The sequence below is a fragment of the Streptomyces sp. NPDC056452 genome (assembly GCF_042796085.1).
GTDB lineage: Bacteria > Actinomycetota > Actinomycetes > Streptomycetales > Streptomycetaceae > Streptomyces.
Genome location: NZ_JBHTRI010000022.1, coordinates 1 through 54,464, shown reverse-complemented (window position 1 = coordinate 54,464; position 54,464 = coordinate 1). Strand labels below are relative to the sequence as shown.

59 protein-coding genes (1 of these 59 running past the window's edge) are annotated in these 54,464 nt (G+C 70.6%); 35 read left to right on the top strand and 24 right to left on the bottom strand.

Features of this window, described 5'->3' with window-relative positions; translation table 11 throughout:
* A protein-coding gene (locus ACFQ6X_RS21960; protein ID WP_383183834.1) for an anion permease crosses the window boundary here: on the bottom strand, nt 1-1,143 show its 5' portion. The gene continues 120 nt to the left of window position 1, outside the view; the window shows 1,143 of its 1,263 coding nt (coding positions 1-1,143); it begins with the start codon at nt 1,141-1,143; the stop codon falls past the left edge of the window.
* A 315-nt stretch (nt 1,144-1,458) separates the two neighbouring features.
* Between ACFQ6X_RS21960 and ACFQ6X_RS21955 the strand changes: the two genes are divergently transcribed.
* The 3 genes from ACFQ6X_RS21955 (at nt 1,459) to ACFQ6X_RS21945 (ending at nt 4,809) form a co-directional block, all read left to right on the top strand.
* Nucleotides 1,459-2,118, top strand: coding sequence for a class II aldolase/adducin family protein (locus tag ACFQ6X_RS21955; RefSeq protein ID WP_383183832.1), 660 nt, complete (start codon nt 1,459-1,461; stop codon nt 2,116-2,118).
* Nucleotides 2,119-2,186: 68 nt separating this feature from the next.
* A complete protein-coding gene (locus ACFQ6X_RS21950) occupies nt 2,187-3,317 on the top strand; it encodes an alpha/beta hydrolase (RefSeq protein ID WP_383183830.1) in 1,131 nt (376 codons plus the stop codon).
* A 184-nt stretch (nt 3,318-3,501) separates the two neighbouring features.
* The gene (locus ACFQ6X_RS21945; RefSeq protein WP_383184002.1) at nt 3,502-4,809 is read left to right on the top strand and encodes a hypothetical protein; all 1,308 of its coding nucleotides are present in this window, start codon (nt 3,502-3,504) and stop codon (nt 4,807-4,809) included.
* Nucleotides 4,810-4,839: 30 nt separating this feature from the next.
* Here ACFQ6X_RS21945 and ACFQ6X_RS21940 read toward each other — a convergent pair whose 3' ends face one another.
* The gene (locus ACFQ6X_RS21940) at nt 4,840-5,250 is read right to left on the bottom strand and encodes a VOC family protein (RefSeq protein ID WP_383183828.1); all 411 of its coding nucleotides are present in this window, start codon (nt 5,248-5,250) and stop codon (nt 4,840-4,842) included.
* A gap of 97 nt (nt 5,251-5,347) precedes the next feature.
* Nucleotides 5,348-6,235, bottom strand: a complete 888-nt coding sequence (locus ACFQ6X_RS21935) for a neutral zinc metallopeptidase (protein ID WP_383183826.1) — start codon at nt 6,233-6,235, stop codon at nt 5,348-5,350.
* 250 nt (nt 6,236-6,485) lie between these two features.
* On the opposite strand from ACFQ6X_RS21935, the gene ACFQ6X_RS21930 reads away from it, so the two are divergent.
* From ACFQ6X_RS21930 to ACFQ6X_RS21920, 3 genes are all read left to right on the top strand, one after another.
* Nucleotides 6,486-8,084 (top strand): ABC-F family ATP-binding cassette domain-containing protein, encoded by a 1,599-nt coding sequence (locus ACFQ6X_RS21930; protein ID WP_329212447.1) that lies wholly within the window; start codon nt 6,486-6,488, stop codon nt 8,082-8,084.
* A gap of 366 nt (nt 8,085-8,450) precedes the next feature.
* A complete protein-coding gene (locus ACFQ6X_RS21925; protein WP_018518904.1) occupies nt 8,451-8,672 on the top strand; it encodes a helix-turn-helix domain-containing protein in 222 nt (73 codons plus the stop codon).
* Nucleotides 8,673-8,823: 151 nt separating this feature from the next.
* On the top strand, nt 8,824-9,615 hold the full coding sequence (locus ACFQ6X_RS21920; RefSeq protein ID WP_383183823.1) for an enoyl-CoA hydratase/isomerase family protein: 792 nt from the start codon (nt 8,824-8,826) through the stop codon (nt 9,613-9,615).
* A gap of 46 nt (nt 9,616-9,661) precedes the next feature.
* Here the strand turns inward: ACFQ6X_RS21920 and ACFQ6X_RS21915 are convergent, their stop codons facing one another.
* Nucleotides 9,662-10,357, bottom strand: a complete 696-nt coding sequence (locus ACFQ6X_RS21915) for a hypothetical protein (protein WP_383183821.1) — start codon at nt 10,355-10,357, stop codon at nt 9,662-9,664.
* A gap of 94 nt (nt 10,358-10,451) precedes the next feature.
* Here ACFQ6X_RS21915 and ACFQ6X_RS21910 point away from each other — a divergent pair, with 94 nt between their 5' ends.
* The 5 genes from ACFQ6X_RS21910 to amaP are packed head-to-tail and all read left to right on the top strand — an operon-like array spanning nt 10,452 to nt 12,776.
* A complete protein-coding gene (locus tag ACFQ6X_RS21910) occupies nt 10,452-10,931 on the top strand; it encodes an Asp23/Gls24 family envelope stress response protein (protein ID WP_383183819.1) in 480 nt (159 codons plus the stop codon).
* Between the two features lie 36 nt (nt 10,932-10,967).
* The gene (locus tag ACFQ6X_RS21905) at nt 10,968-11,159 is read left to right on the top strand and encodes a hypothetical protein (RefSeq protein ID WP_383183817.1); all 192 of its coding nucleotides are present in this window, start codon (nt 10,968-10,970) and stop codon (nt 11,157-11,159) included.
* The gene (locus tag ACFQ6X_RS21900; RefSeq protein ID WP_383183815.1) at nt 11,156-11,509 is read left to right on the top strand and encodes a hypothetical protein; all 354 of its coding nucleotides are present in this window, start codon (nt 11,156-11,158) and stop codon (nt 11,507-11,509) included. Before ACFQ6X_RS21905 ends, ACFQ6X_RS21900 begins: the two co-directional genes overlap by 4 nt.
* Nucleotides 11,506-12,192 carry a DUF6286 domain-containing protein gene (locus tag ACFQ6X_RS21895; protein ID WP_383183813.1) on the top strand — a complete coding sequence of 229 codons (687 nt, stop codon included), beginning with the start codon at nt 11,506-11,508 and terminating at the stop codon, nt 12,190-12,192. The genes ACFQ6X_RS21900 and ACFQ6X_RS21895 overlap by 4 nt, the downstream gene beginning before the upstream one ends.
* 5 nt (nt 12,193-12,197) lie before the next feature.
* On the top strand, nt 12,198-12,776 hold the full coding sequence (gene amaP, locus ACFQ6X_RS21890) for an alkaline shock response membrane anchor protein AmaP (RefSeq protein ID WP_383183811.1): 579 nt from the start codon (nt 12,198-12,200) through the stop codon (nt 12,774-12,776).
* Nucleotides 12,777-12,798: 22 nt separating this feature from the next.
* Here the strand turns inward: amaP and ACFQ6X_RS21885 are convergent, their stop codons facing one another.
* From ACFQ6X_RS21885 to ACFQ6X_RS21865, 5 genes are all read right to left on the bottom strand, one after another.
* The gene (locus ACFQ6X_RS21885) at nt 12,799-13,554 is read right to left on the bottom strand and encodes an SDR family oxidoreductase (RefSeq protein ID WP_383183809.1); all 756 of its coding nucleotides are present in this window, start codon (nt 13,552-13,554) and stop codon (nt 12,799-12,801) included.
* Between the two features lie 4 nt (nt 13,555-13,558).
* On the bottom strand, nt 13,559-15,352 hold the full coding sequence (locus ACFQ6X_RS21880; RefSeq protein WP_383183807.1) for a glycoside hydrolase family 15 protein: 1,794 nt from the start codon (nt 15,350-15,352) through the stop codon (nt 13,559-13,561).
* A gap of 70 nt (nt 15,353-15,422) precedes the next feature.
* Entirely contained in the window at nt 15,423-16,217 is a 795-nt protein-coding gene (locus ACFQ6X_RS21875) for an SURF1 family protein (protein WP_383183806.1), read from the bottom strand.
* A gap of 68 nt (nt 16,218-16,285) precedes the next feature.
* Entirely contained in the window at nt 16,286-16,519 is a 234-nt protein-coding gene (locus tag ACFQ6X_RS21870) for a hypothetical protein (RefSeq protein ID WP_073747930.1), read from the bottom strand.
* Nucleotides 16,520-16,583: 64 nt separating this feature from the next.
* Nucleotides 16,584-17,585, bottom strand: a complete 1,002-nt coding sequence (locus ACFQ6X_RS21865; protein ID WP_383183804.1) for a DEDDh family exonuclease — start codon at nt 17,583-17,585, stop codon at nt 16,584-16,586.
* Between the two features lie 142 nt (nt 17,586-17,727).
* Between ACFQ6X_RS21865 and ACFQ6X_RS21860 the strand changes: the two genes are divergently transcribed.
* The 4 genes from ACFQ6X_RS21860 to ACFQ6X_RS21845 all read left to right on the top strand — a co-directional run bounded on the left by ACFQ6X_RS21860 (nt 17,728) and on the right by ACFQ6X_RS21845 (nt 21,190).
* On the top strand, nt 17,728-18,447 hold the full coding sequence (locus tag ACFQ6X_RS21860) for a VIT family protein (protein WP_383183802.1): 720 nt from the start codon (nt 17,728-17,730) through the stop codon (nt 18,445-18,447).
* Nucleotides 18,448-18,557: 110 nt separating this feature from the next.
* Entirely contained in the window at nt 18,558-19,448 is an 891-nt protein-coding gene (locus tag ACFQ6X_RS21855) for a sterol desaturase family protein (RefSeq protein ID WP_383183800.1), read from the top strand.
* A complete protein-coding gene (locus tag ACFQ6X_RS21850; protein ID WP_383183798.1) occupies nt 19,445-20,125 on the top strand; it encodes a lysoplasmalogenase in 681 nt (226 codons plus the stop codon). The genes ACFQ6X_RS21855 and ACFQ6X_RS21850 overlap by 4 nt, the downstream gene beginning before the upstream one ends.
* Before the next feature lie 21 nt (nt 20,126-20,146).
* Nucleotides 20,147-21,190 carry a zinc-dependent alcohol dehydrogenase family protein gene (locus tag ACFQ6X_RS21845; protein WP_383183796.1) on the top strand — a complete coding sequence of 348 codons (1,044 nt, stop codon included), beginning with the start codon at nt 20,147-20,149 and terminating at the stop codon, nt 21,188-21,190.
* Nucleotides 21,191-21,261: 71 nt separating this feature from the next.
* Here ACFQ6X_RS21845 and ACFQ6X_RS21840 read toward each other — a convergent pair whose 3' ends face one another.
* A complete protein-coding gene (locus ACFQ6X_RS21840) occupies nt 21,262-22,791 on the bottom strand; it encodes a S8 family serine peptidase (protein WP_383183795.1) in 1,530 nt (509 codons plus the stop codon).
* A gap of 302 nt (nt 22,792-23,093) precedes the next feature.
* On the opposite strand from ACFQ6X_RS21840, the gene ACFQ6X_RS21835 reads away from it, so the two are divergent.
* The 3 genes from ACFQ6X_RS21835 to moaA all read left to right on the top strand — a co-directional run bounded on the left by ACFQ6X_RS21835 (nt 23,094) and on the right by moaA (nt 26,253).
* Complete coding sequence (locus tag ACFQ6X_RS21835; protein WP_383183793.1) at nt 23,094-23,459, top strand: DUF485 domain-containing protein; 366 nt, start codon at nt 23,094-23,096, stop codon at nt 23,457-23,459.
* The gene (locus ACFQ6X_RS21830) at nt 23,456-25,108 is read left to right on the top strand and encodes a cation acetate symporter (RefSeq protein ID WP_383183791.1); all 1,653 of its coding nucleotides are present in this window, start codon (nt 23,456-23,458) and stop codon (nt 25,106-25,108) included. Before ACFQ6X_RS21835 ends, ACFQ6X_RS21830 begins: the two co-directional genes overlap by 4 nt.
* Before the next feature lie 155 nt (nt 25,109-25,263).
* On the top strand, nt 25,264-26,253 hold the full coding sequence (moaA, locus tag ACFQ6X_RS21825) for a GTP 3',8-cyclase MoaA (RefSeq protein ID WP_383183789.1): 990 nt from the start codon (nt 25,264-25,266) through the stop codon (nt 26,251-26,253).
* Here the strand turns inward: moaA and ACFQ6X_RS21820 are convergent.
* Nucleotides 26,236-26,484, bottom strand: a complete 249-nt coding sequence (locus tag ACFQ6X_RS21820; RefSeq protein WP_383183788.1) for a hypothetical protein — start codon at nt 26,482-26,484, stop codon at nt 26,236-26,238. The two genes, moaA and ACFQ6X_RS21820, sit on opposite strands and share 18 nt — an antisense overlap.
* Nucleotides 26,485-26,852: 368 nt before the next feature.
* On the bottom strand, nt 26,853-27,260 hold the full coding sequence (locus ACFQ6X_RS21815) for a DUF3099 domain-containing protein (protein ID WP_383183786.1): 408 nt from the start codon (nt 27,258-27,260) through the stop codon (nt 26,853-26,855).
* A 179-nt stretch (nt 27,261-27,439) separates the two neighbouring features.
* Here ACFQ6X_RS21815 and ACFQ6X_RS21810 point away from each other — a divergent pair, with 179 nt between their 5' ends.
* Nucleotides 27,440-27,721, top strand: coding sequence for a GlsB/YeaQ/YmgE family stress response membrane protein (locus ACFQ6X_RS21810; protein ID WP_383183784.1), 282 nt, complete (start codon nt 27,440-27,442; stop codon nt 27,719-27,721).
* 81 nt (nt 27,722-27,802) lie between these two features.
* Here the strand turns inward: ACFQ6X_RS21810 and tyrS are convergent, their stop codons facing one another.
* The 3 genes from tyrS to ACFQ6X_RS21795 form a co-directional block, all read right to left on the bottom strand.
* A complete protein-coding gene (gene tyrS, locus ACFQ6X_RS21805) occupies nt 27,803-29,071 on the bottom strand; it encodes a tyrosine--tRNA ligase (RefSeq protein ID WP_383183782.1) in 1,269 nt (422 codons plus the stop codon).
* A gap of 74 nt (nt 29,072-29,145) precedes the next feature.
* Nucleotides 29,146-30,540: a metallopeptidase TldD-related protein gene (locus tag ACFQ6X_RS21800; RefSeq protein ID WP_383183780.1), complete on the bottom strand. Its 1,395-nt coding sequence runs from the start codon at nt 30,538-30,540 to the stop codon at nt 29,146-29,148.
* Entirely contained in the window at nt 30,537-32,060 is a 1,524-nt protein-coding gene (locus tag ACFQ6X_RS21795) for a TldD/PmbA family protein (RefSeq protein WP_383183778.1), read from the bottom strand. Before ACFQ6X_RS21795 ends, ACFQ6X_RS21800 begins: the two co-directional genes overlap by 4 nt.
* Before the next feature lie 223 nt (nt 32,061-32,283).
* On the opposite strand from ACFQ6X_RS21795, the gene fabG reads away from it, so the two are divergent.
* The 3 genes from fabG to ACFQ6X_RS21780 all read left to right on the top strand — a co-directional run bounded on the left by fabG (nt 32,284) and on the right by ACFQ6X_RS21780 (nt 34,294).
* The gene (fabG, locus tag ACFQ6X_RS21790) at nt 32,284-33,003 is read left to right on the top strand and encodes a 3-oxoacyl-[acyl-carrier-protein] reductase (protein ID WP_383183777.1); all 720 of its coding nucleotides are present in this window, start codon (nt 32,284-32,286) and stop codon (nt 33,001-33,003) included.
* Nucleotides 33,004-33,008: 5 nt separating this feature from the next.
* Entirely contained in the window at nt 33,009-33,776 is a 768-nt protein-coding gene (gene fabI, locus ACFQ6X_RS21785; RefSeq protein WP_329212499.1) for an enoyl-ACP reductase FabI, read from the top strand.
* Between the two features lie 152 nt (nt 33,777-33,928).
* A complete protein-coding gene (locus ACFQ6X_RS21780) occupies nt 33,929-34,294 on the top strand; it encodes a hypothetical protein (RefSeq protein ID WP_383184000.1) in 366 nt (121 codons plus the stop codon).
* A gap of 60 nt (nt 34,295-34,354) precedes the next feature.
* On the opposite strand, the gene ACFQ6X_RS21775 is transcribed toward ACFQ6X_RS21780, so the two are convergent.
* A complete protein-coding gene (locus tag ACFQ6X_RS21775) occupies nt 34,355-35,029 on the bottom strand; it encodes a FadR/GntR family transcriptional regulator (protein ID WP_383183776.1) in 675 nt (224 codons plus the stop codon).
* Between the two features lie 127 nt (nt 35,030-35,156).
* Between ACFQ6X_RS21775 and ACFQ6X_RS21770 the strand changes: the two genes are divergently transcribed.
* The 4 genes from ACFQ6X_RS21770 to ACFQ6X_RS21755 all read left to right on the top strand — a co-directional run bounded on the left by ACFQ6X_RS21770 (nt 35,157) and on the right by ACFQ6X_RS21755 (nt 37,580).
* Nucleotides 35,157-36,464, top strand: coding sequence for a CynX/NimT family MFS transporter (locus ACFQ6X_RS21770; RefSeq protein WP_383183774.1), 1,308 nt, complete (start codon nt 35,157-35,159; stop codon nt 36,462-36,464).
* A gap of 17 nt (nt 36,465-36,481) precedes the next feature.
* The gene (locus tag ACFQ6X_RS21765; protein WP_329212505.1) at nt 36,482-36,601 is read left to right on the top strand and encodes an SGM_5486 family transporter-associated protein; all 120 of its coding nucleotides are present in this window, start codon (nt 36,482-36,484) and stop codon (nt 36,599-36,601) included.
* A gap of 146 nt (nt 36,602-36,747) precedes the next feature.
* Nucleotides 36,748-36,954, top strand: coding sequence for a hypothetical protein (locus ACFQ6X_RS21760; RefSeq protein WP_383183771.1), 207 nt, complete (start codon nt 36,748-36,750; stop codon nt 36,952-36,954).
* Nucleotides 36,955-37,061: 107 nt separating this feature from the next.
* Nucleotides 37,062-37,580 (top strand): SixA phosphatase family protein, encoded by a 519-nt coding sequence (locus ACFQ6X_RS21755; RefSeq protein WP_383183769.1) that lies wholly within the window; start codon nt 37,062-37,064, stop codon nt 37,578-37,580.
* A gap of 71 nt (nt 37,581-37,651) precedes the next feature.
* Here ACFQ6X_RS21755 and serB read toward each other — a convergent pair whose 3' ends face one another.
* Complete coding sequence (serB, locus tag ACFQ6X_RS21750) at nt 37,652-38,899, bottom strand: phosphoserine phosphatase SerB (protein WP_383183767.1); 1,248 nt, start codon at nt 38,897-38,899, stop codon at nt 37,652-37,654.
* Nucleotides 38,900-39,178: 279 nt separating this feature from the next.
* Here serB and ACFQ6X_RS21745 point away from each other — a divergent pair, with 279 nt between their 5' ends.
* On the top strand, nt 39,179-41,716 hold the full coding sequence (locus tag ACFQ6X_RS21745; protein ID WP_383183765.1) for an FHA domain-containing protein: 2,538 nt from the start codon (nt 39,179-39,181) through the stop codon (nt 41,714-41,716).
* Nucleotides 41,717-41,854: 138 nt separating this feature from the next.
* Here ACFQ6X_RS21745 and ACFQ6X_RS21740 read toward each other — a convergent pair whose 3' ends face one another.
* The 3 genes from ACFQ6X_RS21740 to ACFQ6X_RS21730 form a co-directional block, all read right to left on the bottom strand.
* Nucleotides 41,855-42,619 (bottom strand): transglycosylase SLT domain-containing protein, encoded by a 765-nt coding sequence (locus ACFQ6X_RS21740; protein WP_383183764.1) that lies wholly within the window; start codon nt 42,617-42,619, stop codon nt 41,855-41,857.
* A 272-nt stretch (nt 42,620-42,891) separates the two neighbouring features.
* Nucleotides 42,892-43,977 (bottom strand): S-adenosylmethionine:tRNA ribosyltransferase-isomerase, encoded by a 1,086-nt coding sequence (locus tag ACFQ6X_RS21735; RefSeq protein ID WP_383183762.1) that lies wholly within the window; start codon nt 43,975-43,977, stop codon nt 42,892-42,894.
* Complete coding sequence (locus ACFQ6X_RS21730) at nt 43,974-44,687, bottom strand: SDR family NAD(P)-dependent oxidoreductase (protein WP_383183760.1); 714 nt, start codon at nt 44,685-44,687, stop codon at nt 43,974-43,976. Before ACFQ6X_RS21730 ends, ACFQ6X_RS21735 begins: the two co-directional genes overlap by 4 nt.
* A gap of 181 nt (nt 44,688-44,868) precedes the next feature.
* On the opposite strand from ACFQ6X_RS21730, the gene ACFQ6X_RS21725 reads away from it, so the two are divergent.
* The 3 genes from ACFQ6X_RS21725 to ACFQ6X_RS21715 all read left to right on the top strand — a co-directional run bounded on the left by ACFQ6X_RS21725 (nt 44,869) and on the right by ACFQ6X_RS21715 (nt 47,065).
* Nucleotides 44,869-46,014 carry a GAF domain-containing sensor histidine kinase gene (locus ACFQ6X_RS21725; RefSeq protein ID WP_383183758.1) on the top strand — a complete coding sequence of 382 codons (1,146 nt, stop codon included), beginning with the start codon at nt 44,869-44,871 and terminating at the stop codon, nt 46,012-46,014.
* On the top strand, nt 46,007-46,651 hold the full coding sequence (locus ACFQ6X_RS21720; protein ID WP_383183756.1) for a response regulator: 645 nt from the start codon (nt 46,007-46,009) through the stop codon (nt 46,649-46,651). The genes ACFQ6X_RS21725 and ACFQ6X_RS21720 overlap by 8 nt, the downstream gene beginning before the upstream one ends.
* A gap of 162 nt (nt 46,652-46,813) precedes the next feature.
* The gene (locus ACFQ6X_RS21715) at nt 46,814-47,065 is read left to right on the top strand and encodes a chaplin family protein (protein WP_329212526.1); all 252 of its coding nucleotides are present in this window, start codon (nt 46,814-46,816) and stop codon (nt 47,063-47,065) included.
* Nucleotides 47,066-47,130: 65 nt separating this feature from the next.
* Here ACFQ6X_RS21715 and ACFQ6X_RS21710 read toward each other — a convergent pair whose 3' ends face one another.
* Complete coding sequence (locus tag ACFQ6X_RS21710) at nt 47,131-47,910, bottom strand: hypothetical protein (RefSeq protein ID WP_383183754.1); 780 nt, start codon at nt 47,908-47,910, stop codon at nt 47,131-47,133.
* Nucleotides 47,911-48,032: 122 nt separating this feature from the next.
* Between ACFQ6X_RS21710 and ACFQ6X_RS21705 the strand changes: the two genes are divergently transcribed.
* The 4 genes from ACFQ6X_RS21705 (at nt 48,033) to ACFQ6X_RS21690 (ending at nt 51,236) form a co-directional block, all read left to right on the top strand.
* On the top strand, nt 48,033-48,830 hold the full coding sequence (locus ACFQ6X_RS21705; protein WP_351177483.1) for an ABC transporter ATP-binding protein: 798 nt from the start codon (nt 48,033-48,035) through the stop codon (nt 48,828-48,830).
* A 67-nt stretch (nt 48,831-48,897) separates the two neighbouring features.
* Entirely contained in the window at nt 48,898-49,326 is a 429-nt protein-coding gene (locus ACFQ6X_RS21700; RefSeq protein ID WP_383183752.1) for an NfeD family protein, read from the top strand.
* Nucleotides 49,327-49,454: 128 nt separating this feature from the next.
* On the top strand, nt 49,455-50,384 hold the full coding sequence (locus ACFQ6X_RS21695) for an SPFH domain-containing protein (RefSeq protein ID WP_329212534.1): 930 nt from the start codon (nt 49,455-49,457) through the stop codon (nt 50,382-50,384).
* An 84-nt stretch (nt 50,385-50,468) separates the two neighbouring features.
* Nucleotides 50,469-51,236, top strand: a complete 768-nt coding sequence (locus ACFQ6X_RS21690; RefSeq protein ID WP_383183750.1) for a sulfite exporter TauE/SafE family protein — start codon at nt 50,469-50,471, stop codon at nt 51,234-51,236.
* Between the two features lie 49 nt (nt 51,237-51,285).
* Here ACFQ6X_RS21690 and ACFQ6X_RS21685 read toward each other — a convergent pair whose 3' ends face one another.
* From ACFQ6X_RS21685 to ACFQ6X_RS21675, 3 genes are all read right to left on the bottom strand, one after another.
* Nucleotides 51,286-51,792 carry an HNH endonuclease gene (locus ACFQ6X_RS21685; RefSeq protein ID WP_329212538.1) on the bottom strand — a complete coding sequence of 169 codons (507 nt, stop codon included), beginning with the start codon at nt 51,790-51,792 and terminating at the stop codon, nt 51,286-51,288.
* A gap of 141 nt (nt 51,793-51,933) precedes the next feature.
* A complete protein-coding gene (locus ACFQ6X_RS21680) occupies nt 51,934-52,467 on the bottom strand; it encodes a YbhB/YbcL family Raf kinase inhibitor-like protein (RefSeq protein WP_383183748.1) in 534 nt (177 codons plus the stop codon).
* 55 nt (nt 52,468-52,522) lie between these two features.
* Nucleotides 52,523-53,305 carry a sporulation protein gene (locus tag ACFQ6X_RS21675; protein WP_383183746.1) on the bottom strand — a complete coding sequence of 261 codons (783 nt, stop codon included), beginning with the start codon at nt 53,303-53,305 and terminating at the stop codon, nt 52,523-52,525.
* Nucleotides 53,306-53,392: 87 nt separating this feature from the next.
* Here ACFQ6X_RS21675 and ACFQ6X_RS21670 point away from each other — a divergent pair, with 87 nt between their 5' ends.
* On the top strand, nt 53,393-54,034 hold the full coding sequence (locus ACFQ6X_RS21670; RefSeq protein ID WP_383183744.1) for a DNA-3-methyladenine glycosylase: 642 nt from the start codon (nt 53,393-53,395) through the stop codon (nt 54,032-54,034).
* The last annotated feature ends 430 nt before the right edge of the window (nt 54,035-54,464 follow it).

Here is a 54,464-nt window from a genome sequence, read left to right as displayed (position 1 = left end):
GGCGGTGGTGACGACGCCCGCGGGCTCGGCGTCCGTCGCGTTGACGTTGGTGTGGTCGACCGGCTTGCGGCGCGACAGCAGCCAGATGGCAGCGGAGCCCGCGACGAGGAGCACGGCGACCACGCCGACACCCCAGGGGCCCTGCTTGGTGAGGAACTCCGCGCCCGCGCCGACCAGACCGGCGGCCGGCAGGGTCAGGCCCCAGGCGATGAACATGCGGGTGGCGGTGGACCAGCGGACCACGCCCCCCTTGCGTCCGAGACCGGCGCCCATCACGGCGCCGGAGCAGGACTGGGTGGTGGAGAGGGAGAAGCCGAGGTGCGAGGAGGCCAGGATGACCGTGGCCGCACTGGTCTGGGCGGCGAAGCCCTGCGGCGGCTTGAGCTCGGTGAGGCCGCTGCCCATGGTGCGGATGATGCGCCAGCCGCCGAGGTAGGTGCCCATCGCGATCGCGATACCGGCGGAGGCGATGACCCAGACCGGCGGGTTGGAGCCGGGGGCGAGCACGCCACCGGTGACCAGGGCCAGGGTGATGATGCCCATCGTCTTCTGGGCGTCGTTGGTGCCGTGGGCGAGCGAGACGAGACCCGCCGAGGCGATCTGTCCGGCCCGGTAGCCCTTGGCGGTCGACTTCAGCTGCGCCTCGTCGGTGACCTTCCGGTTGAGGCGGTACGTCAGCTTCGTGGCCAGCAGCGCGGCCAGGCCGGCGACGAGGGGGGCCGCGATCGCGGGCAGGAGGACCTTCGTGACGACGGTGCCGCCGTTGATCGAGGACCAGCCGGCCGACATCACCGCGGCGCCGATGAGGCCGCCGAAGAGTGCGTGGGAGGAACTGGAGGGCAGACCCACCAGCCAGGTCAGGAGATTCCACAGGATGGCGCCGACGAGCGCCGCGAAGATGACCTCGGTTCTGAGGCCGTTCTCGTTGATGATCCCGCCGGAGATCGTCTTGGCGACCTCCACCGACAGGAACGCGCCGACGAGGTTGAGAACGGCGGACATGGCCACCGCTGTCTTGGGCTTGAGGGCGCCGGTCGAGATGGTGGTGGCCATCGCGTTGGCGGTGTCGTGGAAACCGTTCGTGAAATCGAACACGAGAGCTGTCACGATCACGATCGCGAGCAGCAGCGTGATGTGTTCCATTTACCCAGGCAATCGTTCGACGTCAGTGGCTGTAGGAACGTAAGCAACCTGGGTGAACGGAAGATGAACTGGGCAGGGCGGTGCGGTGACTCCAAGCGCGAACAGGCATTCCGCTTGTGTGCGCCGAGGGCGGTTGCACCGGCCCGCGGCGGTGCGGGAACCGGCCTTCGCCGGGTTCCGCACCGCATCTGGTCTGCCGCATTTGCCCCATTGGAGAGACATCGGTCACGTGCTTCGCGACGGCTTCGCCCGACAGGTCCTGGCGGGACCCCGCGGACCCGGCGTGATCCGGACGCAGGCCCCTAGGATCGCCGCATGAATGATCAGGACCGGGACGCGATCGAGCGGGCATGGGACGGCGTCGTCGCGACGGCCCGCAGGACGGCCGCGGACGGACTCGTCGTCGGCACCTCGGGCAACGTGTCGGCACGGGTCGGCGAAATCGTCCTGGTCACCCCCAGCGGAGTGCCCTACGACCGGCTGGGCCCCGGGGACGCGGTCGGCGTCGACCTCGAAGGGCGCCAGGTCCTCGGGACCATGACCCCGACCAGCGAGCTCCCCCTCCACCTGGCCGTCTACGGCAACAGCGACGCCGCCGCCGTCGTCCACACGCACGCGGTGCACGCCACGGCCGTCTCCACCCTCGTCGACGAGGTCCCGCTGGTGCACTACGCCGCCGCCATGCTCGGCGGCCCCGTCCGTACCGCCGCCTACGCCCGGTACGGGACGCGGGAGCTTGCCGGGAACATGCTCACCGCCCTGCGCGACCGCACCGGCTGCCTGCTGCAGAACCACGGAACGGTCACCTACGGCGACACCCTCGACGAGGCCTACGACCGCACCGCCCAGCTCGAATGGATGTGCAGGCTCTGGCTCACCGCGAGCTCCGTGCCCGGCCGCCACCCGTCCCTGCTCTCGCGCGCCCAGCTGAGCGACGTACAGGACGCCCTGAAGGGGTACGGCCAGCCCGGCTGAGCCCGGGGCCGGCACCGTACGGCCCCGTCCCACTGGCAGCCCGCGCCGTAGCCCAGGACACTGGAGCCGTGCGCCCGGCAACAGCGACGGCAGCAGCCGTCTCCACGATCCTCGGCGTCGGAGCGGCAGCGGTCGCGGCCGGCCGGTACGCCAGCGACGCCGCCCTCGGGGCCCCGTCGCCACGCCCCTTCCCCGGAGACCGCAGACTCACGGTGCACGCCACCGCGCCCGGGCAGGTCACCCTGACCCGCTCCTTCGCCGCGCTGCGCCCCGGCACGTACGGACTGGTGGGCCGCGACGTCCACGCGATCGTCGGCCCGGTCGTCGAGCAGGCACCGCACGACTCCGCCGACACCGTCGTGCGCAGGCTGGAACGCGTCACCCGGGGCAGCCTGGAACCGGGCGCCAAGGTCCGCCTCACCCCCGTGCTCCACAGCGGCGACCCGCTCGGCGCACTCGGCCTCGCGTACAAGGAGGTCGAGGTCCCCGGCGAGCTGGGCGCCCTGCCCGCCTGGTTCCTCCCCGGCGCACGCGACACCTGGGTCATCACCGTGCACGGCCTCGGCACCACCCGCGAACACCCCCTGAACGTGACGGGATTCCTGCAGGAGCAGCAGTTCCCGGTGCTCGACCTCGCCTACCGCGGTGACGCCGGCGCACCCCGCTCGCCGGACGGGCTCGGCCACCTCGGCGAGTCCGAGTGGCGCGACCTCGACGCTGCCATCCGGCACGCCGTGCGCTACGGGGCCGAGCGCGTCGTCGTCCACGGCTGGTCCACCGGCGCCACGATGGCCCTGCACGCCGCCGTCAACTCCGCGCTCCGCGACCGCATCAGCGGTCTCGTCCTGGACTCCCCGGTCCTGGACTGGAAGGTCACCCTCCGCGCCCTGGCCGCTGCCCACGGCATCCCCGCCGCACTCCTGCCCCTTGCCGTCCGGGCCGCCCAGGGCCAGACCGGACTGCGCGGCGCCCCGCTCCTGGAGACCTCCGTACCGATCGCGCTGCACGCCCCCACGCTGATCTTCCACGGCCCCGACGACACGCTGGCGCCCTGGCAGCCGTCCCGGGAACTGGCCGCACTGCGTCCCGACCTGGTCACCCTGCACCCCGTGACGCAGGCTCCGCATGCGGCGATGTGGAATGCCGATCCGGCACGCTACGAAGAGGCCCTCAGGCGCTTCCTCACGCCCCTGATGTGAGCTGATGGGGTGGATCGGCCCGGTTGGTGACCGGGTCCGAAACCTTCCCGTAGCCATGGGATCCGGCTTCCGTTTGGGCTTTCGGGCCGTCAGAGGCAAGACTGCTCCCGTGACGTCCCGTACCCCGCGCGACTCCAGGCTGCGACTTGTCCGCCCGCGACCCCTTGCCACCGCCCGCAAGGCCGTGACCACCCGGCGCACCAGGCCGGCCCCCCGCCCACCCGAGGGCACACCGCCTCCTGCGGAACTGGCGCGCCAGGCCAGGGCCGTGCTCGCCCACGCCGTTCGGATCGCCCACTGGGCCGCCGACGGCGCGAGCCCGGGGGCGGCCCCGCTCGCCACCCAGGCCCTGGAACGGGCCGCGGCGGCGCTGGAACTGTCGCCCGCCCAGATACAGACCGGCTGGGACCGGGCCAGGCTGGCCGGGCTGATCGAACTCCACGGCGACACCGCGCGCCCCGGCTGGAGGCTGCGCGCCTGGGACCGGGACGACTCCGCCGTGCTCCGCGGCTGGGTGGCGCTCTTCGACGCCTGGTCGCTCGTCCACGCCGCACCCGAAGGCATCGAGGCCACCGCGGTCGCCGAAGCCGTCGAGGCGGTGCCCCAGGTGCTCTCGCTCCTGCAGCTCTCCGCCGGCCCCGTCACCGTGCCCGCCCTCCTCGACCTCCTCGGCCAGCGCGTCGCGGAACTCCACGAGGAGCGGTGCGAGGTGCCCTACGGGCCGCCGCAGCAGCCCGCACCCGGCAGCCCCGCGACCGGGCAGCCCGAGGACCTGAACGCGCTCCTGCTCGACTGGGCCCTCGAAGGCCTCGCCGCCGTCGGCGCGCTGACGCTCGGAGCCGGACAGGCCACGCTCACCCCTCTCGGCAACTGGGCGGTCTGGGTCAAGCTCGAACAGATCTGTGTCGCCGCCCAGAGCCCGGCCGGAAACATCGAGCAGTCCGCTGCCGACATGCTGCTCGGCTGCGCCCGGCTCACCCCCGGGCCTGCCCGCGTCGAGTACCGGGCCTGGCTCGCCGCCCGGACCGTCGGCAGCGCGGTGACCGAACTGCTCGCCGTCGCCCGCGGCGAGGACGCCCTGCTGCGCGGTCTCGCCTTCGAGGCGCTGCGTGTCGTCGGTGCTCCCGCGGAGCCCGTGGTGCGCACCGTCGTCAGCGAACCACCGCTGCGTCCGTACGCCCTGCTCTGGCTCGCCGAGTACGAGGGCGCCGACCCCGACGACGCCCAGGACGTCCTCAGCCGCGAGGAAGCCACCTGGCTCTGGATCGACACCGCGGCGGCGGTCGCGGATCACGGCGAGACCGGCCTGCTGGTCCGCCATCTCGACTCCGCCGTCCAGGGCACGGTCCCGGCCCTGCTCGACGAGGTCCGGGCGGTCGGACACCCGCGCACCGTGCAGGTGCTGGTCGCCCTGGCCGCCGCCCACCCCGACCCGGCCCTCGCCAAGGCCGTGCGCCGGGCGGCGTTCCAGGTGCACACCGGCGGCGCCTGAGCACGGAGCGCGAAACCCCGGGGGTGGCGGTCAGCCCGCCGACCCCGGGGCGTACGTCCCGAAGCTCCAGACGTTGCCCTCCGCGTCCCGCGCCATGTAGTCACGCGAGCCGTAGTCCTGGTCGGTGGGCGGCATCAGGATCTCCACGCCGTGCTCCACGGCCCGCGCGTGGTGCTCGTCCACCTCGTCCACGACGACGTACACCCCCGCGGGTCCCGCCCCCGCCATCGCCTTGGCAAACACGCCCTCGCCCCCCTTGGAGCCGAGCATCACCCTGCCGTTGCCGCAGGACAGCTCGGCATGCAGGACGCTGCCGTCCTTTCCCTCGTACACCGCCTCCTCCGTGAAACCCAGGGCCCCGGTCAGCGTCCTGATCGCGGCCTTCGCGTCGTCGTACAGAACCGTCGGATAGATCGTCGGTACACCGCCGGCGCCTGCCATCGCGCTCACCCTCTTCCAGCCGTTCCCACCGGTTCGCTGTGATCTGCGTCTCAGTCTTCCACCGGGCACCGACAGTGCGCCCCCGCAGGGCGGCGGTTCAGCGGAAGGTGTTGCAGCGGCTCGGGTCCCCGGTGCGGAATCCGGTGGTGAACCACTGCCGGCGCTGCTCCGACGAGCCGTGTGTCCACGACTCCGGGTTCACGCTCCCCTGGAACCTCTCCTGGATCCGGTCGTCGCCGACCGCCGCCGCGGCGTCCAGGCCGTCCCGGATGTCCGCCTCCGTCAGCTCGGTGATCAGGGGGCGCCCCGACTCGGCGGGCGTGGTGGTCGCGTGGTTCGCCCACACCCCGGCGTAGCAGTCCGCCTGCAGCTCCACCTTCACGGAATTGCTGTCGGCGCCCTGCCGCCCGTCCTGCGCCCTGGCCAGCGTGCCCAGCTGGTTCTGTACGTGGTGGCCGTACTCGTGGGCGACGACGTACGCCTCGGCGAACGGCCCGCCGCTCGATCCGAACGTCGTGCGCAGTTCGTCGAAGAACCCCAGGTCCAGATAGACCTGCCGGTCACCCGGGCAGTAGAACGGCCCGACCGCCGAGGTGGCCGACCCGCACGCGGTGCCGATCCGGTCGCTGAACAGGACGGTCCGCGCCGGCGTGTACGTCTCGCCGCTCCGGGTGAACTCCTGGCGCCAGTAGTCCTGCACGCTGTTGACCACCGCCACGGTCCGGCAGTCGTCCCTGGTGTTCGCGTCCTCGCCCGTCAGGCAGCTCTGCTGGACCTGGGCGGCGGACGACGCGGTCGCGGTCGTGTCGGGGTCGCCCGAGGAGAGTCCGAGCTGGTCCGGGCCGACGCCGAAGAAGAGCCCCAGGACCAGCGCGATGATGCCGACGATGCCGCCGCCCATGGTGGCCCTGCCGCCCGGGATCCGGCTGCCGCGCACATCCTGGACCTCGGATGTGTCCAGGTCGGCGTCGTCGTCGAACTGCATGGGGCGCACCACCCTCTGCTCCGGCACGGCACCCTTGCCGTCCTGCGCCGAGTATCGGACAGTTCGGCAGGGGATGCCCTTTTATGTGACGCGCCGTGGTCAGAGGGTGTCAGGCCGGAAGCACGCGGAAAACCAGGTGGACACCGCCAGTAGAATGAGCTCCATGGCAATTCTCCTTGTGCATTAGACGGCGTCGAGTCGTGAGTCCGTTACCGTCCCTCCGCCGTCCATACCGCCCTGGAGTTTTTCCGTGATCACCGCTTCCGGCATCGAGCTGCGCGCCGGCGCCCGCATCCTCATCGAGTCCGCCTCCTTCCGCATCGCCAAGGGCGACCGCATCGGTCTGGTCGGCCGTAACGGAGCGGGCAAGACGACCCTCACCAAGTGCCTCGCCGGTGAGGGAACCCCGGCCGGCGGCACCATCACGCGCTCGGGCGAGGTCGGCTACCTCCCGCAGGACCCGCGCACCGGCGACCTCGAGGTCCTGGCCCGCGACCGCATCCTCTCCGCCCGCGGACTCGACGAGATCCTGCGCAAGATGCGGGAGAACGAGGAGCGGATGGCGAACGGCCAGGGTGCCACCCGCGAGAAGGCGATGAAGAAGTACGAGCGCCTGGAGACGGAGTTCCTCACCAAGGGCGGATACGCCGCCGAGGCCGAGGCCGCCACCATCGCCGCCGCGCTCAGCCTGCCCGACCGGGTGCTCGGCCAGCCCCTGCACACGCTCTCCGGTGGTCAGCGCCGCCGTGTCGAGCTCGCCCGCATCCTGTTCTCGGACGCCGACACCCTGCTCCTCGACGAGCCCACCAACCACCTGGACGCGGACTCGATCGTCTGGCTGCGCGACTACCTCAAGACCTACCGCGGCGGCTTCATCGTGATCTCCCACGATGTCGAGCTCGTCGAGACGGTGGTCAACAAGGTCTTCTACCTCGACGCCAACCGCGCGCAGATCGACGTCTACAACATGGGCTGGAAGCTCTACCAGCAGCAGCGCGAGGCGGACGAGAAGCGCCGCAAGCGCGAGCGCCAGAACGCTGAGAAGAAGGCCGCGACACTCAACGCGCAGGCCGACAAGATGCGCGCCAAGGCCACCAAGACCGTCGCCGCGCAGAACATGGCCAAGCGCGCCGACCGGCTGCTCTCGGGTCTGGAGGCCGTCCGGGTCTCCGACAAGGTCGCCAAGCTGCGCTTCCCCGACCCCTCGCCCTGCGGCAAGACCCCGCTGATGGCGGAAGGCCTCTCCAAGTCGTACGGGTCGCTCGAGATCTTCACCGACGTCGACCTCGCCATCGACAAGGGCTCCCGCGTCGTCATCCTCGGCCTCAACGGTGCGGGCAAGACCACGCTGCTGCGCCTCCTCGGCGGTGCCGAGAAGCCCGACACCGGCGACATCATCGAGGGGCACGGGCTCAAGCTCGGCTACTACGCCCAGGAGCACGAGACCCTCGACCCGGACCGCACCGTCCTGGAGAACATGCGCTCCGCGGCGCCCGACCTCGACCTCGTCGCGGTCCGCAAGACGCTCGGCTCCTTCCTCTTCTCGGGCGACGACGTCGACAAGCCCGCGGGAGTGCTCTCCGGCGGTGAGAAGACCCGGCTCGCCCTGGCGACCCTCGTCGTCTCCTCCGCCAACGTGCTGCTCCTCGACGAGCCGACGAACAACCTCGACCCGGCCAGCCGCGAGGAGATCCTCGGCGCGCTGCGCACGTACAAGGGCGCCGTCGTGCTCGTCACCCACGACGAGGGCGCCGTCGAGGCGCTCCAGCCGGAGCGGATCATCCTGCTGCCCGACGGGGTCGAGGACCTCTGGGGTGCGGACTACCGCGACCTGGTCGCCCTGGCCTGATCCCGGGGGACCGGTCGTCCAGGCCCGGTCCCGCCGCGATTCCGGCGATCCACTGCGTCTGGATCATTCGGCCTACGTGTGATCCATCATCTGGGTGAGCGGGTCTCGTACCCCGGCGCGGCGTCCGGCAGATGCCTGCCAGGGGCACCCATTTGGGGCGACTCACCCCGTACGGCCCTGACCTGGCCGTTCTTCCGGACAGCCGCCCCGTGGGCCTCCACAACCCCTCGGAATGCTGGATTCCACTTGTGTCTCCCCGCTCCAGGACCCGGAAACCTGTCGGACGGACCTTGCCGAATGGGTGGCCAGGAAGCCCAGGAGGGGTGATCATGAGAGTCCAGAGCGCACTTCCTTGAGGAGGCACGGGTGGCCGAGACTCTGAAGAAGGGCAGCCGGGTAACCGGCGCCGCGCGCGACAAGCTCGCGGCAGACCTGAAGAAGAAGTACGACTCCGGTGCGAGCATCCGGGCGCTGGCCGAGGAAACCGGCCGCTCCTACGGGTTCGTCCACCGGATGCTCAGTGAGTCCGGAGTGACGCTGCGGGGACGCGGCGGAGCTACTCGAGGCAAGAAGGCCGCTACGGCCTGACGGCGGGCAGCGGTCCGGGGGCAGGCGTATGCCGACCCCCGGGGCTCACCGGAACACCGGGTGGCCACCCGGCCGATCGTCAGGTCGTCCGGGTGGTTACTGTTCAGTACTTGCCAGTAAGTGCTGACTGCACCCGATCCGGAGGCGCCCCATGACCTCGCTCGACTCTGTGCTCGACAAGGACGGCGTACGGCTCACCGTCGATGACGCGGTTGCCACGGTGACGCTCACCAACCCGGCCAAGCGCAACGCTCAGTCTCCCGCTCTGTGGCGGGCGTTGGCAGAGGCCGGACGGGTACTGCCCGGCAACGTGCGGGTCGTCGTGCTGCGTGGCGAGGGCAAGTCCTTCTCCGCGGGCCTCGACCGGCAGGCGTTCACCCCCGAGGGGTTCGACGGTGAGCCGTCCTTCCTCGACATGGCGCGCGGATCCGAGGCCGACCTCGACGCGACCATCGCCGAGTACCAGGAGGGGTTCACCTGGTGGCGCCGCAACGACATCGTGTCGATCGCGGCCGTCCAGGGTCACGCGATCGGCGCCGGCTTCCAGCTCGCCCTCGCCTGCGACCTCCGGATCGCCGCCGAGGACGTGCAGTTCGCCATGCGCGAGACCGGTCTCGGTCTCGTTCCCGACCTCACGGGCACCCACCCCCTGGTGAACCTCGTGGGGTACGCCCGCGCGCTCGAGATCTGCGCCACCGGCCGCTTCGTGCACGCCGAGGAGGCCGAGCGCACCGGCCTCGCCAACCTCGTGGTCCCCGCCGACCAGCTGGACGCGGCAGCCCGCGACCTGGCCGCCGCACTGCTCGCCGCCCCGCGCGACGCGCTCGTCGAGACCAAGGCCCTGCTCAGCGGCGCCGTCTCCCGCACGTACGAGGAGCAGCGCACCGCCGAGCGTGCCGCACAGGGCCGCCGGCTGCGTGACCTCGCCGGCGTCACCGACTGAACCGCCCCGACGACGACCACTGACCCCGTCCCTGCCCGGGGCGGGGTCAGCCCTGCTCCACCACGGCCGTCACCAGTACGGCGACGGACGGCCTGCCCTCCACGGCAAAGGCCACCGCCTCGCGCACGGCCTGCGCCACATCGAGCGCACGGTGGTCCCCGGCCGTTGCCAGCTCCACCCGGACATGATCCGGACCCGTGTGCACCGCGCTGCCCAGCACTCGCGTCAGCGAGACCACCCCGGGCACCCCGGCGGCCGCGGTCCCCGCCACCCCGTCCGGCTCGGTCGCACGCACCTCGGCCGGCGGTACCACGGCGGGCTCGGGCTCCTCGTCCAGCAGTTCCGTCACCCGAAGGTCCACCTCGGTGACGTCCAGGCCCAGTCGTGCGGACGCCGCGACGAGCAATGCGGAACGGAGCGCGTCGGCGGTGACATGCAGCGGACGCTGCGCCGTCGTGGAGAAGCCCGCCTCGATCCGCAGCGGCCCCGGCGGCAGCGCGCTGGGCGGAGGGGGCATCACCGGCTCGGGCGCGCCGTCCGTGTCGGACCCGGCGATCCGGAGCCGCCCCAGCACGGCCCCCGATCCGGTCGCGGCCTCCCGCAGCACGGACGCCGCCGCCCGTTCCGCGATCCAGGTCCCGTCGGCCGGGCCGCCCAGAGGGAGCAACCGGCCGAGGTCCAGCCGTTGCCGTACCGCAGCGGTCCATCCGTCGGCCCGGTGCGGGCTGTCAGCCGTTGTCATTGCCCCAGCCTGCCGCATCCACGGCGCGGGACGGGGAAAGCGCACTTAATGTGGGCAACGGAAGTCAGATCCTGCCCCGAAGGGAAGAGCGGCGATGACCGAGACCCCACAGCGCAACCGGCCCGATGACCCCGGCGGGGACGACGGCAGGAAGAGTCCGCTCACCAAGCGCGGCGGGGGAGCCCCCGCCACCCGCGGCCGCACGACGATCGCCGACGGTGTGGTCGAGAAGATCGCCGGAATGGCCGCGCGCGATGTCGTGGGCGTCCACGCGATGGGCAGCGGCTTCTCCCGGACCTTCGGGGCGGTACGCGACCGGGTGCCGGGCGGAGGCAAGTCCGTGACCCGCGGCGTCAAGGCGGAGGTCGGCGAGTCCCAGACCGCTCTCGACCTGGAGATCGTCGTCGACTACGGCGTATCGATCGCCGACGTGGCCCGCGATGTGCGTGAGAACGTCGTCGCCGCCGTCGAGCGCATGACCGGCCTCGAAGTCGTCGAGGTCAACATCGCGGTCAGCGATGTCAAACTGCCCGACGAGGAGGACGAGCCCGAGCCCGAGCCACGTCTGCAGTAGACCTCCCTTCCCCATGAGGCAGTTGAGGAGCGCACGATGAGCATGGCTGTCGCCGGCCTGTTGGCCGGCATGGCGCTCGGTTTCGCCGGATACTTCGGCGGGTTCGGGGCCTTTCTCCTGGTGGCCGCCCTGGGTGCGGTCGGCTTCATCGCCGGCCGGTTCCTCGACGGCGACCTTGAACCCGGCGACTTCTTCCGCAGTCGCGAGCGCGGCGACCGGCGACGGTGACGGCGGTGACCGACCGGGTCGCGGCCGCGGAGCGCGGGCAGACCCGGATCGCCGACCGGGTCGTCGCGAAGATCGCCGCGCAGGCCGCGAAGGAGGCCGTCGACGCGCCTCCCGAGGACGGCGCGCCTCCGAGCGCCACGGTCACCGTGCTCCGGGACACCGCCCGGGTGCGGGTCAGCCTCGAGCTCGGATACCCCAGCGACATCGGCGCTCAGTGCGGGGCGGTGCGTCGCCGTGTCGTCGAGCGGGTAGAAGCACTGGCGGGCATGGAGGTGCCCGAAGTTGCCGTGCAGATCGAGCGGCTGCATCCCGTGGGAGCGGGCGCCAGGCCGGAGGGGAGCATCCGATGAGCGAGCCCCAGGACCCGGAGAACAGCACGCAGCGGCTGCCCGCCGCGGAGTCCGCGGCACCCACGGGCGTACTCGACATGGACCAGTCCGCGTCGGGCTCCTCCTACGATCCCGTTCCCGTGCCCGACCGGCCCGGCGGCCACGCCGGCCGGTTCCGGTCCGAGCGCCGGATCCCCGCCACGCTCGTCGGCCTGGTGGTCCTCGGCGGCACCGGGCTCCTGCTCTACGACATCGCGGCGGTACGGACCGGCCACCCGGCCATGCAGTGGCGGCGCTCGCTCGCCGACGAACTGGCGACCCGTCACCTCGACGACGTCTGGGTGCTGGCGGGCTCCGCGGCGGCAGCGGCCATCGGCCTGTGGCTGATCTGGCTGGCCCTCACACCCGGACTGCGCGCGCTGCTGCCGATGCGCCGGGACCACACCGGAATCCGTGCCGCACTCGACCGGAAGGCCGCCGGCCTGGTCCTGCGCGACCGGGCCGTGGAGGTGTCCGGTGTGCAGTCCGTACGGGTCCGGACGGGACGCCACAAGGTGGCCGTGCGCGCCGTGTCGCACTTCCGTGAACTCGACGACGTCCGCAACGACCTGGACACCGCGCTGGGCGCGGGAATCAAGGAGCTGGGCCTGGCCAGGCCGCCGCGCCTGTCCGTTCACGTCCGCAGGGCGGCGAAGAAGGGGTGAACCGCGTGATCGGAACCGTCAACCGGGTGCTGCTCGCCCTGGCCGGGCTGGTCCTCCTCGTCGTGGGCGGGGCCGTCCTGGCGACGGGGCTCGGTATGTCCGTGCCGTCCTGGTGGCCCTTCGACGGCAAGGACGACGTGCTGCTCAGCCGGGGCGACCGGGACCGCTGGCGGGACGAGGGCTGGTGGTGGCCGGCCGTCATCGCGGGTCTGGCCGTCCTGGTGGTCCTCGCCCTGTGGTGGCTGCTCGCCCAACTGCGCCGCGGCCGCCTCACCGAGGTGCTCGTCGACAGCGGCGACGGCCAGGGCGCGCTCCTGCGGGGCAGGGCCCTGGAGGGTGTGCTCGCCAACGAGGCACGCACCCTGGACGGGGTGTCCGACGCCAAGGTCGTGCTGACCGGCCGGCGCACCGCCCCGCAGGCCCGGATCCGGCTTCTGCTGGAGCCGCACGCAGCCCCGGACCAGGCACTGCGAGGTCTTGCCGACGAGGCACTGGCCCACGCGCGCACCTCGGCGGGACTGGACGAGCTCCCCGCCGAGGTACGGCTCAAGGCGGTCAAGCACGCTGCGGAGCGGGTGAGCTGACGGCGTCGTCGGCTCCGGACCGTCAGAAGCCGTGCCGGGCGCCGCCGTCGACGGGCACCATGATGCCCGTCAGATACGAGGCGGCAGGGGAGAGCAGGAAGGCCGAGGTCCTCCCGAACTCCTCCGGGGTGCCGTAGCGGCGCAGCGGGATGCGCGCCTCGTTGGCCCTGCGGGACGCCTCCGCGTCGCCGGACAGGGCGTCCAGCTCGCGCACCCGGTCCGTATCGATCCGGGACGGCAGCACCCCGACGACCCTGATCCCCTGCGGGCCCAGCTCGTCGGCGAGGGACTTGGCGAAGCCTGCGAGGCCCGGGCGCAGGCCGTTGGAGATGGTGAGCCCGGCAATCGGCTCGTGCACCGACGCGGACAGGACGAAACCGATGACGCCGCCCTCACCCAGCGCGGCAGCCGCCGTACGGGCCAGTCGTACGGCACCGAGGAAGACCGACTCGAACGCGGTCTGCCACTGATCGTCCGTGTTGTCGGCGGCGAAGCCGGGTGCGGGCCCGCCGACGCTGATCAGGATGCCGTCGAGCCTGCCGAAGCGTTCCTTCGCGGCGTCCACGAGGTGTTGCGCGGCTGTCGGGTCGGCGTTGTCGGCGACGAGGCCGAGGGCGCCGGGCCCCAGGTCCTCGGCGGCCGCAGTGACCCCCTTCTCGTCCCGGCCGGAGATGATCACCTTCGCGCCGTCGGCGACCAGTGCGTGCGCGGTCGCACGGCCCAGCCCACGGGTCGCACCGGTGACGATGTAGACGCGGTCCTTCAGTCCAAGATCCATGGCCCTATCCTGCCGCGTCCTGCCGGGCGAGGTCGACCGCGCTGTTCACCAGCCCGATATGGCTGAACGCCTGCGGGTAGTTGCCGAGCTGGCGCCCGGCCACCGTGTCGTACTCCTCGGCCAGCAGCCCCACGTCGTTGCGCAGCTCCAGCAGCCGTTCGAACAGTTCCTCGGCGTCGTCCGTCCTGCCGATCCGCAGCAGCGCGTCCACCAGCCAGAACGAGCAGGCGATGAACGCGCCTTCGTCGCCGGGCAGACCGTCCACCGAAGGTCCCTCGGTGCTGTAGCGGCGGATCAGACCGTCCCGGGCGAGCCCGTGCCGTACGGCATCGACCGTGCCGATGACCCGGGGGTCGTCGGGAGGCAGGAAGCCGGTCCGCACGATGAGCAGCGTGGCGGCGTCGAGCTCCTGGGAGCCGTAGTACTGGGTGAACGTATTGCGTACGGGGTCGTAGCCCTTCTCGCAGACCTCCGCGTGCACGGCGTCCCGCATCGCCCGCCAGCGGTCCGCGTCGCCCGGCAGCTCGGGGTTCTCCTCCAGGCTGAGCACCGCGCGGTCGGCGGCCACCCAGGCCATCACCTTGGAGTGCACGAAGTGGCGGCGCTGCCCGCGGATCTCCCACAGGCCCTCGTCCGGTTCGCGCCAGGTGGATTCCAGGAAGCCGAGCAGGCTGAGCTGCAGGTTCCAGGCGTGCGGCTTGCTGTCGAGTCCGGCCTCGTGGGCCACCCTGAGCGAGTCGATGACCTCGCCGTACACGTCGAGCTGCCGCTGCCGGACCGCCGCGTTGCCCGTACGCACCGGCCGGGAGTGTTCGTAACCGCTCAGCCACGGCAGCTCGGTCTCGGGGAGTCTGCGCTCGCCCGAGAGGCCGTACATGATCTGCAGGTCCGCCGGGTCACCGGCGACGGCCCGCAGCAGCCAGTCCCGCCAGGCCGCGGCCTCCTCCAGGTAGCCGGCCGCGACCATCGCGGCCAGGGTGAGGGTGGAGTCCCGCAGCCAGCAGTAGCGGTAGTCCCAGTTCCGTACACCGCCGATCTCCTCCGGCAGCGAGGTGGTGAGGGCCGCGACGATCCCGCCGGTGGGCGCGTAGGTGAGGGCCTTGAGGGTGATCAGGGAGCGGAGCACGGCTTCCCGGTGCCTGCCCTGGTAGGTACAGCGCGCCGACCACTTCGCCCAGTCGGTGAGGGTGTGCTTCAGCGCCTTGTGCGGATCGATCAGCTTCGGACGCGGGGCGTGCGAGGGATGCCAGGTGAGGACGAACGCCACCTTCTCCCCCTCGGAGACGGTGAACGAGGAGCAGGTGCTGTACTGCTGGCCCCAGGTCTTGACCGGCGGCTCGCTGCGCAGCCAGACGGAGTCGGGCCCCGCGACGGCCACCCGGTGGCCGTGCGAGCGGCGCATCCACGGCACCACGGAACCGAAGTCGAAGCGCAGCCGCAGGACGGAGCTCATGTCGACACTGCCGCTGACCCCCTCGACGATGCGCATGACGTCGGGCGCCTTGTCGCGCTGCGGCATGAAGTCGATGACCTTGACCGTGCCCGTCCTGGTCTCCCAGAACGTCTCCAGGACCAGGGAGTCGGCCACGTACGCGCGCCGGGTGCAGGTGTCGTCGCTGCTCGTGCCCTGGGGGGCGATGCGCCAGTGGCCGTTGTCCTCGTCGCCGAGAAGGGCGGCGAAGCAGGCGCCCGAGTCGAAGCGGGGCAGGCACAGCCAGTCGACAGAACCGTTCCTGCCGACCAGGGCGGCGGTCTGGAGATCGCCGATGAGTGCGTAGTCCTCGATACGTGGGGTCACGCTCTGGCGTCTTCCCGAACCTGGGCCCCGTTAAGCAGCCCTGCCGGGCCCAACACACCGCCGTGACGCGCTACACGGAGACGGGCGCGGGCTCCCCGGCCGTCTCGCTCTCCCGCGCGGCCTGTTCGCGGTCGTGCTTCTCCCGCCGTACGAGAATCACCCAGCCGACAGGCACGCCGGCGGCGAAGAGCCACCACTGGACGGCATAGGCCATGTGCGAGCCGATGGAGCTGTCGTCGGGGGCGGGGATCATCTCGGGGGCGCCGTCGGCCGGTCCGGGAGCCGTCAGTTCGAGATATCCGCCCAGGACGGGCCTGCCGAGCAGCTGCGACTGCTGGGCGCTGTTAACGAGCATCACTTGGCGGTCCGGCAGACCCGCCAGGTCCTTGATGCCACTGGCGCCCGTCGTCTCGTCGGCCTTCAGCCGGCCGGTCACGGTGACCTCGCCCGCGGGCGGGGCCGGGACCTCGGGGAAGGCCTGCTGGCTGTCGGCGGCGGGAACCCACCCGCGGTTGACCAGGACGGTGCCGCCGCCCTTGAGGTCCAGCGGGGTCAGGACGTGGAAACCGATGCGCTCGTCCTTGTTGGTGCGGCGCCGTACGACCACCTCGTGCGCGGTGTCGAACGTGCCGGTGGCCGTCACCGCTCGCCAGTAGTCGGAACGCGGAACGGTGTGTCCGGGGGAGGTGAGGCGGGAGACCGGGACCGGCTCCGCCTCGAGGTTCCGCGTGATCAGCGCATTCTGTGCGACCCGGTGCTGATGCCGGTGCAGCTGCCAGAAACCGAGCTCGACCATCGTGGGAATCAGGACGAGGACGAGGAGGGTGAGAATCACCCACTGCCGGGTCAACAGGAAGCGGTACACCCCATGACCGTACAACCGGGGTCATGGGGTGCAGCACGCAGGGGTCCCCGGGCCGGCGGGGCGGCCCGTCATACTTTGTCCACGATGCCCGCCCTTCCCTCGGCCCGGGCGCAGTGTCCGCCGCAGTACCAGTGGCCGTCGACCTCGACGCCCTGGCCGATCACCTGGACCCGGCAGTGCTCACAGATGGGCGCCATGCGGTGGATGGCGCAGGAGAAGCAGTCGAAGACATGCACCGCGCCCTGCGCGTGCACCTCGAAGGACATCCCGTAGTCGTTTCCGCAAACCTCGCAACGTGCCATGCGCCACAGGGTCGGACGAGAGGGCGGCGGCGGGCGAGCGGGTGGCGGGCGAGTCGCGCCCGGTTCACTCCGATGACGGCGGCGGCACGACCCGGGAGCGCGCCGGTGCCACGTCCCGCAGCAGATGGGTGAAGGCGCTCTCCTCCAGGATCGGTGTGCCGAAGGACTTCGCCTTCACCGTCTTCGACGTCGCCGCGTCCGGATCGTTGCTGACGAGCAGGCTTGTGAGCCGGGAGACGCTCGTCGCGACGTGCAGGCCCGCTTCCACGGCGCGGTCCTCCAGCAGCTCGCGGTCGATCGAGGTGTCTCCGGAGAACGCCACCCGCATCCCCTGCATGAGGGGTTTGTCCGACTCGTACCGCCCCGGATTCGGATACGGGCACGCGGGGCGCTTGCGCGAGGGCCGCCAGCTGCCCTGGCTGTGCGACGCCTGGTAGCCGATGCGCGGGGTGACGGGGGAGTCGGACCACTCGGTCAGCGGCCGGCACTCCAGCAGGGGCAGCCGCATCCCGTCCCGGGCCGCCGCGTGCAGACTCGGCCGGAACGCCTCGGCCAGCACCCGGGCGTCGTCCAGGGCGTGGTGCGCCCGCTGCTGCACCACGCCGAAGTGCGCGGCGAGCGACTCCAGCTTGTGGTTGGGGAGGGGGAGCCGGAGCTCCTTGGAGAGCGCGATGGTGCACAGCCGCTGCTCGACGGGGGCGACGACCGATGCGCGCGCGTACTCCCGGGCGAGCATCGACCAGTCGAACGCCGCGTTGTGCGCGACGAGCACCCGGCCGGCGAGCCGCTCGGACAGCTGCGCGGCCACTTCGGGGAAGAGCGGTGCGCCCTCCAGGACGTCGCTGGTCAGGCCGTGGATCCAGACGGGCCCCGGATCCCTCTGGGGGTTCACCAGCGTGTACCAGTGGTCCTCGACGTCGCCCAGGGCGTCCAGGCGGTAGACGGCCGCGGACACTATCCGGTCGTCGCGGGCGAGCCCCGTGGTCTCCACGTCGACGACCGCGTACCCCTGGGGGTAGGCGGTCGGCCACGGCACTGCGGTCTGGCGGTCGTCGAGCATGGTCACAGAGAATACGGGCCGCGACCGACAGTGCCCTATTCGGGCGTCCCCGGACCGCGAACCCGGAGCGGGTGCCGAGCAGTTGGCCGAGCCGGCGGACGGGCGGGTCGGGGTGCGGCGGGCGACCCCGCGGTGAGACCCTCCCGGGGTGACGGACACACAGGCACAGACTCACGACGAACCCCATCAAAACGGACTGGGTGCCCGGCTCAACTGGCTGCGGGCCGCTGTCCTCGGCGCCAACGACGGCGTGGTCTCCACCGCGGGCCTCGTCGTCGGCGTCGCCGGCGCGACGGACGACAGGGCCGCCCTGCTGACGGCGGGTCTGGCCGGGCTGCTCGCGGGGTCCATGTCGATGGCGGCGGGCGAGTACGTGTCGGTGTCCACCCAGCGCGACTCCGAGAAGGCGGCGCTGGCGACGGAGAAGCGCGAGCTGGAGGAGACGCCGGAGGCCGAACTCGTTGAGTTGACCGGCCTGTTGGAGGAGAAGGGGCTGAGCGCGAAGGTGGCCCGCGAGGCGGCCGTCCAGCTCACGGAGCGCGATGCGCTGCGCGCCCACGCGGAGGTCGAGCTGGGCATCGACCCGGACGAGCTGACGAACCCGTGGCATGCGGCGGGTGCGAGCTTCCTGGCGTTCACGGTGGGCGCGCTGCTGCCCCTGCTGGCGATCGTGCTGCCGCCTTCCTCGGTGCGGCTGGCGGTCACGGTGGTGTCGGTGCTCGCAGCCCTGGCGCTCACCGGCTGGTGGAGCGCGCGGCTCGGTGACGCGGCGGTGGGCCGTGCGGTGCTGCGGAACATGGGCGGGGGAGCGGTGGCGATGGCGGTGACCTACGGTGCGGGGGCGTTGCTGGGGGCTGCGGGGATCTGAGACGGGACGGCACTTGGCGGAACCCGCCAACAGCTGCTGACATCTCGTCTCGCATACTTGTGGGTAACAACGTCTAGCCCCCGGCCGTCCGGCAGCTCTACGGTGCTCGCATGGAGCCGAACCTGCCCGATGTCGTGCTGTGGTCGATCCCGGCCTTCGTCCTGCTCACCGTCCTCGAAATGGTGGTCCACCGGCTTCACCCGGACGAGGACGCCGCCGGGTACGACGCCAAGGACGCCGCCACCAGCGTCACCATGGGCCTCGGCAGCCTGGCCTTCGACCTGCTGTGGAAGATCCCCATCGTCGCGATCTACGCAGCGGTGTACGAACTGACACCGCTGCGCGTTCCCGTCCTGTGGTGGACGGTCCTGCTGATGCTGCTCGCCCAGGACTTCTTCTACTACTGGTCCCACCGCGGCCACCACGTCATACGGATCCTCTGGGCCTGCCACGTGGTCCACCACTCCAGCCGGAAGTTCAACCTCACCACCGCCCTGCGCCAGCCCTGGACCTCGCTGACCGTCTGGCCGTTCTACGTCCCGCTCATCGCCTGCGGCGTCCACCCGGCGGCGCTCGCCTTCTGCTCCTCGGCGAACCTCGTCTACCAGTTCTGGGTCCACACCGAACGGATCGACAAGCTGCCCCGCCCCTTCGAGTACGTACTCAACACCCCCTCGCACCACCGGGTGCACCACGCCTCCCAGGGCGGCTACCTCGACCGGAACTTCGGCGGGATCCTGATCCTCTGGGACCGGCTCTTCGGCTCCTTCACCGCGGAGACCGAACGGCCCGTCTTCGGCCTCACCAAGAACATCGCCACCAACAACCCGCTCCGCGTCGCGACCCACGAGTACGCGGCCATAGCCCGTGACGTACGGGCGGCGGACACCTGGAGCGAGCGGGCGGGCCGGGTCTTCCGCGGTCCGGGCTGGCAACCCGCGGGCCGGGCCCCCGCAGCCGCCCCCGTGCAGCCGCGCACCTCCGCGGAGCGCACCGGATGAGCCCCCGATCCGGCGCGCCCCGGCTCGTCCGCCCGCTGCTCGCGGCCTTCCTCGCCGTCGCGGCCCTCCACCTGGCCGGGCTCCTCGCCGGTGTCGAGACCGCCCACCTGGTCACCAAGCCACTGCTGATGCCCCTGCTCGCCGCCTACGCCGCCGCCCGGGGAGGCCCCCGGCTGCTCATCGCCGCGCTGCTCCTCGGCTGGGGCGGGGACGTGCTGCTGATGCCCGACGCGGAGGCGGCCTTCCTCGCCGGAATGGGCTCCTTCGCCGCGGGCCACATCTGCTATCTGTGGCTCTTCGGACGTGCCCGGGCCTCGCTGCCGGCCGGCCTCGCGTACGCCGCAGTCCTCGTGGTCTTCCTCGTCCTGCTCTGGCCCGGCCTGCCCGCGGACCTGCGGATCCCGCTGACCGGCTACAGCCTGCTCCTCACCACCATGGCCTGGCGGGCCGGCATCCTCGGCCGGCACGCGGCACTCGGCGGCGCGCTCTTCCTGCTCTCCGACGCGCTCATCGCGACCGGCATCGCCGACTGGCCGCAGCTGCCCGTCCACGACTTCTGGATCATGCTGACCTATCTGGCCGCGCAGTACCTGCTCACCACGGGAGCGCTCGCGGGCCGAGGTGATTCCACCGGCCCGGCCCGCGGGGCGTACCGTGAGGGGAGTATCAGCATCTGAGACCAGCGAGGACCCCCACGCATGCGCGCCACCGTGATCCATGCCCCCCACGACATCCGCGTCGAGGAGGTGCCCGACCCGACGGTCCAGCAGCCGACCGACGTGGTCCTGCGGGTCCTGCGCGCCTGCATCTGCGGCAGCGACCTGTGGGCCTACCGCGGCGAATCGGCCCGGCAGCCCGGCCAGCGCATCGGCCACGAATTCCTCGGCATCGTCGAGGAGGCGGGCTCCGCGGTCAACGGCTTCGCCGTCGGCGACCTCGTCGTCGCCCCCTTCGTCTGGTCCGACGGCACGTGCGCCTACTGCGCGGAGGGCCTCACCACGTCCTGCGCCCAGGGCGGCTTCTGGGGATCGGTCGGATCCGACGGCGGCCAGGGCGAGGCCGTGCGGGTCCCGTTCGCCGACGGGACCCTCGTCAAGCTCCCGGCGGCAGCCGCCTCCGACGACCGGCTGCTCACCGCGCTCCTGGCGCTCTCCGACGTCCTCGGCACCGGGCACCACGCCGCGATCGGCGCGGAGGTGAAGCCCGGCAGCACCGTCGCGGTCGTCGGTGACGGCGCGGTCGGCCTGTGCGGTGTCATGGCCGCCAAGCGGCTCGGGGCCGAGCGGATCATCGCGCTGGGCCGCCACGAGGCCCGTACCGACATCGCCCGCGCCTTCGGCGCCACGGACGTCGTCGCCGAGCGCGGCGAGGCGGCCGTCGCCGCCGTGCGTGAACTGACCCGGGGCGAGGGCACCCACGGGGTCATCGAGGCGGTCGGCACCGAGCAGTCGATGCGCACGGCCATCGGCATCGTCCGCGACGGCGGCTCCATCGGCTACGTCGGTGTCCCGCACGGCAGCGGGACCGGACTCGACCTCGGCGTCATGTTCGACCGGAACATCGCGCTGCGCGGCGGCGTCGCCCCCGTGCGCACGTACATTCCGGAACTGCTCCCCGACGTGCTGGACGGCACGATCGACCCCTCTCCCGTCTTCGACCTGAGCATCGGACTTGACGGGGTGCCCGGCGGCTACAAGGCGATGGACGAGCGCACGGCACTCAAGGTGCTCATCAAGCCGTAGCCGCTGCCCGAAGCGGCAGGAGGGGCCGGGGACATGTGTCCCCGGCCCCTCCTCACGCCGTTCCGCAGGTGTTACCTGCGGACCGCGTCGAGCGCGTCCACGACACCGGCTCCGTAGAAGCCGTTGTAGTTCGTGCCGCCCTCGCAGACCGCGTCGACCGTTCCGTCACCGTTGATGTCGTACGGGGCGCCACAGGCCGTGGCGTCCGCCTGGTGCGTCAGCAGTGCCTTCACCGCGCCCGCCGAGGCGTACGGGTGGGTCGACTTGATCAGGGCCGCGACGCCCGCGACATGCGGGGACGCCATGGACGTACCGGCCTTGTAGCCGAACTTGCCGCCGGGCAGCGTGGACAGGATCAGTCCGCTGGTGGCCGGCGGTGCGGGCGTCTGGTAGACCGTCGAGTCGCCGCCGGGGGCAGCCACGTCGATGACGCCGAGACCGTAGTTCGAGTACGAGGACTTCAGTCCCTTGGCACCCGTGGCGGAGACCGTCACGACACCCGGCAGCATGGTCGGGATGTCGGGGCACGCACTCGGGTCGACCGTGCGCGTGACCGTCGTCGTGTCGTTCGGGCTCGTCGTGTCCTCGATCGCGTCGAGGGCCAGGTCGTGGTCGGAGTTGCCGGCCGCCGCGACATTGACGACGCCCTTGCCCTCCGCGTACCGGGTGGCGCGGGTGACGGCCTCGACCAGGGCACCCTGGTCGGGGTCGTTCTTGCAGTTGAACAGCCAAGGGTCGGTGTAGTAGCTGTTGTTGGTCACATCGACACCGTGCTCGGCGGCCCAGACGAAGCCGCAGACGACGGCCTCGGTGTAGAAGAAGCCGGCCGGCGTGGACACCTTGATGCCGGAGACCTTCACGCCGGGGGCTATGCCGGTGACACCGACACCGTTCTTCGCCGCGGCTATGGTGCCCGCGACGTGCGTGCCGTGGTCGCTCTCGCCGGCGGCGGGCCGCCAGGCGCCGTCCGTGGTGTCCGGCGCGCCGGACACACAGTTCACCGATGCCGCGCGGTCGAAGTTGGGCGCCAGGTCCGGGTGCGTGTCGTCCACACCCGTGTCGATGACGGCGACCGTGACCTTGCTGCTGCCGAGCGACTTCTCGTGCGCCTTGTCCGCCTTGATGGCGGGCAGGTCCCACTGCAGGGGCTCCAGCGGGTCCTGGCCGGCCTTCGCGTCCGCCGCGGCGGCCTCGGCCTGCCCGGCCGTGAGCGGCTGCTCGACCCCGATGTCCTTGGTGGCCTGCGGGACGATCGGGTTGGTGCGCGTGGACCCCGCCGACTGAACGCCCTTGGCCTTGCGGATCGTCGGGCCGAAGTCCGGGTTCTGCGAGTGGACGACGATGACGCCGATCCTGTCGTACGACGTCACGACGGTGCCGCCGGCCTTGGCTATCGCCTTCTTCACCTGCTTGACGGTGCCGTGACCGGCCCGCGTGTTCACGACGTACGACAGCTTCGGGCCGTCGGTCGACACCGCCGCGGTCGGCTCCTGGGCCGGAGCGGCCGTCGCGGTTCCCGGGAGGAAACCGAGCGAGGCCGTGAGGGCCAGTCCGACGGGCAGCGTGAGTGCGCGTGTCCGCCTGGATGCCAGATGAGCCATGGGTTCTCCACATCATCCGTGCCTGCGGCCGGACACACGGCGTGTCCGACCGGGTACATAACGAGTGAAGTTATCTCCGATCATGCCGCCGCATCAATGAATAAGGGCAAGTGAGTTCGAGGTGTGATCTCGGAGAGGCGTATCCGCGGGGGCGGGCCCGAGAACGGCGAATCTGCGGTGAACCGCTTCGCCGTGCTCTCCGTGCCGTTGTCAGGGAGTCGCACGCCAACCCCCCACCACACAGAGGACTCCCCGTGAAAACCACTGCCGAGACCACCGCACCCGCGTCGCGAGGAGAATCCGTGGCTACCGATGCACCGCCGCCCCCGGGCACGAAGGACACCAGTCCCGCCCAGCCCACGACCGAGGCATTCCTCGAGGTGCAGAAGAGCGCGGAGTTCGCCGAACTGCGCCGCTCACAGCGCTCCTTCGCCTTTCCGCTGACCATCGGCTTCATCGCCTGGTACCTGCTGTACGTGCTGCTGTCCAGCTACGCCGGCGACTTCATGGGAACCGTCGTCGTCGCCAACTTCAACGTGGCCTTCGTCTTCGGCCTCGCCCAGTTCGCCACCACGTTCCTCATCGCCTGGCTCTACTCGCGCCACGCCTCGGCGAAGCTCGACCCCAAGGCGGAGGCCATCAAGTCCCGTATGGAGGCCGACGCATGAGCGCCGTATACCACTCGCACTCCGCCATCCAGCTCGCCGCCTCGTCCACGACCGAGCACCGGCCGCTGATCATCAGCCTCTTCGCGGTCTTCGTCGCCGCGACCCTGGCCATCACCGTCTGGGCGGGCCGGCAGACCAAGAGCGCCTCCGACTTCTACGCGGGCGGACGCCAGTTCACCGCCTTCCAGAACGGCCTCGCCGTCTCAGGCGACTACATGTCCGCGGCGTCCTTCCTCGGCATCGCCGGAGCCATCGCGCTCTTCGGGTACGACGGCTTCCTCTACTCCATCGGCTTCCTCGTCGCCTGGCTCGTGGCCCTGCTGCTCGTCGCGGAACCGCTGCGCAACTCCGGCCGCTACACCATGGGCGACGTCCTCGCGTACCGGATGCGGCAGCGGCCGGTCCGTACCGCCGCGGGCGCCTCCACCATCGTCGTGTCGATCTTCTACCTGCTGGCGCAGATGGCGGGCGCGGGCGTCCTCGTCTCGCTGCTGCTCGGTATCACCAGCGACGCGGGCAAGATCGTCATCGTGGCACTGGTCGGCGTGCTCATGATCCTCTACGTCACCATCGGCGGCATGAAGGGCACCACCTGGGTGCAGATGGTCAAGGCCGTGCTGCTCATCGCGGGCGCCCTGCTGATGACGTTCATGGTGCTGTGGAAGTTCAACTTCAACATCTCCGACCTGCTGGGCACCGCGGCCGAGAAGAGCCTCGCCGGACAGCAGGGCGACGCGAAGGCGTTCCTGGAGCCGGGCCTCAAGTACGGCGCGGACGCGATCACCAAGCTGGACTTCATCTCCCTCGGTATCGCGCTGGTCCTGGGCACCGCGGGTCTGCCGCACATCCTGATCCGCTTCTACACGGTGCCGACCTCCAAGGCCGCCCGTAAGTCCGTCAACTGGGCCATCGGCATCATCGGCTCCTTCTACCTGATGACGATCGCCCTCGGCTTCGGCGCCGCGGCGCTGATCGGACCGGCGGAGATCAAGGCGAAGAACCCGGCGGGCAACGCGGCGGCACCCCAGCTCGCCGAGTACCTCGGCGGGGTCGGCACCACGGGCGGCGCGATCATGCTCGCGGTGATCTCGGCCGTCGCCTTCGCCACGATCCTGGCCGTCGTCGCGGGCCTCACCCTCGCGTCCTCGTCCTCCTTCGCGCACGACATCTACGCCAACGTCATCCGCAAGGGGAAGGCCACAGAGAAGGAGGAGATGCGCGCCGCGAAGTGGGCCACCGTCGCCATCGGCGTCATCTCCATCGCGCTCGGCGCGATGGCCCGCGACCTCAACGTGGCGGGACTCGTCGCCCTGGCCTTCGCCGTCGCCGCGTCGGCCAACCTGCCGACCATCCTCTACAGCCTCTTCTGGAAGCGGTTCACCACCCAGGGCGCCCTGTGGTCCATCTACGGCGGACTCTTCTCGTCCGTCTTCCTGGTGCTGTTCTCCCCGGTCGTCTCCGGCAAGGCCACCTCGATGTTCCCGGACGTCGACTTCGCCTGGTTCCCCCTGGAGAACCCGGGCCTCGTCTCCATCCCGCTGGGCTTCCTGCTCGGCTGGGTCGGCTCGCTCCTCTCCAAGGAGAAGCCGGACGCGGGCAAGTACGCCGAACTCGAGGTCAAGTCCCTCACCGGCGTCGGCGCCCACTGACCCATGCCGCACTCCGCCGGGGCCCCGTCGTAGAGATCTACGACGGGGCCCCGCCGCAGCTCGTGTCAATCGGGCACCCTCGATGTCACAGGTCTCGCGTAGTCTCGGAGGAGTCAGACCGCAACCGCGGACATCACAGGGGGAGGGGGCCCACAGTGCTCATCGACACCTACGGCAGGGTCGCCACGGACCTGCGTGTATCGCTGACCGACAAGTGCAACCTGCGCTGCACCTACTGCATGCCCGAAGAAGGCCTGCAGTGGCTGGGCAAGCAGGAACTGCTGAGCGACGACGAGATCGTCAGGCTCATCCGCATCGCCGTCACCGACCTCGGCATCCGGGAAGTCCGCTTCACCGGTGGCGAGCCGCTTCTGCGCCCCGGGCTCGTCTCCATCGTCGAGCAGTGCGCCGCCCTGGAACCCCGTCCCAGGATGTCGCTCACGACCAACGGCATCGGACTCAAGCGCACCGCTGCCGCCCTGAAGGCCGCAGGCCTGGACCGGGTCAACGTCTCCCTGGACACCCTGCGCCCCGACGTCTTCAAGACCCTCACCCGCCGTGACCGGCACCAGGACGTGCTGGACGGACTTGAGGCCGCCCGCGACGCCGGGCTCACACCGGTCAAGGTCAACACGGTCCTGATGCCCGGACTCAATGACGACGAGGCCCCCGAGCTCCTCGCCTGGGCCGTCGAGCACGACTACGAGCTCCGCTTCATCGAACAGATGCCGCTCGACGCCCAGCACGGCTGGAAGCGCGACGGAATGATCACGGCCGGTGACATCCTGGAGTCGCTGCGCACCCGCTTCACCCTCACCGCCGAAGGCGATGACGCGCGCGGATCCGCCCCCGCCGAGCGTTGGACCGTGGACGGCGGCCCGCACCGCGTCGGCGTCATCGCCTCCGTGACCAGGCCGTTCTGCCGGGCCTGCGACCGCACCAGGCTCACCGCCGACGGCCAGGTCCGCACCTGCCTGTTCGCCCGCGAGGAGACGGACCTGCGCGGCGCCCTGCGCTCGGACGCGCCGGACGAGGAGATCGCGAGGATCTGGAAGCTCGCGATGTGGGGCAAGAAGGCGGGCTCCGGACTCGACGACCCTGCCTTCCTGCAGCCCGACCGGCCGATGTCAGCGATCGGCGGCTGAGGACTCCCACTCCGCGAGGGGCACGACATCCTTCAGGAATCCTCGTACCCCGAGGAAGGAGGAGAGGTGCTCCCGGTGCTCGTCACAGGCCAGCCAGGTCTTGCGCCGCTCCGGGGTGTGCAGCTTCGGGTTGTTCCAGGCGAGCACCCACACGGCATCGTCGCGGCAGCCCTTGGCGGAACAGACAGGCGCACCGGTGGCGCTCTCGGCGGAAGTCTCGGGGAGGTTCACGACCTCAACCCTAGCCTCGCGCCCTCATCGTCGAGACGGTCCGTGGGGCCACGGCTGACGTGCGAAGTGCTCGGCCCGCACTTGCCGTCGACGCTGGTCCGGATCGCCACCCGCCGCAGTGAACGAAGAAGAGCCCGTCAGTCGGCTGACGGGCTCCCGCGAAAGATCGAGGCCATGGGCTTCATCGACGCATCCCCGCCGGAGAAAAGGCGACGCCGAGCAGCCACGGGGGGAGCTGCCCGGCGTCGGTCCGTCGCTCCGACGGGGGATGCGGAGCGCGTACGAAGTATGTCACGGGGACCGGGGTGCGGTGCACCGGAACTTCATGATTGATCTGAGCTTTTATTGAGCTTTCTCGGCCTGCCGGCTCACTCGTTCGCGCGCGTGTTTCCGGTGCTGCCCGGCTGCCCGGCCTCCGGTTCCGGCTCCGGGGGACCCGCCGCGGGGGCGGTGCCGAGAGCGGGCCGCAAGGGTGCGGGCACGAACGTCGAGGGAAGCGAAGGGGCGTTCTCACGACCGGCGTTGGCGATGACCACCGCGACATAGGGGAGCAGGACGCCCAGCGCGAGGGCCACCACGGCCACATGCCTCTCGACGTTCCACAGCGTTGCCGCGAGCACCACCGACACGGTCCGCACGGACATCGAGATGATGTAGCGCCGCTGCCTGCCACGTACGTCGTCGGCAAGTCCCTGGCGGGCTCCGGTGATCCGGAAGACCTCCGTGCCGCTCCGCTTCCGCGCCATGTTCCACCACCAGATCGCTGTGCCGGGCATTCCCGGACCGGGCCGCTCCTACGGTACGCCCGGCATCCGCCGGGTTCGAGACCGGGGCATGTCCCGTCCGTCCGCATCCGTACCGCCGCACCACGTACGGACCCGTCCGGCATGCGACGTACGCCCGATGGGCCGAGACTGGCCGAACGTGCGCACACCGCGCCGCACGAGGAGGCGATATGGGCTGGTTGTGGGCAATCATCGTGGGTCTGGTGCTGGGCGTGATCGCCCGGGCGATCCTGCCGGGCAAACAGGACATCCCCCTCTGGCTGACGGCTGTGTTCGGCATCCTCGGCAGCATCCTGGGCAACGCCGTCGCGACCTGGATCGGTGTCAACGAGACCAAGGGCATCGACTGGATGCGCCACCTGCTGCAGCTGATCGGAGCCGTGGCCGTGGTCGGAGTCGGAGACATGCTCTGGCAGTCGATCCGGAGCAGCCGCGGCAAACAGCGGACCTGACCCCCGCGGCACAGCACGGCGGCCGGCCACGCATCACGCGTGACCGGCCGCCGTGCTGTGCCGCGGGTGCCGTCGGCCGGATCAGCCGGCCGTGACCTCGACGGCCGCCAGGTTCTTCTTGCCCCGGCGAAGCACCAGCCAGCGCCCGTGCAGCAGCTCCTCGCGGGCCGGGGCGGCCTCACCATCGGTGACCTTCACGTTGTTCACGTAGGCCCCGCCCTCCTTGACCGTGCGGCGGGCGGCCGACTTGCTCGGTGCCAGACCGACCTCGACCAGGAGATCCACCACCGGGCCGAGCTCGGTGACCTCGGCATGCGGCACCTCGGACAGGGCGGCGCCCAGCGTCGCCCCGTCCAGCTCGCCGAGATCACCCTGGCCGAACAGCGCCTTCGACGCCGCGATGACCGCCGCGCACTGCGCGCCGCCGTGCACCAGCGTCGTCAGCTCCTCGGCCAGCGCGCGCTGGGCCGAACGGGCCTGCGGGCGCTCCGCGGTGAGCTGCTCCAGCTCCTCGAGCTCCTCACGGCTCTTGAAGCTGAGGATGCGCATGTACGTGGAGATGTCCCGGTCGTCCACATTCAGCCAGAACTGGTAGAAGGCGTACGGCGTCGTCATCTCCGGGTCGAGCCAGACGGCCCCGCTCTCGGACTTGCCGAACTTGGTGCCGTCCGCCTTCACCATCAGGGGGGTCGCCAGCGCGTGCACGGTGGCGGCCGGCTCCACGCGGTGGATCAGGTCGATCCCCGCCGTGAGGTTGCCCCACTGGTCGCTGCCGCCCTGCTGGAGGGTGCAGCCGTAGCGCCGGTACAGCTCCAGGAAGTCCATGCCCTGCAGCAGCTGGTAGCTGAACTCCGTGTAGCTGATGCCCTCCTGGGACTCCAGCCGGCGGGCGACCGAGTCCTTGGTGAGCATCTTGTTGACCCGGAAGTGCTTGCCGATGTCCCGCAGGAACTCGATCGCGGACAGGCCCGCGGTCCAGTCCAGGTTGTTCACCATCGTCGCGGCGTTCGGACCCTCGAAGGTGAGGAAGGGCTCGATCTGCCCACGCAGCCGCTGGACCCACGCGGCAATGGTCTCCGGGTCGTTCAGCGTGCGCTCGGCGGTCGGCCGCGGGTCACCGATCTGGCCGGTGGCCCCGCCGACCAGGGCGAGCGGCTTCAGCCCGGCGTGCTGGAGCCGGCGCATGGTGAGCACCTGCACCAGATGCCCGACGTGCAGGCTCGCCGCGGTCGGGTCGAACCCGCAATAGAACGTGACCGGGCCGTCCGCGAGAGCCTTGCGCAGTGCGTCCTCGTCGGTGGACTGGGCGAACAGCCCACGCCACTTCAGCTCGTCGACGATGTCCGTCACGGTCTTTTCGCTCCTTGTGGGGTCGAGATGGGTCGAGATGGGGTCGATGGAATACGCGGTTCAGTCTAGGACGGTCAGACGCCCCGGCTGACCGAGCTCATGTGGAAGTCGGGGATCCGCAGCGCGGGCATGGCGGCCCGGGTGAAGTAGTCGCCCCACTCGCGCGGCAGCGTCTTCTCCGTGCGGCCTGCCTCCGACGCCCGGGACAGAAGATCGACCGGCGACTCGTTGAACCGGAAGTTGTTCACCTCGCCGAGGACCTCCCCGTCCTCCACCAGGTAGACCCCGTCCCGGGTCAGGCCGGTCAGCAGCAGCGTCGCCGGATCCACCTCCCGGATGTACCACATGCAGGTCAGCAGCAGAGCCCGGCCGGTCGTGGCGGCCACCATCTCCTCCAGCGAGCGCTTGCCGCCGCCGTCCAGCACCAGGTTGTCCACAGCCGGGGCCAGCGGCAGGTCCGTGAGCCCCGCGGAGTGCCGGGTCGTGGTCAGCCGCTCCAGCTTGCCCTCCCTGACCCAGTCCGTGGGCGCCAGCGGCAGCCCGTTGTCGAAGACGGAGGCGTCGTCGCCGGAGGCGTGGGCGATCACGAACGGCGCGGACTCCAGGCCCGGCTCGTGCGGGTCGCTGCGCAGGGTCAGCGGCAGGGCGGAGAGCTTCTCGCCGAGTCGCGTACCGCCTCCCGGCCTGGAGAAGACAGTCCGGCCCTCCGCGGCGTCCCGGGCGCTCGACGACCAGAACTGGTAGATCAGCAGGTCGGCCACCGCGGTCGGCGGCAGCAGCGTCTCGTACCGGCCGGCCGGCAGCTCGATCCGGCGCTCGGCCCAGCCGAGCCGCTGCGCGAGCTCCGCGTCCAGGACCGCCGGGTCGACGTCCGAGAAGTCCCGGGTCGCCCGTCCCGCCCAGGCGGACCGGGTCCGGTCGGGCGACTTGGCGTTCAGCTCCAGCGTCCCGTTCGGCTGGTCGTGGCGCAGCCGCAGCCCCGTCGACGTACCGAGGTAGGTCGAGGTCATCTCGTGGTTGGCGAAGCCGTACAGCTCACGGCCGCCGGAGCGGGCGCGGGCGAAGGCGTCGCCGAGCGCCGGGGCGAAGGCGGCGAAGACATCGGAGCCCGTCTCGGCGGGGGCGTCCGTGAAAGCGGCGGACACCGGCACCCCGGAGACGAGGGGCTGCGCGTCCTCCGCGGGCCCGGCGCCGCGCGCGGCGGCCTCGGCGGCCCGTACGAGCGGTTCCAGGTCGTCGGTGGTGACGGCGGAACGGGACACCACGCCGGAGGCCGTCCCCCGGGCGCCGTCCACGGTCGCGATCACGGTCAGCGTCCGGCCGCGCGTCACTCCGTTCGTGGTGAGCGCGTTGCCTGCCCAGCGCAGATTGGCGGACGAGTTCTCGTCCGCGATGACCACACAGCCATCGGTGGTGGACAGCTCGAGTGCGCGCTCGACGATCTCGTGCGGCTTGCTGACGCGGCTCATCGCCCGGCCTCCTGCGTCGTGTTGAGGATGTTCACGCCTCGGAAGAGGGCGGAGGGGCAGCCGTGCGAGACGGCCGCGACCTGACCCGGCTGGGCCTTGCCGCAGTTGAACGCGCCGCCCAGGACGTAGGTCTGTGGCCCGCCGACCTTCTCCATCGAGCCCCAGAAGTCCGTGGTCGTCGCCTGGTACGCCACGTCCCGCAGCTGGCCTGCCAGCCTGCCGTTCTCGATGCGGAAGAACCGCTGCCCGGTGAACTGGAAGTTGTAGCGCTGCATGTCGATCGACCAGGACCGGTCGCCGACCACGTAGATCCCGCGCTCCACCCCGCCGATCAGGTCCTCCGTGGAGAGCCCGCCCGGATCAGGCTGCAGCGACACGTTCGCCATGCGCTGCACGGGGACGTGGCCCGGCGAATCCGCGTACGCGCACCCGTTGGACCGGCCGAGCCCGGTCAGCTTCGCGATCCGCCGGTCCGTCTGGTAGCCCACCAGCGTCCCGTCCTTGACCAGGTCCCACGACTGCGCCTCGACGCCCTCGTCGTCGTACCCGATCGTGGCGAGCCCGTGCTCGGCGGTGCGGTCGCCCGTCACGTTCATCACGGGGGAGCCGTACGCCAGCTTCCCCAGCTGGTCGAACGTGGCGAACGACGTACCGGCGTACGCCGCCTCGTAGCCCAGCGCCCGGTCCAGCTCGGTGGCGTGGCCGATCGACTCGTGGATGGTCAGCCACAGGTTGGACGGGTCGACGACCAGGTCGTACGTCCCCGCCTCGACGCTCGGCGCCCGCATCTTCTCGGCCAGCAGCCCCGGGATCCGCTCCAGTTCGGCGTCCCAGTCCCAGCCGGTGCCGGTGAGGTACTCCCAACCCCGGCCCACCGGTGGCGCGATGGTCCGCATCGAGTCGAACTCACCGGTCGTGGAGTCCACGGCCACCGCCGTCAGCTGAGGATGCACGCGCACGCGCTGCTGCGTGGTGACGGTCCCCGCCGTGTCCGCGTAGAACTTGTTCTCGTGGACGGTCATCAGCGAGGCGTCCACATGCGCGACCCCGTCCGCCGCCAGCAGCCGCGAGCTCCACTCCGCGAGCAGCCCGGCCTTCTCCTCGTCCGGTACGGAGAAGGGGTCGATCTCGTACGCCGAGACCCAGCTCCGCTCACCGTGCACCGGCTCGTCCGCCAGCTCGACACGCTCGTCGGACCCCGCCGACGCGATCACCTTCGCCGACAGCTTCGCCATGGCGACGGCCTGCGAGGCCACCTTCGCCGCTGCGTCCATCGTCAGGTCCACCCCGGACGCGAACCCCCACGCACCGCCGTGCACCACCCGCACCGCGTAACCGAGGTCGGTGGTGTCCGAGGTCCCGGAGGGCCGGGCGTCCCGGAGCCGCCAGGTGGCGCCCCGTACCCGCTCGAACCGGAAGTCGGCGTGCACCGCGCCGAGCGCACGCGCGCGGGCGAGCGCCGCGTCGGCGAGGGCACGCAGTGGCAGGGCCAGAAACGACTGATCTACCTCGTGGGCCACGCGGGCCTCCCCTTCTCCACCTCTGGAAAATGTCTCCGCAGTGAATCATGGGGGGTCCCGGGGCCCGGGTGCGCCGGAATTGACGTGTCCGGCCCCCCGCAGGCTCGTTCTGTAGGGATCCAACAGTCGCGGCACTGCGGCGCTGTCACAGGACGATTCTCGTTATCCGGCACGGTACCGATAGGTTTTCGATGTACCAGACCGCCAAGGAAAGGGTGATCCGTTGAGCCGCTCGGTTCTCGTCACCGGAGGAAACCGGGGCATCGGCCTCGCCATCGCCCGCGCCTTCGCCGACAACGGCGACAAGGTCGCGATCACTTACCGCTCCGGCGAGCCGCCCCAGGCACTCACCGACGCGGGCTGCCTGGCGGTCCGGTGCGACATCACCGACACCGAGCAGGTGGAGCAGGCCTACAAGGAGATCGAGGAGAAGCACGGCCCCGTGGAGGTGCTGGTCGCCAATGCCGGTATCACCAAGGACCAGTTGCTGATGCGGATGACCGAGGACGACTTCACGTCGGTACTCGACACCAACCTCACCGGCACCTTCCGGGTCGTCAAGCGGGCCAACCGCGCGATGCTGCGCGCGAAGAAGGGCCGCGTCGTCCTCATCTCCTCCGTCGTCGGCCTCCTCGGCTCGGCGGGACAGGCCAACTACGCGGCGTCCAAGGCGGGCCTGGTCGGCTTCGCGCGGTCGCTGGCCCGTGAGCTCGGCTCGCGCAACATCACGTTCAACGTCGTCGCACCCGGGTTTGTCGACACCGACATGACCCAGGCGCTCACCGATGAGCAGCGCAAGGGCATCGTGTCCCAGGTGCCGCTCGGCCGCTACGCGCAGCCCGCTGAGATCGCCGCCGCGGTGCGCTTCCTCGCGTCCGACGACGCGTCGTACATCACTGGAGCCGTCATCCCCGTTGACGGCGGATTGGGCATGGGTCACTGATCACCATGAGCGGAATTCTCGACGGCAAGCGCATCCTCATCACGGGTGTGCTGATGGAGTCGTCCATCGCGTTCCACACCGCGAAGGTGGCACAGGAGCAGGGCGCCGAGGTCATCCTGACGGCGTTCCCCCGGCCGACACTGACCGAGCGCATCGCCAAGAAGCTGCCCAAGCCGGCCAAGGTCATCGAGCTGGACGTGACCAACGACGAGCACCTGGACCGGCTCGCAGGCCTGGTCAAGGAGGAGCTCGGCTCGCTGGACGGTGTCGTGCACTCCATCGGCTTCGCGCCGCAGGACGCGCTCGGCGGCAACTTCCTGAACACCCCGTTCGAGTCGGTCGCCACCGCGATGCACGTCTCGGCGTTCTCGCTGAAGTCCCTGGCCATGGCCTGCAAGCCCCTGATGAACGACGGCGGCTCGATCGTCGGCCTCACCTTCGACGCGCAGTTCGCCTGGCCCCAGTACGACTGGATGGGCCCGGCCAAGGCCGCGCTGGAGGCCACCTCCCGCTACCTCGCCCGTGACCTGGGCAAGGACAGCATCCGCTGCAACCTGATCTCGGCCGGACCGCTCGCTTCGATGGCCGCCAAGTCCATCCCGGGCTTCGGCGAGCTCGCGGACGTCTGGAACCACCGCTCCCCGCTGGAGTGGGACATGGCCGACCCGGCTCCGGCCGGCCGCGGTGTCGTGGCGCTGCTCTCGGACTTCTTCCCGAAGACGACGGGCGAGATCATCCACGTCGATGGTGGCGTGCACATGATGGGTGCCTGAGTCCCGCAGGCCGCTCACGGCCGCGTACCGACTCCCTCGCGAGGGGGGCGGTACGCGGCCGTCGTGCGTCTCAGGTCGAAAAGATGGTCGATCCACCGCAGAATGTGGAGGAACCGGACTTTTGGTCAGGCTGTGGGGAGGAGATCGCTGTGCTGCGCTCCACACGTCGCCGAACCTGGGCCCTCATGGCCGCAGCGGCTGCCGTCGCCGGTCTCCTCGCCCCGGTCGCCGTGAACGCGGCGAACCGGGCGGGTTCCGGGGCCGCCGTACCCCTCGCACCGGCCCCGGAACCCTCGGGCGCCGAATGCCGTACGTCCGTCGACGGCTCCCGGGTCGTCGCCTACTGCCACAACCCGGACTCCACCACCGACCACGTCCAGCTCCACACCGAGTGCAGCCGCTGGTGGGACGTCGACGCGGACGGAGAGGCTGTCGTGGTCCAGCCGGGGCGGACCGTGCGCCTCGAGGACCGGTGCTGGAAAGAGGTCGGCTCGGCCTGGGTCAGTCACAGGCCCTGAGCGCCCCGGAGTCCCGGAGCCTTGGTCCCGCAGAGCCCCGAGCCGGAGCGCACCGGAGCCTCAGACGCGGTCCCTCAGGCAGTTCAGCGCATGGCTGGCGGCCTCGGCTGCGGCCGTCTCCGCGTCTCCTGCCCGGATCGCCTCGACCAGCCGTGCGTGGTCCATGTGCTCCTCGGGGCGCAGCTCCGGGCCCACATCGTCGCGCAGATAGTCGCGGAGCAAGCCGTTGAGGTCGGCGTAGAGCTCGGTCAGTACGTCGTTGTGCGAGGCGGCGACCACGGCCAGGTGCAGCGTCGCGTCGGCAGCGACGAAGGCCTCCGCGTCCCCGGCGGCCCACGTCGCCTCGCGCCGCGCCATCAGCGCGTCCAGCTGACGCAGATCCCGGTCCGTACGCCGGGCGGCGGCCAGCCGGGCCGCCGAGGACTCCAGCGTGGAGCGCAGCTCGGCGACGTGGCGCGGGTCCGCGTCGGCGAAGCGGCGGTGCATCACACCGGCGAGCTCGCTGGTGGCGACGACGTACGTCCCCGACCCCTGCCGGATGTCCAGGAGGCCGTTGTGCGCCAGCGCGCGCACCGCCTCGCGCACGGTGTTGCGGGCGACCCCCAGCTGCTCGACCAGCTCGGGCTCGGTGGGAATCCGTGAGCCCACCGGCCACTCGCCCGAAGTGATCTGATTTCTCAGCTGGGCAATCACCTGGTCGGCGAGAGCCGAACGCCGCGGAGACGTCAGCGCCATGGTGCTCCTTGCTCGGGGTCCTTGGAACGGGTCTGGTCGTGCTGTGTGGAGCGGGTGCCGGAATTCTCTCAGGAGGGAGAGACCCGGAGTGGACAACCAATCATCCCATGATTCTATGATGGGCCTCATGCCCGACGACGAAACCCGGACCCCGATCCCCGCCGCCTCCCGGAGCGCAACCATCCCGAGCGCCCCCGCCTCCCGGGCGGCCGTCCCCGTACCGGGCTCCGGCCCGGCACCGGGACCCGCCCCGTGGCTGCTGCGCCTCGTCGTCGTCGGCCTCGTCCTCGCCGCGCTCAACCTGCGGCCCGCCATCACCAGCCTCGGCCCGCTCCTGGAGGAAGTGCGCGACGGGCTGCACATGAGCGGCAGCGTCGCCGGGGTCCTCACCTCCGTACCTCCCCTCTGCTTCGCGCTCTTCGGCTTCATGGCACCGCGGCTCGCCCGCCGCTTCGGGCCCGGCGCCGTCGTCTGCGCGGGAATGGTCGCCATCACGGCGGGCCTGCTGATCCGCCCCTTCGTCGGCAGCACCGCGGGGTTCCTCGCCGCCAGCGCCCTCGCACTGATGGGCATCGCCGTCAGCAACGTCCTGATGCCCGTCATCGTCAAGCGCTGGTTCCCGGACCGCGTCGGCAGCATGACCGGCCTCTACTCGATGGCCCTCGCCCTCGGCACCGCGCTCGCGGCAGCCGTCACCGTGCCCATGACCGACGCGCTGGGCGGCAGTTGGAAGACCGGGCTGGCCGTCTGGGCCGCCCTCGCCGCCGCGGCGATCCTGCCCTGGGCGGCGCTCGTACGGGACCGCGGCGGCGCCCACGGGGAGCCGGCCGAACGGCGCAGGCAGCAGGCCCCCTCCCTCAGGATCACCCGCAGCCGCACCTCCTGGGCACTCGCCTGCTTCTTCGGCCTCCAGGCCACGGCCGCCTACATCACCATGGGCTGGATGCCGCAGATCTTCCGCGACGCGGGGATCCCGGCAGGCACCGCCGGTGTCCTGCTCGCCGTGACCATGGCCATGGGCGTGCCGCTCGCCTTCGTGATCCCCCGGGCGGCCGCCCGACTGAAGAACCAGGGCCCGATCGTCCTCGTCCTGGGCGGCTGCGGCCTCATCGGCTACGCGGGCCTCTACCTCGCCCCCGCGGGCGGCGCCTGGCTCTGGGCCCTGCTCCTCGGCATCGCCAACTGCGCCTTCCCGCTCGCGCTCACCATGATCGGCATGCGCTCCCGTACCGGTGCGGGCGTGGTCAGGCTCTCCGCCTTCGCCCAGTCCACCGGCTACCTGCTCTCGATCCCCGGCCCGCTGCTCGTCGGCGTGCTCTACCAGCACAGCGGCGGCTGGGGCCTGCCCATCGCCCTGATGGCGGGGCTCATGGTTCCGCAGATGGTGGCGGGAGTACTGGCAGGACGGGACCGGACGATCGAGGACGAATGCTGAGATGCGAGACTGGACCCATGCCAGTGCTCGATCCGAATCCTCAGAACGGCCAGAAGAAGTTTCTCCTCGTCCTCGGGGCGATGCTTCTCATCGGGGTCGTCATCAGCGTCATCGCCACGATCGCCTCGCCCTCCTAGCGGCTCGCGCGAGCGAGGGTGGTGCTAGCCCCACCCTCCCCTAGGGGGCCAGGTTCAGGGTCGAGTGGGTGGGTCACCGGATGGGACCGCCGCCCCGCGATCCGTAGGTTCTAGGTATTCAGTGCCGAGGACCCACGGAGGCGGACATGTCGGCCCGTATGCAACCCCCGACCCACCGCCCGGCCCCGGACAGCGTCGAGATCCGGCTGCCGTGGTGGGCCGTCGCGCTGCCTGCCGTCGCCTTCGCCGCCCTCCTCCTCATGATCGTGGGACCGGGTCAGGCGCACGCCGCCACCGGGGATCCCGCGATCGGACGGCTGCTCGGGCGCATCCTGGAGCTGCTCACCACCTGACGGCTCCCGGACAGACACGCACAGGTCACCCGGCGTCATTCACCCTCAACGGGGTAGCACGTCAACACCCTGCGCCCGGACACGCATTTCGTGCGAAGCTGAGGTGTATGAGCGCCGATACACCTCGCAGGATCGTCCTTCTCAGGCACGCAAAAGCGGAATGGTCGCAAGCGGCCGACCATGAGCGGCCCCTGGCCGAACGGGGACGGAAAGACGCCCCCGTCGCCGGCCGCAGGCTCGCCGATTCCGGCACCGTCTTCGATCTGGCTCTGTGTTCGACCGCCACCAGGACGCGCGAGACCTGGAAGCTCGCGGTCCACGAATTCCCGCAGCGTCCCAGGACTGTGTACGAGGAGAGGCTGTACGAGGCCTCCCTCGGAGAACTGATTGCCCTGTTCAACGAGACCCCGGACGATGTGCGGAATCTGCTGGTCATCGGCCACAACCCCGGCATGCACGGTGCCGCGGACGCGCTGTCCGGCCAGGCGGAGGGGGAGACCCTCGCCCGGATGACCAGGGACGGCTTCCCGACGGCCGCCTATGCCGTCGTCGAGTTCTCCGGATCCTGGAAGGGCCTGGAGCAGGGCGTGGGCAAGCTCGTCGAGTACTGGACGCCGAACGACTGAGCAGGACGTACGAAGGGGCCCCGGCACTGTCCATGTGCCGGGGCCCCTTCGTAGGTACGCGTCCGGAGGGCTCAGTCGACGAGGCCGTCGGCCGCCTCCACCTCCTCGCGGGTGATACCGAGCAGATACAGGACCGTGTCCAGGAACGGGACGTTCACCGCGGTGTGCGCCGCCTCCCGTACGACCGGCTTGGCGTTGAACGCGACGCCGAGCCCCGCGGTGTTCAGCATGTCCAGATCGTTCGCGCCGTCCCCGATCGCCACCGTCTGCGCCAGCGGCACCCCCGCCTGCTCGGCGAAGCTGCGCAGCAGCCGGGCCTTGCCCGCACGGTCCACGATGTCGCCCACGACCCGGCCCGTGAGCTTTCCGTCGACGACCTCCAGCGTGTTGGCGGAGGCGAAGTCGAGCCCGAGACGTTCCTTGAGGTCGTCCGTGACCTGGGTGAATCCGCCCGAGACCACGCCGACTTGGTAACCGAGCCGCTTCAGCGTACGGATCAGGGTGCGGGCACCCGGGGTCAGCCGGACCTCGGTCCGCACCTTGTCCACCACCGACTCGTCGAGCCCCGCCAGCAGCGCCACACGCGCGTGCAGCGACTGCTCGAAGTCGAGCTCGCCCCGCATCGCCTGCTCGGTCACCTCGGCGACCTTGTCCTCGCAGCCCGCATGGGCCGCGAAGAGCTCGATGACCTCGTCCTGGATGAGCGTCGAGTCCACATCCATGACGACGAGCCGCTGGGCCCGGCGGCTGAGCCCGGCCGACACGACGGCGATGTCGACGCCGATCCCGGCGGCCTCGGTCGCCAGCGCGGTCCGCAGCTCCTCCGTCCCGGTGCCCGACACCGCGAACTCCACTGCGGTGACCGGGTACTTCGCCAGCCGGAAGATACGGTCGATGTTGCCGCCGGTCGACGTGATCCGGGCAGCTATGGCCGCCGTGGACTCCGCGGTCAGCGGGTGCCCCAGCACAGTCACATGGGAACGGCCGTCGCCACGGGGCCGGTTGTCACCCGTACCGGAGATGATCTCGGCCTGCAGCTTCAGCGACTCCGCCCAGCTGTGGACGGTCGCCCGGAGGTCGCCCTCGGTCGTACCGCCCGATGCCGGCGAGGTGACCAGCGCGCACAGGACGATGCGGCCTCGGGTGACCACCTGCTCGATGTCCACGACGTCGACGGAGTAGGCGGCCAGGGTGTCGAAGAGTCCGGCGGTGATGCCTGGACGGTCCTTCCCGAAGATCTTGACGAGAAGAGTGGGTTCGTCTGTGCCCTGAAGGGGCTCAAGGGGCTCAGGAGACCGGGGAGACTGAGGTGCGCTCATGGTGGTTCCACCGTATAGGTCCGGCGCACGGCCGCCGAAGCCCGTCCCGAGTGGCGGACAGCACCCCCGACCCGAGTGGCCGCACCGCTGTGCCGGCGCCGGCCGCCCCGGTTGCCATGCTCCGATGCGATATCTCCCGAGTCGCCCGAGGTACCGCACAGGCCTACGCGCTGTCTTCACCCGCCCGGCTTTCCGTTCGGGGACTGCTCCTGGAATAGTTCCCCACGATGTTCAGCATCCCTAGACTCCCTGCAACGGGGGTAACTCGGGGGACAACTAGTGGGGCGCGGAGTGCCGGAACTCGTACTGGAATTGAATGGAAGGACCTGGACGCTCGATCCGTCCAGGTCGTACACCCTCGGACGCGATCCGCAGGGTGACCTGATGATCGACGACGCCAGGGTCTCCTGGCGGCATGCCACGATCAGCTGGGGTGGTCGCAGCTGGGTCATCGAGGACCACGGCAGCACCAACGGCACCTATGTGCAGGGCCATCGTATCCAGCAGATGGAGATCGGCCCCGGCTCGTCGGTGCACCTGGGCAACGCTACGGACGGGCCGCGGCTGAGCCTGACCGGCGCTGCCGCGGCTGCCGGTGTCCACAGCGGCCAGGCCGCGGCAGCGCAGCAGGCGCCCGCGCCCGTGCAGCCCCAGCAGCCCCCGCAGGGGGCGGCCGGCTGGCACGACCCCGCACAGCAACAGCAGCAGGCTGCCTGGCAGCAGCCGCAGGTCCCGCACCAGCAGGGCCTCGGGGCGCCCGGAGCGGGCGGTCCCGGCGGTGTCGCGGGGGCCCCGCCGGTGTACGGGGACCGGAGCCCGACCACGTTCCACCAGCTGGACCTCGGCCGGGTCATGCGCATCGGCCGTGCGCTGGAGAACGAGCTGGTCGTCTCCGACCTCCAGGTCTCGCGCCTCCACGCCGAATTCCGTGCGACGCCCGACGGCCGCTTCGAGATCCGCGACCTCGGATCCCACAACGGCACGTACGTCAACGGCCAGCCGCTCAGCAAGTCCGGCTCCGCGCTCATCGGCCCGAACGACATCGTCGGCGTCGGTCACTCGACCTTCCGGCTGGTCGGCGACCGGCTGGAAGAGTTCGTCGACACCGGTGAGGTCTCCTTCTCCGCCCGCCACCTCACGGTGACGGTCGACGGAGGGAAGGACATCCTCAAGGACGTCTCGTTCGGCGTTCCGGAGAAGTCCCTGATCGCCGTCATCGGCCCGTCGGGATCCGGTAAGTCCACCCTGCTCAAGGCGCTCACCGGCTACCGGCCCGCCAACCGGGGCGACGTCCTCTACGACAACCGGAACCTGTACAAGCAGTTCGCCGAGCTGCGGCAGCGCATCGGACTGGTCCCGCAGGACGACATCCTGCACAAGGAACTCACGGTCACCAGGGCTCTGCGGTACGCGGCCAAGCTGCGCTTCCCCGCGGACACCACCGAGGCCGAGCGCACCGCCCGGATCCACGAGGTCCTTGCCGAGCTCAAGCTCGACATCCACAAGGACAAGAAGATCACCTCGCTCTCCGGCGGCCAGCGCAAGCGCGTCTCGGTCGCACTGGAGCTGCTGACCAAGCCGTCGCTGATCTTCCTGGACGAGCCGACCTCGGGACTCGACCCGGGCATGGACCGCGACGTCATGCAGCTGCTGCGCGGGCTCGCCGACGACGGCCGTACGGTCCTCGTCGTCACGCACTCCGTGGCCGAGCTCGCCATCTGCGACAAGCTCCTGGTGATGGCTCCCGGCGGATCCGTGGCCTACTTCGGTCCGCCCGAGGAGGCGCTGAACTTCTTCGGCTACAGCACCTGGGCCGACGTCTTCTCCGCGTTCGAGAACTACCGCGACTACGACTGGGCGGGCCGCTGGCGCGGTTCGCAGCACTACCAGATGTACGCGGCGGACATCGACGCCGTCGCCGCGCAGCCCGTACACATGCCGCCGCCGCAGGCGATCCGGCCCCCCAAGCCCTCCGGCTGGGTGGCCCAGCTGTGGACGCTGATGCGCCGCTACATCTCGGTGATCGCGTCCGACAAGGGCTTCCTGCTCCTGATGGTGCTCCTGCCGGCCGTGCTCGGCGTGGTGAGCGTGGTCATCCCCGCGGAGTTCGGCCTGGCGGAGCCCGAGCCGCCCTCCCGGTTCAACGGCAAGGCCGGGACGATCATGCTGATCCTCGCGGTCGGTATGTGCTTCGCCGCCGCGGCCAACTCCGTACGAGAGCTGATCAAGGAACGGGTGATCTACGAGCGGGAGCGGGCCACCGGTCTGTCCCGTTCCGCCTATCTGCTCTCCAAGGTGATCGTCCTCGGCGTGATCACCGCCTTCCAGGGCGTGATCATCTGCGGGATCGGGTTCTCCACCCGGAAGCTTCCGGACGAGGGCCTGTTCATGCCGCCCGCCGTGGAGATCTGCGTGTCGATCATCGTGCTCGGCTTCACGTCGATGATGTTCGGCCTGATGATCTCCGCGCTGGTGAAGACCGCCGAGAAGACCATGCCGCTGCTCGTCATGTTCGCGATCGTCCAGGTCGTCTTCACCGGAGTGCTCTTCCAGGTCTACGGTTCCCCGGGCCTGGAGCAGTTCGCCTGGCTGATGCCGTCTCGCTGGGCCGTGGCCGCGGCCGGTACCACGCTGGACATGGCCCATCTCATGCCGCCGTGGGACCCGAAGAAGCCGACCGACCTGGACCCGCTCTGGGAGCACTCGGCCGGTCAGTGGGGGGTCAACATCACGGTGATGCTCGTGATGAGCGCCGTCCTCTTCGTGGCGGTCTCGCGGATGCTGCGGCGCCACGAGCCCGAGGTGATGCGCAAGTAACGCGTCCGGCCCGACCGGGCCCGGAAACGCCCGAGGGCGGCAACCCCGTGGGGTGCCGCCCTTCGGCATGTGCCGGCCGGTCACGCGACGCTGCGGACCGGCGGGCCCTCAAATGCCAGGCCTAGCTCGGTGCGTGGCTCAGTACGCGCTGTCGACGTTGTCGATCGAGCCGTACTTGTCCGCGGCGTAGTTGGCCGCAGCGGTGATGTTCGCGACCGGGTCGTACTGGTCGTGCTTGGTGCCGGGGACGTGGTAGAAGTCGAACGTCGGCTTGATGACCTGCAGCAGGCCCTTCGACGGGACGCCGTTGATGGCGTTGATGTCCCAGTCGTTGATGGCGCGCGGGTTACCGCTGGACTCGCGGATGATGTTGCGGTGCAGGCCCTCGTACGTGCCGGGGATGTTCTTCTTGTCCATGATCGCGAGAGCCTCGCGAATCCAGCCGTCCAGGTTGTTGGCGTAGACCGGCTTGCGGTCGGCGGCACGGCTGGCCTTCTTGGCGGAACGCTTCTTCGCGTCGGCCTTGGCCTTGGCGGCAGCCTTCTTCTTGGCTGCGGCGTCCTTCTTGGCCTCGGCGACGGCCTTGGCCTTCGCCTCGTTCTTCGCGGCTGCCTTCTTCTCGGCGGCCGCGGCCTGGGCCTTGGCGGAGTCGGCGGCCTTCACCAGCTGCGCGGCGGTGGAGTGCTGCTCGATGATGCTGGACTGGACGCTCTTGGTCTGCGCGGCACCGGCGAAGGCGACCGGCGCACCGGAGATGGCCTGCGGCTCGGTCGACGCCGAGGCGTTGTCCGGGACGAGGGAGAAAGCGAGAGCGGCGGCGGCCAGGGTGGAGACCCCCGCGACGGAGAGCTTCTGCGCCTTGTTCAGGCGACGGCTACGGCTGGAGATGCGGGACACGGACATACAGTCGTACCTCTTCGAATTGCAGGGGGTCCTCGGCGAGGACGCAGACGGAAGCGGCGGTGCGCATCTCCGTCGGGGACGAGTGCAATTCTTAGCGACCGCAAAACGGCCTGGCAAAGGTGTGACGTACGAAGCTGCATAGTGGAACGGGGGGTCGTTCGTACCTCCTTGTCCGGTTTGAGGCCCGGAGTATTGCCCGTTTTGCTCCAACTATTCGTCTTCGTAAGTGACGTGGGCCCTATGCCTGGGCTCACATGGGGACCCCTTCGAGCTCACGAAACGTTGCTCCTGTAATGCGGAGTGTTAGCTTCTGAGTCCGGCAGGAGGAGGTGGACGTCCCCGAACTCGTGCCAGAGGTACCGATGCCGCAGGGCCTGGGTGTAACCGGCCTGCAGCACGGCCCGCCCGGCTATCGCCTCCAGCATCAGCAGGTGCGAGGCCTCCGGCTCGTGCAGTCCGGTCAGCAGCCCGTCCACCACCCGCACGCCCCGCTGCGGCGTCACCACCAGGTCCGTCCAGCCCGAGGCGGCGCGCACCACCCCGTCCGCCCCTGCCGCCGATTCCAGGGCCCGCACCGCCGTCGTCCCCACGGCGACGACCCTGCCGCCACCCGCCCGCGCCGCATTGACCAGCCACGCCGTCGTGCGCGGCACCGCGAACCGCTCCGGATAGGGCGGCTCGTGCGCCTCGGTCGACGCCACCCCCGTATGAAGGGACAGCGGGGCGAACTGCACCCCCCGGCTCACCAGCGCCGCCACCAGCCCCGCGGTGAACGGCCTCGCCGCACTCGGCATCTCCGCCGACCCCGCCCCGTCGGGCGAGGGAACGGCGAACACCGTCTGGTAGGCGGACAGCGGCTGGTCCCGCTCCGTGTACGCGTACCGGATCGGCCGCCCGTACCGGCTCAGCAGCCCGGGTACGTCCCGCGGCACCCGCGCCCACCACAGCCTGGCGCCCGCAGCGGGCCCCAGCGGCTCGTCCAGCACCAGCGCGTTCCCGCCCGGCAGCCGCACAGCTGCTCCCGCCGGGCCCCCGGGGCGTGGCCGCGTGGTCCCGTTCCCGTCGGGGCGGCGCAGTTCCACCGCCCACCGGCCGTCCTCCCCGCGGGTCGAGAAGTGCACGACGACGCGCTCACCACCGACGCGGCCGTTCACCGCGGCCGCCAGCGTCGTCGACGTGTTCACCACGAGTACGTCCCCGGCCCGCAGCTGCCCGGGCAGGTCCCGGAACGCCCGGTGCGAGACCGCCGTCCCCCGCGACACCAGCAGCCGCACGTCGTCACGCCCGGCACCCCGCTGCTCGGCCGGGACCCGGGCGGACAGCTCGGCGGGCACCCGCAGGGCATCCAGCGCCGTCATCGCTGCCCCCGGTCCGTCTCCTCCAACAGGGCCGCGGCCGCATACCGCCCGCCGGCCGGCCGCCGCTCCAGCAGCCGGACGAACGCGGGCGCCACGCTCTCCGGACCCGGCCGCGGCTCCGTGTCCCCGGGCACCGCCGCCGTATAGAGGTCCGTCCGCATGTCGCCCGGATCCACGGCCCACACCCGCAGACCCGGTTCCTCCTCGCCCAGCACCGCGGCGAGCTGGTCGAGCGCGGCCTTGGACGCCCCGTAACCGCCCCACGTCGGATACGGCTCGGCAGCCGCGTCCGAGCTCACCGTCACCACCGCCCCCGCCGCCGATGCCCTCAGCAGCGGCAGCGCCTCCTGCACCAGGCCGAGCGCCGCCACCACATTCGTCTCCAGCGCCTCCCGCAGCCCGGCCAGGGGCAGCGCCTCCAGCCGTACGAGCGGTTCGGCACCCAGGGCGCTCGCACTGCTCACCAGCACATCCAGCCCGCCCAGCTCCCCGGCGGCGGCCACCAGGGCCTTGCGGTGCGCCCCGTCCGTGACATCCCCGGCAACGGCCACCACCCGTGTCCCGTACAGGCGGCCCAGCTCCTGCGCGGTCTCCCGCAGCGGCCCGGCGGTCCGGGCGTCCAGGACCAGATCCCAGCCCCGCTGGGCCAGCGCCGCTCCCAGCGCACGCCCCAGCCCCTTCGACGCACCCGTGATCATCGCGATCGGCATGGCAACCGTCCCCTCGTACCTCGTGAAGCTCCGACCCCACCAACGTAGGAACCCGGCCCCCGCCGCCGCCTCGTCCATGAGCCGCACCCGCGCAAGGCACTTCGACCTAGTCCCCGAGCCCCATCCGACGGCCGTCCACAGCCCGATACGGCCGCGGGGGGCCCGCCGGTACGGTGAGGACATGAGTCATCGCCCACCGTCGGGCCTCGCCACGGTGAGTGCCGCGCTGCTCGCCATGAGCCGGCACCTCGAAATGCGGGACGTCCTCAAGACGATCGTCGCCTCCGCCCGTGAACTGCTCGACGCCGAGTACGCGGCCCTGGGCGTCCCCGACGACCACGGGGGCTTCGCCCAGTTCGTCGTGGACGGGGTGAGCGACGAGCAGTGGAAGGCCATCGGACCGCTGCCCAGGCAGCACGGCATCCTCGCCGCGATGCTCCACGAGGCGAAGCCCGAGCGGCTCGCCGACGTCCGCAAGGACCCGCGCTTCGAAGGCTGGCCCGACGCCCACCCGGACATGTCCGACTTCCTGGGCCTGCCGATCCAGGACGGCGACGAGATCATCGGCGCGCTCTTCCTCGCCAACAAGCGCTGCCCCAAGCCCGAGGGCAGCTGCGGCTTCACGGAGGAGGACGAGGAACTCCTCGCGATCCTCGCCCAGCACGCGGCGATCGCGCTCGTCAACGCCAGACTGTACGAACGCAGCCGCGAGCTCACGATCGCCGAGGAGCGCTCGCGGCTCGCCCATGAGCTGCACGACGCGGTCAGCCAGAAGCTCTTCTCGCTCCGGCTGACCGCCCAGGCCGCCGCAGCGCTCGTCGACCGCGACCCCGCCCGGGCCAAGGGCGAGCTCCAGCAGGTCGCGGCCCTGGCCGCCGAAGCCGTGGACGAGCTGCGCGCAGCCGTCGTGGAGCTGCGCCCCGCCGCCCTGGACGAGGACGGTCTCGTCGCCACGCTGCGTACCCAGATCCAGGTGCTGGACCGCGCGCACACCGCCCGGGTCACCTTCGAGAGCGCCGGGGTGCGGGCGATGCCCTCCGCCCAGGAGGAGGCGCTGCTCCGGGTCGCCCAGGAGGCCCTGCACAACGCCCTCCGTCACTCCGGCGCCGGACAGGTCGCCGTCACGCTCAGCCGGCACCCCTTGGCCACGGTGCTGCGGATCGCCGACGACGGCTGCGGTTTCGACGCCCATGCCGTCCGGCACGCGGGCCGCCATCTGGGCCTGGTCTCGATGCGCCACCGTGCGGGCAGTGTCGGGGGAAGGCTCACCGTTGCATCGGAGCCCGGCAAGGGCACCACGATCGAGATGGAGGTCCCCTGTGCCTGACAGGATCATCAGGGTGCTGCTGGTCGACGACCACCAGGTCGTCCGCCGAGGGCTGCGCACGTTCCTCGAGATCCAGGACGACATAGAGGTCGTCGGGGAGGCCTCCGACGGGGCCGAGGGAGTCGCCAGGGCCGAGGAGCTCCGGCCCGATGTCGTCCTGATGGACATCAAGATGCCCGGTACGGACGGGATCGAGGCCCTGCGCAGGCTCAGGGAGCTGGAGAACCCCGCGAAGGTACTGATCGTCACCAGCTTCACCGAACAGCGCACGGTCGTTCCCGCCCTGCGCGCGGGCGCCTCCGGGTACGTGTACAAGGACGTCGACCCGGACGCGCTCGCCGGCGCCATCCGCTCGGTCCACGCGGGCCACGTCCTGCTCCAGCCGGAGGTCGCGGGCGCGCTCCTGGCCCAGGAGGACGCCGGCAGCGGTACGGGCCGGGGGAGCACCCTGACCGAACGGGAACGGGAAGTGCTCGGGCTGATCGCCGACGGCCGCTCCAACCGGGAGATCGCCCGGGCGCTGGTCCTGTCGGAGAAGACCGTCAAGACACACGTGTCGAACATCCTGATGAAGCTCGATCTGTCGGACAGGACGCAGGCCGCGCTCTGGGCCGTCCGGCACGGGGCGGCAGGCTGACGGGCCCGAGGTCCGGGGGAGGGGAAGCGGACGGTTCCACTCCAGTCCGAGATTCATACTGTCGGGTGTATGTCACCCGAACGGCGCATCCTGTGCGGCGCCGAGGCGTTCTCCATGGCGTGCTGCGGCGGTCGGCCGCAGCGATGCGAGGAGGATCCTGAAGTGAAGAACCTGAAGAAGGCCGCTGCCGTCACCATGATCGCCGGTGGACTCATCGCCGCCGGTGCCGGGGCTGCCTCCGCCACGGGCCACAACGGCGCCGGTGCTCACGGCGCGGCCGTGGGCTCCCCGGGCGTCGCCTCGGGCAACCTCGTCCAGGTCCCCGTGCACGTCCCCGTGAACGTGGTCGGCAACACGGTCAACGTGATCGGCCTGCTCAACCCGGCCTTCGGCAACCTCGGCCTGAACGGCTGATCCGCGCTGCCGTACCCCACCGCCGGACGGGCCTTCCGGGCCCGTCCGGCGGTTGCGTGTGGGCCCTAGCGCCCCCGCTCCTCCACATACGCGTTGTACGCCGCGACCTGCGCCCGCCGGGCCACCCGTTCCACCGGCCGCAGCGCCTCACCCCGCGCCGCGATCTCCGAGGAGCTCACCGCGCCGCCGTGCCCGTTCTCATGGGCCACCGAGATCAGCAGCCCCACCCGCTGGGCCAGTTCCAGCACCCGTACCGCCCGTGCCGGATACCCCGGAGCCAGCACCTCACGGCCCCGCTCCGCCCGGGCCCGGTACGCATCCACCGCGGCCTCGGCCACCGGTCCGGAACCCGCCACATCCAGCCGGGACAGCACTGCCGTCGCATCCCGCAGGGCCTCCGCCAGTTCCCGCTCCGCCTCGCCCAGCGACGGCACATCGGCCGGCGGCGCCTCCCGCACCGGCAGACACCGCCACACCACCTCGACGTGCACGTCCCCGGCAGGCCCCGCCTCAGTCACCTCCGGCACGAGTCCGTACGGAGCTCCTGACGTGACCACGGCCTCCTCGGCGTCCAGTGCCCGCGCGTTGAAGTCCGGCGGCCCGCTGAGCCCCAGTGGATGCCCGGGCACCGGCAGCGCGACCCGGAAACCGGTCGCGCCCAGCCCCCTCAGCCGGCCGAGCGCCAGCGTGAGCCCGACGGGCCCCGCCTCACCCGGCAGCCCCTCGACGCGGTGCACCGCGTCCTCCCCGACAATCGCGAGCGCAGCGTCGTCCGGTGACACAAGTCCGGCCAAAAGTGCGTTTCCCCATGCGGCCAGCCGCCCTGAGCGTGGTTCCGAAAGCATGGGGACAGCCTAGGCAACCGCCCTAAGGGCTGGAGCACTCTTCGGGTGGCGTAGGTTTTCCCTGGGAGCTGTGCCCACAGGCACGCGACGATCTCGAGACTGCATGGGGAGACAACGCGCTCATGAGCGATGTACTGGAGCTGGTGGACGTATCCGTGGTCCGCGACGGACGCGCTCTGGTGGACGATGTCTCCTGGTCGGTCAAGGAGGGGGAGCGCTGGGTCATCCTCGGGCCGAACGGCGCCGGCAAGACCACGCTGCTCAACATCGCGTCCAGCTACCTCTTCCCGAGCACCGGCAAGGCCAGGATCCTCGGCGAGGAGCTCGGCGGAGTCGGCACCGACGTCTTCGAGCTCCGGCCCCGCATCGGGATCGCCGGTGTCGCGATGGCCGAGAAGCTTCCCAAGCGCCAGACCGTGCTGCAGACGGTACTCACCGCCGCGTACGGCATGACCGCCACCTGGCACGAGAACTACGAGGCCGTCGACGAGGAGCGCGCCCGCGCCTTCCTCGACCGGCTGGGCATGACCGACTACCTCGACCGCAAGTTCGGCACCCTCTCCGAGGGTGAGCGCAAGCGGACCCTGATCGCCCGCGCCATGATGACCGACCCCGAGCTCCTCCTGCTCGACGAGCCCGCCGCGGGCCTCGACCTCGGCGGCCGCGAGGACCTGGTCCGCCGCCTGGGCCGGCTCGCCCGTGACCAGTACGCCCCCTCCATGATCATGGTCACCCACCATGTCGAGGAGATCGCGCCCGGCTTCACCCACGTCCTGATGATCCGTCAGGGGAAGGTGCTCGCCGCAGGCCCGATGGAGACCGAGCTCAGCTCCCGCAACCTCTCCCTCTGCTTCGGCCTGCCGCTCGTCGTCGAGCACACCGGCGACCGCTACACCGCCAAGGGGCTCCCGCTCTCCTGAGGATCCGCACAACAGCCGTCCCCCGGCGCCCTGTCCGCGAGGGCACCTGCGGTCCTACGATGAACACGTGGAAATCGACGCGTGGGTATGGTGGTTGATCGGCGCCGTGGGACTGGGTATCCCCCTCGTCCTGACCGCGATGCCCGAGTTCGGGATGTTCGCCGTCGGAGCCGTGGCTGCGGCGGTCGTCGCCGCACTCGGCGGTGGCGTCGTCGCCCAAGTACTGGTCTTCGTTCTGGTGTCCGTGGCGCTGGTCGCGGTCGTACGCCCGATCGCCGCCAGGCACCGCGCCGGCCAGACCCATCACGCCTCCGGCATCGACGCGCTGAAAGGCCGTCAAGCCGTCGTGCTGGAACGGGTGGACGGCAGTGGCGGCCGCATCAAGCTGGCCGGCGAGGTCTGGTCAGCGCGCACGCTCGACAGCGATCAGAGCTTCGAACCCGGACAACAGGTCGATGTCGTCGAGATCGACGGTGCAACGGCCGTCGTCATGTGAGCGAACCGGTCACGCGGCAGCCCGCAGTCTGCCAAACTCGAAGTCGATCATCATGAGAATGCAACCGTCATGAGCACTCGACCTCGATCATCGCGATCCGTCGGCAACCGAAGGGCACGGGGCACACGATGCAACCGATCATCATCGTCCTGATCATTCTGGTGGTGCTCGTCTTCATCGCCCTGATCAAGACGATCCAGGTCATCCCACAGGCCAGTGCCGCCATCGTGGAGCGCTTCGGGCGCTACACCCGCACCCTCAACGCCGGTCTGAACATCGTCGTCCCGTTCATCGACTCGATCCGCAACCGGATCGACCTCCGTGAACAGGTCGTTCCCTTCCCGCCCCAACCGGTGATCACCCAGGACAACCTGGTGGTCAACATCGACACCGTCATCTACTACCAGGTGACCGACGCCCGCGCCGCGACCTACGAGGTCGCCAGCTACATCCAGGCGATCGAGCAGCTCACCGTCACCACCCTCCGCAACATCATCGGCGGCATGGACCTCGAGCGGACCCTGACCTCCCGCGAGGAGATCAACGCGGCCCTGCGCGGAGTCCTCGACGAAGCCACCGGCAAGTGGGGCATCCGCGTCAACCGCGTCGAGCTCAAGGCCATCGAACCGCCCACCTCCATCCAGGACTCGATGGAGAAGCAGATGCGCGCCGACCGTGACAAGCGCGCCGCGATCCTCACCGCGGAAGGCATCAGGCAGTCCGCCATCCTCACCGCGGAGGGCGAGAAGCAGTCCGCGATCCTGCGCGCCGAAGGTGAGGCCAAGGCGTCCGCCCTGCGCGCCGAGGGCGAGTCCCAGGCCATTCGTACGGTCTTCGAGGCCATCCACGCCGGAGACCCCGACCAGAAGCTGCTCTCCTACCAGTACCTCCAGATGCTTCCGAAGATCGCCGAGGGCGACGCCAACAAGCTCTGGATCGTGCCCAGCGAGATCGGCGACGCGCTCAAGGGCCTCAGCGGCGCCTTCGGCAACCTCGGCAGTGGCGCCCCCGGCTTCAGCACGGGACCGGAGCGCCGCGAGCAGCCCCCGGTCGACTGACCGCGAAAGACCTTCGTGCATGATCAGTGAGGCCCCTCGACCTTCATGGCGGGGAGGCGTCACTGACCATCGAAGGGGATGGCCTTGTCCATCTGGGAAACTCTCGCGGTCTTCGCGGCCGGAGTCGGCGCGGGCACGATCAACACGATCGTCGGCTCAGGCACGTTGATCACCTTCCCCGTCCTGCTCGCCACCGGCCTGCCGCCGGTCACCGCCACCGTCTCCAACGCCCTCGGTCTCATCCCGGGCTCGATCAGCGGTGCCATCGGCTACCGGGCCGAACTCGCAGGCCAGCGCCGCCGCATCATCAAACTGAGCACCGGCGCACTCATCGGCGGCCTCACCGGCGCCACACTCCTGCTGGCCCTGCCCCCAACGGCGTTCGAGACGATCGTCCCCGTCCTGGTGGCACTCGCCCTCGTACTGGTCATCCTGCAGCCCCGCATCAGCAAGGCCGTCCAGCGCCGCCGCGCACACACCGGTGCCCCCGCCCGCCCCGACGGCGGGCCGCTCCTGTTCACGGGACTGACCCTCGCCAGCGTCTACGGCGGCTACTTCACGGCTGCCCAGGGCATCATCTACCTCTCCCTGATGGGCATGCTGCTCGACGACACGATGCAGCGCCTCAACGCCGTCAAGAACGTACTCGCCGCCGTCGTCAACAGCGTCGCGGCACTCTTCTTCCTCTTCGTCGCGGACTTCGACTGGACGGCCGTCGTCCTCATCGCCGTCGGGTCGGCGATCGGCGGCCAGATAGGCGCCAAGGTCGGCCGCAAGCTCAGCCCGGGCTTCCTGCGCGCCCTCATCGTCATCGTCGGCACCGCGGCGATCGTCCAGCTACTGCTCCGCTGACGGCAAAGCCCGCCTCCCGGGGGAGACGGGCTTCCGTGAACCTCGCGGGCTACGCCGCGGACCGCGCCAGCCACTCCGGCAGGACCGACCGGTCACCGGCCCCGAGCGCGAGCAGCATCGCGTCCGCGGGCGAGGGCACGAACGGCTTCCGGAGCAACGGCATGTCCGCCTGCTCCGGCGTCCGGGCCGCCTTGCGGTGGTTGTCCTCGGCGCACGAGGCCACGGTGTTCAGCCAGGTGTCCTGACCCCCCTGGGCACGCGGCACCACGTGGTCGACGGTGCTGGCCCGCCGTCCGCAGTACGCGCACCGGTGCTGGTCCCGTATGAGCACACCCCTTCTGGACCACGGGGCGTGTCTTCGGAACGGCACCCGTACGTACCGGCAGAGCCTGATCACCACGGGCACCGGGATGTCGACGGCCGCACCACGCATACGGAGTCCTGGGTGCGACTGCTCGACCACAGCCTTGTCCTGCAGGATCAGCACCACCGCGCGGTTGAGTGTCACCGTCGACAGCGGCTCGAAGCTCGCGTTGAGCACCAGTGTGTCCCGCATCCTGCCCACCTCCCGTGTGCCGGCCGCCTCCTGGCTGGCCCGGATCAACTCTGGCCGGGCGAGCCGTGATGGACAACGCAATAAAAAATGCCCTGCCCTGATCTCTCCAAGACCAGGGCAGGGCAAACAGGAGGCGAACGCTCAGCTTTCGGGAGACGCGTACTCACCGATCAGCTGGGCCCGTCCCAGGGTGTGGAACCGCAGATTGAATCCCACCACGGCAGGCGAGGCGTCGCTGTCCGGCCCGAGCTTCTCGCTGTCCACCGCGTACACGGTGAAGACATAGCGGTGGTTCTCGCCCGCCGGTGGCGCGGCACCGCCGAAGTCCTTCGACCCGTAGTCGTTACGGGCCTGGACGGCGCCCGCGGGCAGCCCGTCGAACGTGCCGCTCCCCGCGCCGGCCGGGAGTTCCGTGACCGAAGCCGGGATGTCGAAGACCACCCAGTGCCAGAACCCGCTGCCCGTCGGGGCGTCCGGGTCGAAACACGTCACGGCGAAGGTCTTCGTCTCCGCGGGGAAGCCCTCCCACCGCAACTGCGGCGACGTGTTACCCGCTGCGAACACCTGCGCGTCCGCCAGCACGGCTCCCGGCGCGAGGTCCTTGCTCACCACGGTGAACGGCGGGACCTCGGGATGGAAGTCGTGCGGCAACGGCGCCCTCTTCGGCTCGGTCACGTCAGCACCTCTCCTGATCGGCTGTGAAGTCTCTCCCCACCGACCCTAGAGCCCGTCAGAGCCAGTTGCGCTGTCCGCCGACCTGGGCGAGCCACTGGTTGAGGTACGCGGCCCAGTCCGTGCCCTGGAAGTCGTTGTGGCCGACCTTGAACGCGCGGTAGGAGTCGCTGCCCTCGCTGAAGAGACCCGGCTTCTTGTCCATCTCCAGCACGACGTCCATCTCGCGGTCGTCGGCGACGAACGTCAGCTCGACCTGGTTGAGCCCGCGGTACTGCTGCGGCGGGACGAACTCGATCTCCTGGTAGAACGGCAGACGCTGGCGCGTGCCACGGATGTGGCCGCGCTCCATGTCCGCGCTGCGGAAACCGAAGCCGAGCTGCGCGAAGGCGTCCAGGATGGCCTGCTGAGCAGGCAGGGGGTGCACGTTGATCGGGTCCAGGTCGCCCGAGTCCAGGGCACGGGCGATCTCCAGCTCCGTGGTCACCCCGATGTTCATGCCGCGCAGGTGCTGTCCGGCGAACGTCGTGATCGGGGTCTCCCACGGAATCTCGAGCCCGAACGGCACGACGTGAACGGCGCCCGCCTTGACCTCGAAGGCACCGCCGAGACGCAGCTTGGTGAACTCGATGTCCTGCTTGGTCTCCTGGTCCGCGCCCTCGATCTCGACCCTGGCCTGCAGACCGACCGAAAGTCCCTCGATCTGCTGGTCGACGGAACCGCCCTGGATCCGCACCTCGCCCTGAACGACGCCGCCGGGGACGACGTTGAGTTCGGTCAGCTCGGTTTCCACCGAGGCACCGCCGGCACCCATGCTCGCGAGCAACCGCTTGAAGCCCATGATTTCTCCTCCTTGGTCCTGACCCCTACATACGCGTCACGACCGTAGCCGGTTCCCGGAGCGGCGATCCCAGTACCCTCGGACGCCATGGACGAGGGCATGGACCGTACGCCGCTGACGCGGGACTTCTTCGACCGGCCGGTCCTGGACGTGGCCCCCGACCTCCTGGGGCGCGTGCTCGTCCGCGCCGGTGAGGACGGCCCCATCGAGCTGCGGCTGACCGAGGTGGAGGCGTACGCCGGCGAGATCGATCCCGGCTCCCACGCCTTCCGCGGTCCCACACCACGCAACAGCGTGATGTTCGGCCCGCCGGGCCATTCGTACGTCTACTTCACGTACGGGATGTGGCACTGCCTCAACCTGGTGTGCGGCCCGGAGGGAACGGCGAGCGGTGTCCTGCTCCGGGCCGGCGAGATCGGCGTGGGTGCCGAGACGGCCCGCAAACGTCGGTTCTCGGCCCGCCATGACAGAGAACTGGCCAAAGGGCCGGCCCGCCTGGCCACTGCCCTCGGCGTCGACCGGACGCTCAACGGCAGCGACGTCGTCGAAGGACCGGGCCGCCCCCTGTCCCTGCTGCGTGGCACCCCGCCACACCGTGACCAGGTGCGAAGCGGCCCGCGCACCGGGGTGGGTGGTGACGGTTCCCATCAGCCGTGGCGCTTCTGGATCGACGGCGACCCCACGGTGAGCCCCTACAGGGCCCATGCGCCACGCCGTCGCACAACTTGACTCGCCCCTGCCCGTTGCCTAATGTAGTCCGAGCCGCTTGAACGGATGCAGTTGTTGTTGGCACGGTCCATCGGACCGGGTCGGAGCATCCGGAGAGGGCCAACCACTACCTACGATTCGCCCTGACGGGCGCAATTTCGGCATGCCGGAATTTGTCCCACGGCTCGATTATGAGTCACCACGGAAATCGGCTAGCGTAGTGAACACGCCGAAAGGCAAAGGCCCAGTCCACAGGCCACCGGAATCAAATTCGGACCGGAAACGGAACGAAAAAGAGTCTGGTAAAGTTGGAATCGCCGGAAAGGGAAACGCGAAAGCGAAGAACTGGAAAGCGAAACCCGCTTCGACCGGGAATCGGACACGAAAGAGTCTGATAGAGTCGGAAACGCAAGAACGAAGGGAAGCGCCCGGAGGGCCCCGGTGAAACGGG

What these genes read in the sequence shown, in the direction of transcription:
- ACFQ6X_RS21755 (WP_383183769.1), top strand. Translation starts at nt 37,062, where the DNA reads ATGAGCGCCGATACACCTCGCAGGATCGTCCTTCTCAGGCACGCAAAA.
- fabI (WP_329212499.1), top strand. Translation starts at nt 33,009, where the DNA reads ATGAGCGGAATTCTCGACGGCAAGCGCATCCTCATCACGGGTGTGCTG.
- ACFQ6X_RS21800 (WP_383183780.1), bottom strand. Translation starts at nt 30,540, where the DNA reads ATGAGCCGCGTCAGCAAGCCGCACGAGATCGTCGAGCGCGCACTCGAG.
- ACFQ6X_RS21905 (WP_383183817.1), top strand. Translation starts at nt 10,968, where the DNA reads ATGAGCATGGCTGTCGCCGGCCTGTTGGCCGGCATGGCGCTCGGTTTC.
- ACFQ6X_RS21830 (WP_383183791.1), top strand. Translation starts at nt 23,456, where the DNA reads ATGAGCGCCGTATACCACTCGCACTCCGCCATCCAGCTCGCCGCCTCG.
- ACFQ6X_RS21735 (WP_383183762.1), bottom strand. Translation starts at nt 43,977, where the DNA reads ATGACGGCGCTGGATGCCCTGCGGGTGCCCGCCGAGCTGTCCGCCCGG.
- ACFQ6X_RS21685 (WP_329212538.1), bottom strand. Translation starts at nt 51,792, where the DNA reads ATGCGGGACACACTGGTGCTCAACGCGAGCTTCGAGCCGCTGTCGACG.
- ACFQ6X_RS21935 (WP_383183826.1), bottom strand. Translation starts at nt 6,235, where the DNA reads ATGCAGTTCGACGACGACGCCGACCTGGACACATCCGAGGTCCAGGAT.
- ACFQ6X_RS21885 (WP_383183809.1), bottom strand. Translation starts at nt 13,554, where the DNA reads ATGGATCTTGGACTGAAGGACCGCGTCTACATCGTCACCGGTGCGACC.
- ACFQ6X_RS21765 (WP_329212505.1), top strand. Translation starts at nt 36,482, where the DNA reads ATGCCAGTGCTCGATCCGAATCCTCAGAACGGCCAGAAGAAGTTTCTC.
- ACFQ6X_RS21910 (WP_383183819.1), top strand. Translation starts at nt 10,452, where the DNA reads ATGACCGAGACCCCACAGCGCAACCGGCCCGATGACCCCGGCGGGGAC.
- ACFQ6X_RS21845 (WP_383183796.1), top strand. Translation starts at nt 20,147, where the DNA reads ATGCGCGCCACCGTGATCCATGCCCCCCACGACATCCGCGTCGAGGAG.
- ACFQ6X_RS21840 (WP_383183795.1), bottom strand. Translation starts at nt 22,791, where the DNA reads ATGGCTCATCTGGCATCCAGGCGGACACGCGCACTCACGCTGCCCGTC.
- ACFQ6X_RS21915 (WP_383183821.1), bottom strand. Translation starts at nt 10,357, where the DNA reads ATGACAACGGCTGACAGCCCGCACCGGGCCGACGGATGGACCGCTGCG.
- ACFQ6X_RS21895 (WP_383183813.1), top strand. Translation starts at nt 11,506, where the DNA reads ATGAGCGAGCCCCAGGACCCGGAGAACAGCACGCAGCGGCTGCCCGCC.
- ACFQ6X_RS21775 (WP_383183776.1), bottom strand. Translation starts at nt 35,029, where the DNA reads ATGGCGCTGACGTCTCCGCGGCGTTCGGCTCTCGCCGACCAGGTGATT.
- ACFQ6X_RS21695 (WP_329212534.1), top strand. Translation starts at nt 49,455, where the DNA reads ATGCAACCGATCATCATCGTCCTGATCATTCTGGTGGTGCTCGTCTTC.
- ACFQ6X_RS21710 (WP_383183754.1), bottom strand. Translation starts at nt 47,910, where the DNA reads ATGCTTTCGGAACCACGCTCAGGGCGGCTGGCCGCATGGGGAAACGCA.
- ACFQ6X_RS21920 (WP_383183823.1), top strand. Translation starts at nt 8,824, where the DNA reads ATGACCTCGCTCGACTCTGTGCTCGACAAGGACGGCGTACGGCTCACC.
- ACFQ6X_RS21810 (WP_383183784.1), top strand. Translation starts at nt 27,440, where the DNA reads ATGGGCTGGTTGTGGGCAATCATCGTGGGTCTGGTGCTGGGCGTGATC.
- ACFQ6X_RS21870 (WP_073747930.1), bottom strand. Translation starts at nt 16,519, where the DNA reads ATGGCACGTTGCGAGGTTTGCGGAAACGACTACGGGATGTCCTTCGAG.
- ACFQ6X_RS21855 (WP_383183800.1), top strand. Translation starts at nt 18,558, where the DNA reads ATGGAGCCGAACCTGCCCGATGTCGTGCTGTGGTCGATCCCGGCCTTC.
- ACFQ6X_RS21740 (WP_383183764.1), bottom strand. Translation starts at nt 42,619, where the DNA reads ATGTCCGTGTCCCGCATCTCCAGCCGTAGCCGTCGCCTGAACAAGGCG.
- ACFQ6X_RS21730 (WP_383183760.1), bottom strand. Translation starts at nt 44,687, where the DNA reads ATGCCGATCGCGATGATCACGGGTGCGTCGAAGGGGCTGGGGCGTGCG.
- ACFQ6X_RS21940 (WP_383183828.1), bottom strand. Translation starts at nt 5,250, where the DNA reads ATGGCAGGCGCCGGCGGTGTACCGACGATCTATCCGACGGTTCTGTAC.
- ACFQ6X_RS21725 (WP_383183758.1), top strand. Translation starts at nt 44,869, where the DNA reads ATGAGTCATCGCCCACCGTCGGGCCTCGCCACGGTGAGTGCCGCGCTG.
- serB (WP_383183767.1), bottom strand. Translation starts at nt 38,899, where the DNA reads ATGAGCGCACCTCAGTCTCCCCGGTCTCCTGAGCCCCTTGAGCCCCTT.
- ACFQ6X_RS21705 (WP_351177483.1), top strand. Translation starts at nt 48,033, where the DNA reads ATGAGCGATGTACTGGAGCTGGTGGACGTATCCGTGGTCCGCGACGGA.
- ACFQ6X_RS21770 (WP_383183774.1), top strand. Translation starts at nt 35,157, where the DNA reads ATGCCCGACGACGAAACCCGGACCCCGATCCCCGCCGCCTCCCGGAGC.
- ACFQ6X_RS21850 (WP_383183798.1), top strand. Translation starts at nt 19,445, where the DNA reads ATGAGCCCCCGATCCGGCGCGCCCCGGCTCGTCCGCCCGCTGCTCGCG.
- ACFQ6X_RS21670 (WP_383183744.1), top strand. Translation starts at nt 53,393, where the DNA reads ATGGACGAGGGCATGGACCGTACGCCGCTGACGCGGGACTTCTTCGAC.
- ACFQ6X_RS21675 (WP_383183746.1), bottom strand. Translation starts at nt 53,305, where the DNA reads ATGGGCTTCAAGCGGTTGCTCGCGAGCATGGGTGCCGGCGGTGCCTCG.
- ACFQ6X_RS21760 (WP_383183771.1), top strand. Translation starts at nt 36,748, where the DNA reads ATGTCGGCCCGTATGCAACCCCCGACCCACCGCCCGGCCCCGGACAGC.
- ACFQ6X_RS21815 (WP_383183786.1), bottom strand. Translation starts at nt 27,260, where the DNA reads ATGCCCGGCACAGCGATCTGGTGGTGGAACATGGCGCGGAAGCGGAGC.
- ACFQ6X_RS21955 (WP_383183832.1), top strand. Translation starts at nt 1,459, where the DNA reads ATGAATGATCAGGACCGGGACGCGATCGAGCGGGCATGGGACGGCGTC.